The sequence below is a fragment of the Micromonospora sp. WMMD882 genome (genome assembly GCF_027497255.1).
In the GTDB taxonomy this organism is placed as follows: Bacteria; Actinomycetota; Actinomycetes; order Mycobacteriales; family Micromonosporaceae; genus Micromonospora.
The window spans coordinates 6,318,140-6,366,961 of sequence record NZ_CP114903.1; the positions used below are offsets into that span (position 1 = coordinate 6,318,140).

40 protein-coding genes and 1 tRNA gene (1 of these 41 running past the window's edge) are annotated in these 48,822 nt (G+C 73.9%); 29 read left to right on the top strand and 12 right to left on the bottom strand.

What is annotated here, in order from left to right; all coding sequences use genetic code 11:
• Positions 1-892, bottom strand: partial view of a glutamate--tRNA ligase gene (gene gltX, locus O7606_RS27370; RefSeq protein ID WP_281596871.1) — the 5' portion only. 518 nt of this gene lie to the left of the window's left edge; the window shows 892 of its 1,410 coding nt (coding positions 1-892); the start codon lies at positions 890-892; the stop codon falls past the left edge of the window.
• A 278-nt stretch (positions 893-1,170) separates the two neighbouring features.
• Here gltX and O7606_RS27375 point away from each other — a divergent pair, with 278 nt between their 5' ends.
• Entirely contained in the window at positions 1,171-1,623 is a 453-nt protein-coding gene (locus O7606_RS27375; protein ID WP_281596872.1) for an SRPBCC family protein, read from the top strand.
• 117 nt (positions 1,624-1,740) lie between these two features.
• Here the strand turns inward: O7606_RS27375 and O7606_RS27380 are convergent, their stop codons facing one another.
• The 3 genes from O7606_RS27380 to aceE all read right to left on the bottom strand — a co-directional run bounded on the left by O7606_RS27380 (position 1,741) and on the right by aceE (position 6,955).
• Positions 1,741-2,667: a hypothetical protein gene (locus O7606_RS27380; RefSeq protein ID WP_281596873.1), complete on the bottom strand. Its 927-nt coding sequence runs from the start codon at positions 2,665-2,667 to the stop codon at positions 1,741-1,743.
• Positions 2,664-3,953 carry a choice-of-anchor B family protein gene (locus O7606_RS27385; RefSeq protein ID WP_281596874.1) on the bottom strand — a complete coding sequence of 430 codons (1,290 nt, stop codon included), beginning with the start codon at positions 3,951-3,953 and terminating at the stop codon, positions 2,664-2,666. Before O7606_RS27385 ends, O7606_RS27380 begins: the two co-directional genes overlap by 4 nt.
• A gap of 251 nt (positions 3,954-4,204) precedes the next feature.
• Positions 4,205-6,955, bottom strand: coding sequence for a pyruvate dehydrogenase (acetyl-transferring), homodimeric type (gene aceE / locus O7606_RS27390; RefSeq protein ID WP_348651125.1), 2,751 nt, complete (start codon positions 6,953-6,955; stop codon positions 4,205-4,207).
• A gap of 325 nt (positions 6,956-7,280) precedes the next feature.
• Between aceE and O7606_RS27395 the strand changes: the two genes are divergently transcribed.
• The 3 genes from O7606_RS27395 to O7606_RS27405 are packed head-to-tail and all read left to right on the top strand — an operon-like array spanning position 7,281 to position 9,992.
• Positions 7,281-7,727: a hypothetical protein gene (locus O7606_RS27395; protein WP_281596876.1), complete on the top strand. Its 447-nt coding sequence runs from the start codon at positions 7,281-7,283 to the stop codon at positions 7,725-7,727.
• Positions 7,728-7,757: 30 nt separating this feature from the next.
• The gene (locus tag O7606_RS27400) at positions 7,758-8,162 is read left to right on the top strand and encodes a YjbQ family protein (RefSeq protein ID WP_281596877.1); all 405 of its coding nucleotides are present in this window, start codon (positions 7,758-7,760) and stop codon (positions 8,160-8,162) included.
• 48 nt (positions 8,163-8,210) lie between these two features.
• Positions 8,211-9,992 carry a DUF4139 domain-containing protein gene (locus O7606_RS27405; protein ID WP_348651126.1) on the top strand — a complete coding sequence of 594 codons (1,782 nt, stop codon included), beginning with the start codon at positions 8,211-8,213 and terminating at the stop codon, positions 9,990-9,992.
• A gap of 14 nt (positions 9,993-10,006) precedes the next feature.
• On the opposite strand, the gene O7606_RS27410 is transcribed toward O7606_RS27405, so the two are convergent.
• Positions 10,007-11,686, bottom strand: a complete 1,680-nt coding sequence (locus tag O7606_RS27410; RefSeq protein ID WP_281596878.1) for an alkaline phosphatase D family protein — start codon at positions 11,684-11,686, stop codon at positions 10,007-10,009.
• A gap of 197 nt (positions 11,687-11,883) precedes the next feature.
• On the opposite strand from O7606_RS27410, the gene O7606_RS27415 reads away from it, so the two are divergent.
• The 6 genes from O7606_RS27415 (at position 11,884) to O7606_RS27440 (ending at position 17,414) form a co-directional block, all read left to right on the top strand.
• Entirely contained in the window at positions 11,884-12,363 is a 480-nt protein-coding gene (locus O7606_RS27415; RefSeq protein ID WP_281596879.1) for a MarR family winged helix-turn-helix transcriptional regulator, read from the top strand.
• An 81-nt stretch (positions 12,364-12,444) separates the two neighbouring features.
• Positions 12,445-14,823 (top strand): transketolase C-terminal domain-containing protein, encoded by a 2,379-nt coding sequence (locus O7606_RS27420; RefSeq protein WP_281596880.1) that lies wholly within the window; start codon positions 12,445-12,447, stop codon positions 14,821-14,823.
• 112 nt (positions 14,824-14,935) lie between these two features.
• Positions 14,936-15,373, top strand: a complete 438-nt coding sequence (locus tag O7606_RS27425; RefSeq protein ID WP_281596881.1) for a DUF3052 domain-containing protein — start codon at positions 14,936-14,938, stop codon at positions 15,371-15,373.
• A gap of 65 nt (positions 15,374-15,438) precedes the next feature.
• Positions 15,439-15,906 (top strand): peroxiredoxin, encoded by a 468-nt coding sequence (locus tag O7606_RS27430; RefSeq protein ID WP_281596882.1) that lies wholly within the window; start codon positions 15,439-15,441, stop codon positions 15,904-15,906.
• A 79-nt stretch (positions 15,907-15,985) separates the two neighbouring features.
• Positions 15,986-16,057: transfer RNA gene (locus O7606_RS27435), tRNA-Val, on the top strand.
• A gap of 904 nt (positions 16,058-16,961) precedes the next feature.
• Positions 16,962-17,414 carry a GNAT family N-acetyltransferase gene (locus tag O7606_RS27440; protein WP_281596883.1) on the top strand — a complete coding sequence of 151 codons (453 nt, stop codon included), beginning with the start codon at positions 16,962-16,964 and terminating at the stop codon, positions 17,412-17,414.
• Positions 17,415-17,878: 464 nt separating this feature from the next.
• On the opposite strand, the gene rox is transcribed toward O7606_RS27440, so the two are convergent.
• Positions 17,879-19,333: a rifampin monooxygenase gene (gene rox / locus O7606_RS27445; protein WP_281596884.1), complete on the bottom strand. Its 1,455-nt coding sequence runs from the start codon at positions 19,331-19,333 to the stop codon at positions 17,879-17,881.
• Positions 19,334-19,502: 169 nt separating this feature from the next.
• Positions 19,503-19,841, bottom strand: a complete 339-nt coding sequence (locus tag O7606_RS27450; protein WP_281596885.1) for a hypothetical protein — start codon at positions 19,839-19,841, stop codon at positions 19,503-19,505.
• Between the two features lie 346 nt (positions 19,842-20,187).
• On the opposite strand from O7606_RS27450, the gene O7606_RS27455 reads away from it, so the two are divergent.
• The gene (locus O7606_RS27455) at positions 20,188-20,985 is read left to right on the top strand and encodes an alpha/beta fold hydrolase (RefSeq protein WP_281596886.1); all 798 of its coding nucleotides are present in this window, start codon (positions 20,188-20,190) and stop codon (positions 20,983-20,985) included.
• Positions 20,986-21,158: 173 nt separating this feature from the next.
• Here the strand turns inward: O7606_RS27455 and O7606_RS27460 are convergent, their stop codons facing one another.
• The gene (locus tag O7606_RS27460; protein ID WP_281596887.1) at positions 21,159-23,189 is read right to left on the bottom strand and encodes an AfsR/SARP family transcriptional regulator; all 2,031 of its coding nucleotides are present in this window, start codon (positions 23,187-23,189) and stop codon (positions 21,159-21,161) included.
• On the opposite strand from O7606_RS27460, the gene O7606_RS27465 reads away from it, so the two are divergent.
• Together O7606_RS27465 and O7606_RS27470 are read left to right on the top strand one after the other, a co-directional pair.
• Complete coding sequence (locus tag O7606_RS27465; protein WP_281596888.1) at positions 23,188-24,066, top strand: alpha/beta hydrolase; 879 nt, start codon at positions 23,188-23,190, stop codon at positions 24,064-24,066. The genes O7606_RS27460 and O7606_RS27465 overlap by 2 nt on opposite strands.
• A gap of 152 nt (positions 24,067-24,218) precedes the next feature.
• On the top strand, positions 24,219-25,358 hold the full coding sequence (locus O7606_RS27470; protein ID WP_281596889.1) for a polysaccharide pyruvyl transferase family protein: 1,140 nt from the start codon (positions 24,219-24,221) through the stop codon (positions 25,356-25,358).
• Positions 25,359-25,481: 123 nt separating this feature from the next.
• Here O7606_RS27470 and O7606_RS27475 read toward each other — a convergent pair whose 3' ends face one another.
• The gene (locus tag O7606_RS27475; protein ID WP_281596890.1) at positions 25,482-25,685 is read right to left on the bottom strand and encodes a hypothetical protein; all 204 of its coding nucleotides are present in this window, start codon (positions 25,683-25,685) and stop codon (positions 25,482-25,484) included.
• 338 nt (positions 25,686-26,023) lie between these two features.
• Here O7606_RS27475 and O7606_RS27480 point away from each other — a divergent pair, with 338 nt between their 5' ends.
• From O7606_RS27480 to O7606_RS27490, 3 genes are all read left to right on the top strand, one after another.
• Positions 26,024-26,509: a DinB family protein gene (locus O7606_RS27480; RefSeq protein WP_281599910.1), complete on the top strand. Its 486-nt coding sequence runs from the start codon at positions 26,024-26,026 to the stop codon at positions 26,507-26,509.
• Between the two features lie 265 nt (positions 26,510-26,774).
• On the top strand, positions 26,775-29,942 hold the full coding sequence (locus O7606_RS27485) for a DEAD/DEAH box helicase (RefSeq protein ID WP_281596891.1): 3,168 nt from the start codon (positions 26,775-26,777) through the stop codon (positions 29,940-29,942).
• Complete coding sequence (locus tag O7606_RS27490) at positions 29,939-31,024, top strand: SWIM zinc finger family protein (RefSeq protein ID WP_281596892.1); 1,086 nt, start codon at positions 29,939-29,941, stop codon at positions 31,022-31,024. The genes O7606_RS27485 and O7606_RS27490 overlap by 4 nt, the downstream gene beginning before the upstream one ends.
• Positions 31,025-31,118: 94 nt before the next feature.
• On the opposite strand, the gene O7606_RS27495 is transcribed toward O7606_RS27490, so the two are convergent.
• The gene (locus O7606_RS27495) at positions 31,119-31,376 is read right to left on the bottom strand and encodes a DUF3040 domain-containing protein (protein WP_281596893.1); all 258 of its coding nucleotides are present in this window, start codon (positions 31,374-31,376) and stop codon (positions 31,119-31,121) included.
• Between the two features lie 408 nt (positions 31,377-31,784).
• Here O7606_RS27495 and O7606_RS27500 point away from each other — a divergent pair, with 408 nt between their 5' ends.
• The 5 genes from O7606_RS27500 to O7606_RS27520 all read left to right on the top strand — a co-directional run bounded on the left by O7606_RS27500 (position 31,785) and on the right by O7606_RS27520 (position 38,292).
• Entirely contained in the window at positions 31,785-34,007 is a 2,223-nt protein-coding gene (locus O7606_RS27500; protein WP_281596894.1) for a DUF1800 family protein, read from the top strand.
• Positions 34,008-34,015: 8 nt separating this feature from the next.
• On the top strand, positions 34,016-35,395 hold the full coding sequence (locus O7606_RS27505) for a DUF1501 domain-containing protein (protein ID WP_281596895.1): 1,380 nt from the start codon (positions 34,016-34,018) through the stop codon (positions 35,393-35,395).
• Positions 35,392-36,810 carry a ferredoxin reductase family protein gene (locus O7606_RS27510; protein ID WP_281596896.1) on the top strand — a complete coding sequence of 473 codons (1,419 nt, stop codon included), beginning with the start codon at positions 35,392-35,394 and terminating at the stop codon, positions 36,808-36,810. The genes O7606_RS27505 and O7606_RS27510 overlap by 4 nt, the downstream gene beginning before the upstream one ends.
• Positions 36,811-36,824: 14 nt before the next feature.
• Positions 36,825-37,433: an FMN-binding protein gene (locus O7606_RS27515; RefSeq protein ID WP_281596897.1), complete on the top strand. Its 609-nt coding sequence runs from the start codon at positions 36,825-36,827 to the stop codon at positions 37,431-37,433.
• A 136-nt stretch (positions 37,434-37,569) separates the two neighbouring features.
• Complete coding sequence (locus tag O7606_RS27520; protein ID WP_281599911.1) at positions 37,570-38,292, top strand: FAD:protein FMN transferase; 723 nt, start codon at positions 37,570-37,572, stop codon at positions 38,290-38,292.
• A 29-nt stretch (positions 38,293-38,321) separates the two neighbouring features.
• On the opposite strand, the gene O7606_RS27525 is transcribed toward O7606_RS27520, so the two are convergent.
• Positions 38,322-38,993, bottom strand: coding sequence for a bifunctional DNA primase/polymerase (locus tag O7606_RS27525; RefSeq protein ID WP_281596898.1), 672 nt, complete (start codon positions 38,991-38,993; stop codon positions 38,322-38,324).
• Between the two features lie 303 nt (positions 38,994-39,296).
• On the opposite strand from O7606_RS27525, the gene O7606_RS27530 reads away from it, so the two are divergent.
• The 7 genes from O7606_RS27530 (at position 39,297) to O7606_RS27560 (ending at position 46,869) form a co-directional block, all read left to right on the top strand.
• Positions 39,297-40,526: a helix-turn-helix domain-containing protein gene (locus O7606_RS27530; RefSeq protein ID WP_281596899.1), complete on the top strand. Its 1,230-nt coding sequence runs from the start codon at positions 39,297-39,299 to the stop codon at positions 40,524-40,526.
• Entirely contained in the window at positions 40,523-41,095 is a 573-nt protein-coding gene (locus O7606_RS27535; RefSeq protein ID WP_281596901.1) for a flavoprotein, read from the top strand. Before O7606_RS27530 ends, O7606_RS27535 begins: the two co-directional genes overlap by 4 nt.
• A 693-nt stretch (positions 41,096-41,788) precedes the next feature.
• Positions 41,789-42,772, top strand: coding sequence for a Nif3-like dinuclear metal center hexameric protein (locus tag O7606_RS27540; RefSeq protein ID WP_281596902.1), 984 nt, complete (start codon positions 41,789-41,791; stop codon positions 42,770-42,772).
• On the top strand, positions 42,762-43,499 hold the full coding sequence (locus O7606_RS27545) for a C4-type zinc ribbon domain-containing protein (RefSeq protein ID WP_281596903.1): 738 nt from the start codon (positions 42,762-42,764) through the stop codon (positions 43,497-43,499). The genes O7606_RS27540 and O7606_RS27545 overlap by 11 nt, the downstream gene beginning before the upstream one ends.
• Complete coding sequence (locus tag O7606_RS27550) at positions 43,496-44,818, top strand: bifunctional RNase H/acid phosphatase (RefSeq protein WP_281596904.1); 1,323 nt, start codon at positions 43,496-43,498, stop codon at positions 44,816-44,818. The genes O7606_RS27545 and O7606_RS27550 overlap by 4 nt, the downstream gene beginning before the upstream one ends.
• Positions 44,819-44,965: 147 nt before the next feature.
• Complete coding sequence (locus tag O7606_RS27555; protein ID WP_281596905.1) at positions 44,966-45,208, top strand: DUF3311 domain-containing protein; 243 nt, start codon at positions 44,966-44,968, stop codon at positions 45,206-45,208.
• Positions 45,208-46,869, top strand: coding sequence for a sodium:solute symporter (locus O7606_RS27560; RefSeq protein ID WP_281596906.1), 1,662 nt, complete (start codon positions 45,208-45,210; stop codon positions 46,867-46,869). The genes O7606_RS27555 and O7606_RS27560 overlap by 1 nt, the downstream gene beginning before the upstream one ends.
• Here O7606_RS27560 and O7606_RS27565 read toward each other — a convergent pair.
• On the bottom strand, positions 46,851-47,612 hold the full coding sequence (locus O7606_RS27565) for a sulfite exporter TauE/SafE family protein (protein ID WP_281596907.1): 762 nt from the start codon (positions 47,610-47,612) through the stop codon (positions 46,851-46,853). The two genes, O7606_RS27560 and O7606_RS27565, sit on opposite strands and share 19 nt — an antisense overlap.
• Before the next feature lie 138 nt (positions 47,613-47,750).
• Between O7606_RS27565 and O7606_RS27570 the strand changes: the two genes are divergently transcribed.
• Positions 47,751-48,822 (top strand): glycosyltransferase family 39 protein (locus O7606_RS27570; protein ID WP_281596908.1); only part of this gene is annotated, 1,072 nt, incomplete at its 3' end.

Genomic DNA, 48,822 nt, shown 5'->3' on the forward strand with positions numbered 1-48,822 from the left:
TCTTCTCGTCGAAGAAGGCGGGGGAGGGGTTCACCTCCGACAGTCGGAACTCCTCCTCGATCACCGACCAGGGCACGATCTCCCGGTCGCCGGAGGGGGCCCAACCGAGCAGCATCAGATAGTTGCGCATGGCGTCGGCGAGGTAGCCCTCGTCCCGGTACGCCTCCAGGGCGACCTTGTCGCGGCGCTTGGAGAGCTTCTGTCGCTTCTCGTTGACCACCACCGGCACGTGCGCCCAGACCGGCGGCTCGACGCCTAGGGCGTCCCAGAGCAACTGCTGCTTGGGGGTGTTCGGCAGGTGCTCCTCGGCGCGGATCACGTGGGTGATGCCCATCGTCATGTCGTCGACGACGTTGGCGAGCAGGAACACCGGGGAGCCGTCACCCCGGGCGATCACGAAATCCTCGATCAGTCGGTTCTCGAAGGTCGGCTTGCCCCGGATCAGGTCGACCACCACGGTCACGCCCTCGTCGGGCGTACGGAAGCGCAGCGCCCGCCCCTCGCCCGACGGCAGGCCGCGGTCCCGGCAGAAGCCGTCGTAGCCGGCGTACTGCGAGCCGGCGCGGGCCTGCGCCGCCTCCCGGGTGCAGTCGCAGTAGTACGCCCGGCCCGACTCGTGCAGCCGGCGGGCGGCGGCGCGGTGCTCCTCGGCGTTCTGCGACTGGAAGTACGGCCCCTCGTACGAGCCGCGCTCGATGCCGATCCAGTCCAGCGCGGACAGGATGCCCTCGGTCCACTCCGGCCGGTTGCGGGCGGCGTCGGTGTCCTCGACGCGCAGCACGAACACTCCGCCCTGCTGCTTGGCGTAGATCCAGTTCTGGAGCGCCGAGCGGGCGCCACCGACGTGGAACATACCGGTCGGAGAGGGGGCGAATCGCACGCGTACCGTCACGCCCCCAGCGTACGGCCGCCCGTCGCCGGGGCGCGGAGGGGGCCCGGCCCGGCCGGGCCGCCGACGTGGACCGGGAGGTAACGCGGTCGGGAGGCCGGGAGGCGTCCGGCGTGGGCCGGGAGGTTCCCCGGGCGCGTGGAGCTGGAGCCCTATAGGCGGGGGCCGGACATCTGGCAAGGGTTGTCGGCGTGTCTTTTCGGGAATCCGTCCCTTTAAGTCCGATTTAGCGCATAGAGTGCCGAATATCGTGGGATGTCCGCAGTGGGGGAAAGATAGACATGATCCTCGTGGAACGCAGTGCGCACGTGGCGGCGCCGGTGGAAGCGGTCTGGGACGTGGTGCAGCGGGCCGAGCAGTTGCCGGCCTGGCTGGCCGGCGTCCGCGCGGCCGAGGTGCTCTCCGGAGAGGGCTACGGCCGCCGGCAACGGGTCCAGGCCGGGCGGGGCGCGGCGCACGAGGCGGAGGTGATCGCCTACCAGGAGCCCCACCTGATCGGCTGGCGGGAACGGGCCAAGGGCGCCGGCGCGCGGGCGGAGGCCCGCACCGAGATCTACGTCCAGCTCACCCCGAACGAGGAGGACGAGGCCGGCGGCACCGTGGTGCGCCTGATCGTCGTCCGCTGGCCGGCCGGCCCGGTGAAGGCGGCCCTGCTCCGGCTCGGTCTGCGTCGGGTCGGCGCCGACCTGGAGGACTCGCTCGCCCGGCTGACCGACCTGGCCGCCGTCGGTTGAGCCGGGCTTCGGTCAGGCGTCACCCGCGACGGCGGTGGCCCGGAGTTCCCGCCAGGAACTCCGGGCCACCGTCGCTCGTCACCGACCCGGCCCGCCGGGCGGTCGCCGTCGGGGCGCTCAGACGGTCACCGTGAACGCGGCCACCCGTACCTGGTCGAGGTGGCGGAACTCGAAGAACAGCCGGTAGGTGCCGGCGGACGGCACGGTCACCCCGAACGCCACCACCGAGCTGGGCTGACTCGCCGCCGCCGGGTGCACGTGCAGGTACGCCAGGTCGCCCTGACGCAGCGCCACCAGGTGCCCGAACGCGCCCAGGTGCGGCTGCAGGTCGTTCACCGGCGCGCCGTCGCGCCCCAGCCACACCAGCACCTGGTTGGCCGCGCCGGCCCGCAGACCGCCGTCCAGGGTCACCGTGTAGCCGTCCACCAGCACGGTCTCCTCCGGCGGCGGCAGCGGCGTCGCCGCGTACCGGCCGGGGACCGGCACGTCCACGCCCAGGGTGACCTGGCCGGGCGCGCCCTCCGGCCAGAAGTCGGCGACGGCCCGCAGCGGGCCGGGCACGGCCGGGGTGACGGCCACCCGCCAGACGCCGGCCGGCGACATCTCCGGGTGGACGTGCTGGTAGCCGGAGAGGTCCCGGCCGACCAGCACCAGGTGCATCCGCCGCTCGTGGTTCTCCCGGAACGCGGTCAGCGTCACGCCGTCCGCGTCGACGATCCGGAACGTCAGCTCACCCGGCCGGCCGGCGGTCAGCCGCGCCTGGTCCACGGCGAGCGTCCACCCGTCCCGGGACACCTCCAGCCCGCCGGGTCCGTGGCCCACGTGGGCGCTCGGGCCCGGCGCGGCGCGGACCGGCCCGCCGGCCGGTCCGCCGGCCCGTCCGGCGAGGAAGCCCACCGCCAGGGTCAGGCCGAGCGCCAGCGCCGCCGCCACGTACCGCCAGGCGGGCGGGGTGGCCGGCGGCGGCCCGGACGGGTCGGCGGGGCGGGGGCGCCCCGGACGGGACGCCCCCTCGGCGAGCGTGGTCGACCCGGTCGTCGTCACGACAACCGGGGTTGCAGGACGAACAACCCCTGCTCGATCCCGCTGACCACCACGATCCCGCTCGGGAAGTACGGGTACGTGCTCCACGCCCCGTTCATCGAGGCGCTGTCGCTGGACGGGTACACGTCGAAGTACCCGGCCTCGGTGGCCCGCCCGGCCGCCACGTCGCGCAGGTCGAGGATCCGCAGGCCGGCCCGGTAGTTGGCCTGGTAGCTGTAGTTGCCCTTGACGTACTGGTTGTGGTCGGTGGCGCGTACCCCGGACGGCGCGGCGTAGGTGCCGATCAGCCGGGGCGCGTCCAGGTCGGCCAGGTCCCAGAGGTACGTCTGGGTGGTCACGCCGCGCCGCGACTCGTCCAGCTCGTCGTCGAGCAGGAAGTACCGCTGGTTCTCGGTGAACCACCCCTGGTGGGTGTAGGCCCGCCCGGAGTAGCCGATCCGGGAGAGCTGCCGGGGCGCGGACTTGCTTGTCACGTCGACCACCGTGACGGTGTCCTCGTTGGAGCTGACGCAGATCTCCCGACCCGTGTACGTGGTGTCCGGCCCCCGGTACGTGACGCACTGGGTGTCGTGGGTGTACCCGTCGGTGCTGACGCAGCCCGCGTACGTCGGGGACTTCGGGGCGCGGATGTCGACCATGTGCAGGCCGCCGCTGCACGTGTTCGAGCCGACCGCGTACGCGTACCCGGTGGACTCGTTGATCGCGATGTTGTGCGAGTTGCCGAACTGGGCGTAGTGCGTGTCGGCCGTCCAGGTCTGCGGCGTGGTCACCCCGCGCAGCCGGGTCAGGTCGAACACCTGCATGCCGTGGCCGGAGACGTCGGCCACCACGTACGCGTGGTCCCGGTAGACCTTGATGTCCCGCCAGACCGCGGTGCGGTTCTGGTGGGCGGGCAGGTTGCCCAGGTAGACCGGCGCGGTCGGGTTGGACACGTCGACGAACGAGGTGCCGTTGCGCCGCCCGACGAGCGCGTACTCCTTTCCGGTCTGCGGGTCCCGCCAGCCCCAGATGTCGTTGGCCTGGCTGCCGCCGATGCTGGTCAGCGGCAGGAAGGACAGCAGGTCCACGTTGCGGCACGGGTATCCGGCCGCCTGGCCGTTGACGCAGGTGGCCGCCGCGGCGGCGGTCAGCCGTTGGGTGGGCTCGCGTTGCGCCATGAACTGTTGCGCCGAGGCCCGCCCGGCGGGCGTGGCGGGGTCGTGCGCCACCGACGGCGTGCCCGGCCCCAGCGTCGACACCACCAGGGCGCCGACGGCCAGGGCGAGACCTGTCCGGACGACTCGCATGTGCGCCTCCCTACCCGTCGCGCCGACCCGGTGGGGTCGGGCCGACGGGTGGACGGGCGCGACGGGAGTTGGCCCACCGGGTCGGCCCGGGCGCCCGCGACTCGCGCGCGACCGGTGCCCCTGTGGGGAAATTGTGGCTGCCCCATGTTGCGTTCGAGTGACAACGATCTATGTCAGTCGGGTCATACCAGCTACCCGCGACAAGGGCCCGGCGCGGTGTGTCCACCACGCCGGGCCCTGGGGCGCGTCGGTCAGGAGTCGCCGCCGGTCTCGCCGACCGGGGCCGCGTTGACGTCCTGGATCGCGTACTTGCGGGCCGCCTCGGCCGGCACCTCGGGGGCCACCACGCCGCGCAGCGCGAGCTGCCGCAGCGTCGCGACGGCCACCGACTCGGCGTCGACGTGGAAGTGCCGACGCAGGGCGTGCCGGGTGTCGGACAGACCGAACCCGTCGGTGCCCAGCGAGGTGTAGTCGCCCGGGATCCAGCGCGAGATCAGGTCCGGCACCGCGCGCATCCAGTCGCTGACCGCGACCTTCGGCCCGTCGGCGTCGGCCAGCTTCTGCTGGACGTACGGCGTCCGCTGCTCCCCGCCCGGGTGCAGCAGGTTGTGCTCCTCGCACTCGACCGCGTCGCGGCGCAGCTCCGTCCAGGAGGTCACCGACCAGACGTCGGCGGCCACCCCCCAGTCCTGGGCGAGGAGCTGCTGGGCCTTGAGCGCCCACTGCATGCCGGTGCCGGAGGCCAGGATCTGCGCCCGGGGCGCCTCGCCGGAGGAGTTGACCGACGGCGCGGGGGAGTAGCGGTAGATCCCCTTCAGCAGACCCTCGACGTCCACGTCGGCCGGCTCGGCCGGTTGCAGGATCGGCTCGTTGTAGATCGTGAGGTAGTAGAAGACGTTCTCCTGCGCGTCCCCGTACATCCGGTGCAGGCCGTTCTCGACGATGTGCGCGATCTCGAACGCGAACGCCGGGTCGTACGCGACCACCGCCGGGTTGGTGGCGGCCAGCAGGTGCGAGTGGCCGTCCTCGTGCTGGAGCCCCTCGCCGTTGAGCGTCGTCCGGCCGGCGGTCGCGCCGAGCACGAAGCCCCGGGTCATCTGGTCGGCCGCCGCCCAGAACCCGTCGCCGGTGCGCTGGAACCCGAACATCGAGTAGAAGATGTACAGCGGGATCATCGGCTCGCCGTGCGTGGCGTACGCGCTGCCGGCGGCGGTGAACGAGGCCACCGAGCCGGCCTCGTTGATCCCCTCGTGCAGGATCTGCCCGGTCGTCGCCTCCTTGTACGACAGGAACAGCTCCCGGTCCACCGAGGTGTACTTCTGTCCGTGCGGGGAGTAGATCTTCTGTGTCGGGAAGAGGGAGTCCATGCCGAAGGTGCGGGCCTCGTCCGGGATGATCGGCACCCAGCGCTTGCCGAACTCCTTGTCCTTCATGATGTCCTTGAGCAGCCGGACGAAGGCCATCGTGGTGGCGACCTTCTGCTTGCCCGAGCCGCGCTTGACGTCGGAGAACCGCTCGCTGCCCGGGATGGCCAGCTTCGGCTGGGCGGTGCGCCGGGACGGCAGGTAGCCGCCGAGCTGCTGCCGCCGCTCCTTCAGGTACGCGATCTCGTCGGAGGATTCGCCAGGCGTGTAGTACGGCGGCAGGTACGGGTTCTCTTCGAGAGCCTTGTCCGGGATGTCCAGGTAGAGGCGGTCGCGGAAGGACTTCAGGTCCTCCAGGGTCAGCTTCTTCATCTGGTGCGTGGCGTTACGCCCCTCGAAGTGCGACCCGAGCGTCCAGCCCTTGATCGTCTTGGCCAGGATCACCGTCGGCTGCCCGGTGTGCTCCATCGCCGCCTTGTACGCCGCGTACAGCTTGCGGTAGTCGTGCCCGCCGCGCTTGAGGTTCCAGATCTCGTCGTCGGAGAGGTGCTCGACCATCTTGCGGGTCCGCGCGTCCCGGCCGAAGAAGTGCTCCCGCACGTACGCCCCGGACTCCGCCTTGTAGGTCTGGTAGTCGCCGTCGGGCGTGGAGTTCATCAGGTTGACCAGCGCGCCGTCGGTGTCGGCGGCGAGCAGCGGGTCCCACTCCCGGCCCCAGACCACCTTGATCACGTTCCACCCGGCGCCCCGGAAGAACGCCTCCAGCTCCTGCATGACCTTGCCGTTGCCGCGCACCGGGCCGTCGAGCCGCTGGAGGTTGCAGTTGATCACGAAGGTGAGGTTGTCCAGCTCCTCGCGGGCGGCCACGCCGATCGCGCCGAGCGACTCGACCTCGTCCATCTCGCCGTCGCCGAGGAACGCCCACACGTGCTGCTGGCTGGTGTCCTTGATGCCCCGGTGGTGCAGGTACCGGTTGAACCGGGCCTGGTAGATCGCGTTCAGCGGGCCGAGGCCCATGGAGACCGTCGGGAACTCCCAGAAGTCCGGCATCAGCCGCGGGTGCGGGTACGACGGCAGCCCGCCGGCCGGGTGCGACAGCTCCTGCCGGAACCCGTCGAGCTGGTCCTCGCTGAGCCGCCCCTCCAGGTACGCGCGCGCGTACATGCCGGGGGAGGCGTGCCCCTGGTAGAAGATGTGGTCACCGCCGCCGGGGTGGTCCTTGCCCCGGAAGAAGTGGTTGAAGCCCACCTCGTAGAGGGACGCCGAGCTGGCGAAGGTGGAGATGTGCCCACCGACGCCGATCTCCGGCCGCTGCGCCCGGTGCACCAACATCGCCGCGTTCCACCGGATGTACGCCCGGATCCGCCGCTCGACGTGCTCGTCCCCCGGGAACCACGGCTCGTGCTCCGGCGGGATCGTGTTGATGTAGTCGGTGGTGGTCAGCGACGGCACCCCGACCTGGCGCTCGCGGGCCCGCTCCAGCAGGCGCAGCATCACGTACCGGGCGCGTTTGGTTCCGCGCTCGTCGATGACACCGTCGAGCGACTCGACCCATTCGCCGGTCTCTTCGGGGTCGATGTCCGGAAGCTGGCTCGGCAGACCGGCGGTGATCACCGGGCGCTTGCGTTCCGTGGCCACAGGCGTTCCCTCGGTTGTGTGTGGGATAGGTCTCTAGCGCCATCCTGCCCCGTGGTGGCACCCCGCGTCACGTCTGCGTCCCCCAGACGCGACGCTCAACACACGTACCCGCTGGTAACTTTCCGCCCCCGGTTCCAGCGCGACGCCCGCCCCCCGACCCGTATCCCTCGACCTCCTTTGCTCTGCTCCCACGGACGCGCCACTCACTCTGTGTGGCCGACGCGCCAGTGGGTGCAGAGCAAAGCCTCCGTGGAGGTGTTCATGCTCAGGGCGCGTGGGCCACCTTCGCCAGGGACGGTTGTCGACCTCTCCTACCGTGTCCGCCATGACGATCCGGAAGGTGACGGGCACCCTGCTGGTGCTGGGCGGTGGCCTCGGGCTGCTACTGGCGGTGTTCGGCGTGTTCGCGGGAGTGCTCGCCCTGGCGCCGTTCGGGTTGATCGGCCTGCTCCTGCTCGCGGTCGGGATGACGCTCGTCGCCACCGCCGGCGCGTCCGGCCGGCCCGGCGCCCACCCGCGTGGCCGGTACGCCCACAGCGGCCACCCCGGCCCCCACCACGCCGGCGCGTACCACCACGGCGGCGGGCGCCACTCCACCGACGGGCACGGGGACTGGTCCTGGCAGGAGGACTCCGGTCACCGGGGCTCATCCGGGCACGACACCGGGCACGCCACCGACAGCGGCTGGTCCGGTGGCTGGTCCGGCGGCGACAGCGGTGGTTTCTCCGGCGGCGACAGCGGTGGCGGCTCCTCCGGCGGCGGCGGTGACTGACCGGCGCCCGGCTACGGCAGAATGCGGCGTATGCGCAGTGAGGTGATCACCGTCCAGACCGGGTCGCGGCCGACCGTCCGGGACATCACCACCGAGGCCGAACGGTTCGTCTCCGGGCAGGGCGACGGGCTGCTGCACGTCTTCGTGCCGCACGCCACGGCCGGAGTGGCCGTCATCGAGACCGGGGCGGGCTCCGACGACGACCTGCTCACCGCGATCGACGCGGTGCTGCCCACCGACGACCGCTGGCGGCACCGGCACGGCTCGCCCGGCCACGGGCGGGACCACGTCCTGCCGGCGTTCGTCCCGCCGTACGCGACGGTGCCGGTGCTCGACGGGCGACTGGCCCTCGGCACCTGGCAGTCGATCTGCCTGGTCGACACCAACGGCGACAACCCGACCCGCAAGGTCCGGTTCTCCTTCCTCCCCGGCTGACCGTCGGCCCGCCCAGAGAGGGTGCGCCGTGACGCTATCCTCGCGCCGGTGAACGCAGACAACCCGTCGGTCCACCCCTCCGACGCCCCGGCGGTCGCCGGCAGCGCGCCGGTCGGGCCGGCCCACGCCCCGGTGACCGCCCCGGCGGTCACTCCGGCAACCGCGACCGACCTCGACGCGCCGATCGTCGCGGTGACCGTCTACGCCGACCGGGCCCGGGTCACCCGCCGGGCCACCGTCTCCCTGGCCGCCGGTGAGCACCGGCTGCGGGTCGGGCCGCTCCCGCTCAACCTGCGTCGCGACTCGCTGCGGGTCGGCGGGCGGGGGCCGGGCACCGTCCTCGGCGTCGACCTGCTCACCCGGCGTCAACCCCGCAGCACCGACCAGCAGGCCCGGGAGCTGGAGCAGCGCCGCCGCGCCCTCGCCGACGACCTGGCCGCGTTGGACGGGGCGGACGCGGTCGAGGCCCAGCGGGCCGAGTTCCTCGCCCTGCTGAGCCAGCGGGCCGGTGGCACGTACGCCCGCGCGCTCGCCACCGGGGACGCGGCCCCGGCCGACGTGGCGGCCTTCGCCGACTCGGTCGCCGGGCAGCTCACCGCCGGCCACGACCGGCAGCGGGAGCTGACCCGACGCCGTACCGACGTCACCGAGTCGCTCGCCGCCGTCGACCGGCAGATCCGCGAGCTGGGCGGCAAGCGGGCCCCGGACCGCCTGGTCGCCGACGTGACCGTCCTGGTCACCCCCGACGCCGCAGCCGCCCCCGACGCCGCCGCCCCCGACGCCGCCGCAGCCGCCCACGCCGGCGCGTCCGACGGCGGCCCGGACGCCGGCGAGCTGGAGCTGGAGCTCACCTACGTGGTGGACGGGGCGCGCTGGCAGCCGTCGTACGACCTGCGGCTGGTCGACGAGGTCGTCACGCTCACCTGGTTCGGGCTGGTCAGCCAGCAGACCGGCGAGGACTGGCCGGAGTGCCGGCTGGAGCTGTCCACCGCCCGACCGGCGGTGACGGCGACGGTGCCCGAGCTGTCGCCGTGGTACCTCGACCGGGTCCGCCCGCTGCCCCCGCCGATGCCGGTCGGGGCGCCCGCCCCGGGCGGTGGCGGCCTGCCCCGGGCGTCCGCCCCGGCCGCCGCGTTCGGCGGGCCGGAACGCGCCCGGGTCGGGAAGGCCGCCCCGCCGGTGCGGGAGAGCGTCGCCGAGGTGGAGCAGGGGATCGCCGCCGCCACGTACCGGCCGACCCGACCGGTCGCGGTGCCCGCCGACGGCACCGCGCACCGGGCCACCGTCGCGGTGCTGGAGCTGCCGGCGAGCCTGGACCACGTGACCGCGCCGGTCCGTGAGCCGGTGGCCCACCTGCGCGCCACCGTCCGCAACACCTCGTCGCACACCCTCCTGCCCGGGCCGGCGGCGATCTTCCACGGTCCGGACTTCGTCGGCGGCACCCGGCTGACGGCGTGGGCGCCCGGCGAGGAGACCGAGCTGGCCCTCGGGCTGGACGACCGGCTGCGGGTGGAGCGGAAACTGACCCGGCGCAGCGACACCCGGGCCACGCTCGGCTCGACCCGCCGCCGTGAGGTGGAGTACGCGGTGACCGTCGCCAACCACACCCCCCGACCCGCGACCGTGACCGTGCTGGACCAGTTGCCGGTCTCCCGGGACGAGGGCGTGGTGGTGCGGGAGACGCGGCTCGACCCCACCCCGGACGAGCGTACCGAGCTGGGCGAGCTGACCTGGCGGCTGCGGCTCGCCCCCGGCGCCACCGGCCAGGTCACCCTCGGCTTCCGGGTCGACGTCGCCAAGGGCGTCGACCTGGCCGGTTGGCGCGACTGAACCGCCCGCCCGGGTCAGGGGCGGCGGGTCTCGGCGTCGACGGTGAGTCGGCCGGCGTCGGTACGTGGGGCGGCGTCGGTCGGCGGCGCGGCGGAGCGGGCCCCCGGCGCGGTCGGCAACGGCTGGTCGTACGTCAGGTGCAGGCCGGGCACCCGGTCCTCGACGACGAACCGGGCCCGGGTGTGCGCGGGCGCGTCCGGTCGGGTCACGTACGGCAGCACGTCGAAGTCGGCGCTGAGCTGGCCCGGGGTGATCGTGGTGCGGACGTACCCGCGCAGGTTGTTCTGGAAGCGCAGGTGCGGGTTGAACGCCAACCACGGGTGCGCGCCGCTGGGCGAGTCCGCGCCGTCCCCGGTGGAGGTGACCGACGAGCAGACCAGCTCGGAGCCGACCGTGCGTGAGGTGGGGTCGGCGTAGTCGGCCTTCAGGTCGCTGGCCCAGTGCGCGTGCACGTCGCCGGTGAGCACCACCGGGTTGCGCACCCCGGCGTCCAGCCAGCCCCGGGTGATCCGGTCCCGGGAGGCGACGTACCCGTCCCAGGCGTCCATGCTGGTGACCGTGAGCGGTCCGGAGTCGTTGTCCCGCTGGGCGAAGAAGACCTGCTGGCCGATCAGGTCCCAGCGGGCCTCGGAGCGGCGGAAGCCGTCCAGCAGCCAGGCCTCCTGCTCCGCGCCGGTGATCGACCGGGCCGGGTCGTACGCCGCCGCGCAGCTCCGGTAGCCGTCGCCGCAGGCCTGGTCGTCGCGGTACTGCCGGGTGTCGAGCAGGTGGAACGTGGCCAGCCGACCCCAGCGCACCCGCCGGTAGAGCTGCATGTCGATGCCACGTGGGATCGACGTCCGGCGCAGCGGCATGTTCTCGTAGTACGCCTGGAACGCGGCCGCCCGCCGGGCCAGGAAGTCCGGCTGCGGGATCTCCGGCTTCTCGTACGCCTCGTCGGCCCAGTTGTTGTCGACCTCGTGGTCGTCCCAGACCACCAGCCACGGGGCGACCGCGTGCGCCGCCTGGAGGTCCGCGTCGGTCTTGTACTGGGCGTGCCGCTGCCGGTAGTTGGCCAGCGTGACCGTCTCCGGGCCCTCGTGGTCGCGCGGGTTCCCGCCGGGGATCGTGTAGGTGCCCTTGGCGTACTCGTACTGGTAGTCGCCCAGGTGCAGGATCAGCTCCGGCTCGGTCTCGGCCAGCCGCCGGTACGCGGTGAAGTAGCCGTGCTCGTACTGCGAGCAGGAGGCGAAGGCCATCGCCAGCGCGCCCGGCATGGCCCACGGCGCCGGCGCGGTCCGGGTCCGTCCCACCGGGGACGTCCACCGCTGCGCCCGGAACCGGTAGAAGTACTCCCGACCGGGCAGCAGGCCGTCCAGCTCGACGTGCACGCTGTGCGCGGACTCCGGTCGGGCCAGCACGCCGCCCCGCCGGACGACGTGCCGGAACCGTTCGTCGGCGGCGAGCTCCCACCGCACCGGCACCGGACGGGCGGGCATGCCGCCCAGCCCGTCCTCGGCCAGCGGTCGGGGCGCCAGCCGGGTCCAGAGCACGAAGCCCTGGTGGTCGGGGTCACCGGAGGCGACGCCGAGGGTGAACGGGTCCGTGCGCAACGGCTGGGCCGCGCCGGCCCGGGCCGCCGGGGTCGTGGTGACGGCGCCGGCGGCGCCGACCGCCGCGCCGGTCAACAGGACGGTACGTCGGGTCAACTGCACGATCTCTCCCTCTGTCGTACGACGAGGGGCAGCCTGCCGAGCCGCGATGGCGGCCAGGTGACGATCCGGGACACGTCGGCCGAACAGTCGCATCGGTGGGCGTGGATTGGGCTCCCTGGTCGGGCGGGCCCTCGACGACCGGGGCGGCGGTGGCCTGACCTGCGACCGGTCGTCAGGTCACCCGTAGGATGCCAGACATGACGCAGGTCACCTTGACCTCTGGCCCCGGCAGACGCGACCGTGCGGGACTGGCCGGGGACACCGTACGGCGGATCATGCAGCTCGCCGCCGCGATCCGCCACTACCAGGACGTCGACATCGCCGAGCTGGGGCTGACCCCGGCGGTCGCCCGGGCGCTGCACCAGCTCGACCCGGACCGTCCGATGCCGGCCCGGCACCTCGCCGACCAGCTCCGCTGTGACCGGTCAAACGTGACCGCGCTGGTCGACAAGCTGGAACACGCCGGTCTGGTCGAACGCCGGGTCGACCCCGCCGACCGGCGACTCAAGACGCTGGTCGTGACCGACACCGGACGCGAGATGCGCGCCCGGGTCCACCAGGTGCTGTCGGACTCCCGGCTGCTCGCGTCCCTCGGGGTCGACGAGCTGGCCGCGCTGCGTCAGCTCGTCTGGAAGGTCTCCGACGGCGGCTGCCCCGAGGACTGCCGCCCGGCCTGACCGGCCTGTTCCGACGGCGGCCAGGCCGTCTTCCGCGCGCCCGGGACGTGTCTGAGTGGGCGGGGTTGGTCCGCGTCGGTAATGCTGTCGGACGTGACCACCCCGCAAGATCTCGACGACCGGTTCCGGGAGAGCCTGGCCGCGCTGGCCGGCCCGACGCAGCGCCGTGACCCTGACCAGCCGGTCCGCGACGGCGCCGCGCTGACCGGGACGCAGGCGCTGGCCCTCTTCGACGCGCAGGTCATCAGCCGGCAGCTCGACCTGGCCGCGCGCTGGCTGCGTAGCTTCGGCGAGGGGTACTACACCATCGGCTCCGCCGGGCACGAGGGCAACGCCGCGGTGGCCGCCGCGCTGCGACCCACCGACCCGGCCCTGCTGCACTACCGCTCCGGGGCGTTCTACTGCGCCCGGGCCGCCCAGACCACCCAGGCCGCTCAGTCCGCCCAGGCCGCCGCGCCGTCCGCCGGGGAGAACGGGGACGCCGAGAGCGCGTACGTCGGCGCGGCCCGGGACGTGCTGCGGGGCATCGTCGCCTCGGCCGAGGAGCCGATCGCCGGCGGACGGCACAAGGTCTTCGGCCGGGCCGACCTGGCCGTCATCCCCACCACCTCCACCGTCGCCTCCCACCTGCCCCGGGCGGTCGGCATGGGGCTGGCCCTGGAGCGGCTGCGCCGGTCCGCGGACGGGCCCGCCCGGCGTACCGGGGGACGGGTCGGCAGCGGGGGCGGCGCGGCCCGGCTGCCCTGGCCGGCCGACGCCGTGGTGGTCTGCTCCTTCGGCGACGCCTCGATCAACCACGCCAGCGCCACCGCCGCGTTCAACACCGCCGGCTGGTGCGACCACGCCGGACTGCGGGTGCCGGTCCTCTTCGTCTGCGAGGACAACGGGCTGGGCATCAGCGTCCGCTCCCCGCAGGGGTGGGTGGCGACGATGCTGCGGTCCCGGCCCGGGGTGCGGTACTTCGACGCCGACGGGTGCGACCCGGTCGAGGCGTACGAGCGGGCGGTCGAGGCGGCTGCCTGGGTACGCCGGCACCGGCGGCCCGCCGTGCTGCACCTGAGCACCGTACGGCTGATGGGGCACGCCGGGGCGGACGTGGAGACCGCGTACCGCGGGGCCGAGGAGATCGCCGCCGACGTGGCCCGGGATCCGGTGCTCGCCACCGCGCGCGTGCTGGTGGAGAACGGCGTGACCGAGCCGGCCGACCTGCTCGCCCGGTACGACGAGGCCGGCTGGGAGATCCGCAAGGTGGCCGAGGAGGTGATCGCCGAGCCGAAGCTGGCCTCGGCCGCCGACGTGGTGGCCCCGCTCGCGCCCCGACGGCCCGTGCGGGTGGCGCGGGCGGTGGCCGACGCCGCCGCGCGGGCCGCCGGGCCGGGCGCGGCGGCCCGCGCGGCGGCGTTCGACGGGAAACCGCCGGAGGCGGCCGGTCCGCTCACCCTCGCGCAGAGCGTCAACGCGGCGCTCGCCGACGGCATGCTCGACCATCCCGGGATGCTGGTGTTCGGCGAGGACGTCGCCGCCAAGGGCGGGGTGTACGGGGTCACCAAGGGGCTGCGGGACCGGTTCGGCGCGTCCCGGGTGTTCGACACGCTGCTCGACGAGACGTCGGTGCTCGGGTTGGGGCTGGGCGCGGGGACGGCGGGGATGCTGCCGGTGCCGGAGATCCAGTACCTGGCGTACCTGCACAACGCCGAGGACCAGATCCGTGGTGAGGCCGCCACCATGCAGTTCTTCTCCCGGGGGGCGTTCCGTAACCCGATGGTGGTCCGGGTGGCCGGGCTGGCGTACCAGGAGGGGTTCGGCGGGCACTTCCACAACGACAACTCGGTGGCCGTGCTGCGCGACGTGCCGGGTCTGGTGGTGGCGGTGCCGGCGCGGGCCGACGACGCCGCGCCGATGCTGCGCTCCTGCCTGGCCAGCGCGGCGGTGGACGGCAGCGTGTGCGTCTTCCTGGAGCCGATCGCGCTCTACCACACCCGTGACCTGTACGTGGACGGCGACGGCGAGTGGCTCGACACGTACCAGGGCCCGGGTGGCTGGGTGGGCTCGCACGTGCCGGTCGGTCGGGCCCGGGTGTACGGCGTCGGCTCCGCCGAGGACGTCACCATCATCACGTTCGGTAATGGCGTGCGGATGTCCCTGCGTGCGGCGGCGCAGTTGGCCGCCGAGGGGGTGGGTACCCGGGTGGTGGACCTGCGTTGGCTCGCGCCGCTGCCGGTGCCGGACATCATCCGGGAGGCGTCCGCAACCGGTCGCGTGCTGGTCGTGGACGAGACGAGACGGTCCGGCGGGGTCGGCGAGGGAGTGATCGCGGCCCTGGTGGATGCCGGATATGTCGGCTCTGCCCGTAGAGTAGCCGCAGTCGACGCTTTCGTGCCGTTAGGTCCGGCGGCGCGCCAGGTGTTGGTCACCGAAGATGCCATTACCCAGGGTGCCCGCACGCTGCTGGCGCGGTAAATTCCGTTGCACCCGGTGAGCCACTTGCGCCGGAGGGCTGGAATGTGTGGACTTTGCCTAACGGTGTCGGTCGAGACGCCGGGAGCAGATTGAGACGAGGAGGCACGCGACAGTGAGCGCGACCGCTGGTCAGGCCGCCGACGGGGTACGCAGCCTGGCGGACCGGTTCGGGATCGAGCCGGGGATGGTCGTCATGGAGATGGGGTACGACGAGGACGTCGACCACGATCTCCGGGACGCCCTGACCGACCGCTGTGGAGAACTGGTCGACGAGGACACCGACGAGGTGGTCGACGCGGTGCTGGTCTGGTACCGGGACGGGGACGGCGACCTCTTCGAGCTCCTCGTCGACGCCCTCGGCCCGCTGGCCGACAACGGCGTCGTCTGGCTGCTGACGCCCAAGGCCGGGCGGGAGGGTCACGTCGAGCCGAGCGAGGTCGCCGAGTCCGCGCCGACCGCCGGGCTCCAGCAGACGTCCACGGTCAACGCCGGCCGGGACTGGAGCGGCGCCCGACTCGTCCTGCGGCGAGGGGCCAAGGGCAAGAAGTAAGTGACGGCCGGCGCCCGACCCGGGTGTGGCAGGCTGGTCCCACCGTGACTAACCAAGGAGCTTGCATGCCGATCGAGGTTGGCGCCGACGCGCCGGACTTCGTGCTCAAGGACCAGAACAACCAGGAGGTCCGGCTCTCGGACTTCCGCGGCGAGCGCACCGTCCTGCTGGTGTTCTACCCGCTCGCCTTCACCGGCGTCTGCCAGGGCGAGCTGTGCGAGGTGCGGGACAACCTCAACGAGTACGTCAACGACGATGTCCAGGTCCTCACCGTGAGCGTCGACTCGGTCTACGCGCACAAGATCTGGGCCGACCGGGAGGGGTACCAGTTCCCGCTGCTGTCCGACTTCTGGCCGCACGGCGCGGTCGCCCAGACGTACGGGGTGTTCAACGAGGTCGCCGGGATCGCCAACCGGGGCACCTTCGTGATCGACAAGGCCGGCGTGGTCCGCTTCGCCGAGATGAACATGCCCGGCGAGGCCCGCGACCAGCAGGGCTGGCGCAAGGCGCTGGCGGAGGCCGTCGCCGCCTGATCCCCACCCCGGCATACCGTTCGACCCGCCGGTGGCCGGCAGGTAAGCTGCCAGCCACCGGCGTGGCCGTACGGCGTCCGGGCGCGTAGCTCAGTGGGAGAGCACTCGCCTTACAAGCGAGGGGTCGCAGGTTCGAAACCTGCCGCGCCCACCCATCACCACCAGCGCGGAAACGCTTCCGAGGGTGGTTCACTCCGGTGTTCGTCCCGGTCAGAGCGAGATTCTTAAGGGTCTCGGCGAGTCGGGCGGTCTCGGGCGCGGAGCGGCGGGCGCGGCGGAGCAGGGTGCGCAGGGCGTGGTGGGCCGGTGGCGGATCTCGTTGGGCGCGATGTGGTGGGCGAGCAGCGGCGCGCGTTCGGTTTCGGGCAGCTCGCCGAGGCGTAGGCAGTGGCGGGCGACGTCGACGAGATGGGCGGCACGGTGTTCCGTCGGTAGCCGGTGGAAGAAGAACGTGTCGATGATCGTGTGGTGTCGGGTGAGCCCGTCAACGTGGTCACCGAGGTCGAGGCTGGTGACGACGCCGGTCAGGTCGACGGTGACCGGCCCGAAGGTGAGGCCGCAGCGGGGCGGGGCGTCGTCGAGGCTCGCGGCGACCTGGTCGGCCTGGTCGAGCAGATCGTGGACGGTTTGTCGGTCATCGCAGGCGGCGCCGGGCGCGGCGTGCAGCAGCAGGGCGCCGTGCCCCGGGAAGGCGCGTCGGGTCGGGCGGCGCGGTGGGGGCGGCGCGGTGGGCGACGGCGGCGGCGACTTCCATGCTGTGCCGTCTCGACGTGGCGGGCCGGGCGGAGGCCCGCTCCTCAGAAGGGTGGGTCGACGGCAGACAGTGATGGCTAGAGGCGGGGCGGTGGCGTGGCAATGCTGCCTGACGCCCAGGCGCGGGAGCGGGTACTGTCCGGATCATGCAGTGCTTCGCCGCTGGGCGTACCCGCTTCTGAGGGGCGGCTCGATCTGAGCCGCGAGTTGCCCGACCTGTTGATCAGGTCGGGCTGTTCGACGCACCCTTCAGACGAAAGGCACTGAACATCATGAATCTACGTCCGTTTCGGTCATCCGACATGGAGCCACTGCTCGAGCTGACCATCGCCACCTTCGGCCCGTTCTACGAAGACTCGTTCCGGTCGATCGTGGGCGACGCCATCATGGTCAACCAGCATGGCACCTGGCGTGAGGACTACCGCGAAATGTGGCTCGGGCTGCACGACCCGCAGAGCAACAAGCACGTTGTCATCGCCGAGGATGGCGACACGCTCCTCGGATTTGCCGCATGGCAGACGAACCCCGACAAGCACAGCGGTGAGATCGACCTCATCGCCGTGGCGGCGGATCAGCGCCGGCACCACGTCGGTACGGCGCTGTGCGCACACGCCTTCGAAGCGATGAAGCGGGCTGGGGTCGAGGTCGTATCGATCGGCACCGGGGGCGACCAGTTCCATGACGCGGCCAGGGCGTTTTACGACAGTCTCGGCATGACCGCCATGCCCTTGGTTCATTACTACATGGCCCTCTGACGGCTTACCGGTTGGTCGTCGATTGCGGCCAACCGGTATCCCGGTCCTCTCTGTCGTGGCGGCCGGCTTCCTCTGCTGGGCCGCACTGCGTCGACAGCAGCGGTGACCATGCCGCGGCCACCACTTCCCGGGTACGGACACCACGTACCGCCGGGCTCCGTCGGGTCGGGCGCCTGACCTGCCCCGTACGTGCCGCGTGCCTGCGCGAGCGCCCGCACGGCGGAGATCACCCTGTCCGCGGACCCGATCGCGTCCTCCGTGTGGGCCACGAGGCCGAGCTCCGCCCGGTGCCGGAGGACCTTGAGCTCGGCCTCGCCGCCGGAGGCGTGCCGTCCCGGGGACACCGGTGGACGCGTTCACGATCCTGGCTTCCGGACTCATCGCGACGGCCCGCCACTGCCGGGCGGTGGCGATGACGCCCGCGAGAGCGCCGAGCGTCGACACGACCGTCAGGACGACCTGCGTCATCCCATCTCCACCGGCTTGCCGAACCACTTGACCAGCGCGACGTCGAGGGCCTGCTGGTCGGTGCCGACCCAGGCGACGTGCCCGTCCGGCCGCAGCAGCGCCGCCGGCAGGTCCAGCTCACCGACGTCGGCGACCCGGTCCACCCGGTCGGCCCAGCCGTCCACCGAGAGCCGTCCCGTCCCGTCGAGCAGCAGTCCGTTCCCCGTGCGCAGCAGCTCGAACAGGCGTCCGTGCTTCAGCGGGACGTCGCGCAGCCGCCGGCCGAGCAGGGCATGACCCGCGCCCAGGTCGTACCGGACGCTGATCGCGGTGATCTTCTCGACCAGGAACCGGTTGACCTCGTCGATCTCCATCAACTGCGTCACCAGCCGCCGGACCGCCTGCGGGCCGGGCTCGTCGGTCGTCAACTGCATCTGCGCCCGGGTGTTGTCCAGCACGTCGGCGGCCACCGGGCGTCGTTCGGCCTGGTAGCTGTCCAGCAGGTCGTCCGGCGCCCGGCCGGCGACGGCCGCCGCCAGCTTCCAACCCAGGTTGAACGCGTCCTGGATGCCGAGGTTGAGCCCTTGCCCACCCATCGGCGGGTGGACGTGCGCGGCGTCCCCGGCCAGGAACACCCGGCCGACCCGGTAGCGTTCGGCCAGCCGGGTCGCGTCGCCGAAGCGTGACAGCCAGCGGGGGGAGTGCGCCCCGAAGTCGGTGCCGGCGTACCTGCGGAGCTGCCGCTGGAACTCCTCGAACGTCGGCGGCGTCGAACGGTCCTCGGCCACGCCGGCCGCCGGCACGACCACCCGGAACACCCCCGGCGTGCCGGACGGCCCGACCCCGAACCGTTTCTCGGTCCGGCGCACCTCGGTCACGAGCGCGGTGACATCGTCCGGTGACGCGGTCACCTCCATCTCGCCAAGCAGCGTGTCGATCGTCGACGGCTCGCCGGGGAAGCCGACCCCGAGCAGCTTCCGGACCGTGCTGCGCCCACCGTCGCAGCCGACCACGAACCGCGCCCGCAACGGCGGCGCGGCGTGATCGTCGAGGTGGACGGTGACGCCGTCGTCGTCCTGTGCCAGCCCGACCACGGTACGGCCGCGCCGGATCTCCGCGCCGACGTCGGCGGCGTGCTCGGCGAGCAGCCGGTCGGTGAGCGTCTGCGGAATGCCGAGCACGTACGCGTGCGCGGTGTCCAACCCGGCCGGGGCGGGCTTCTCGATGCCGGCGAAGAATCCCCGTACGCCACCGGGATCGATCGGATACCGCCTGCCGTTTTCGAGAAAACGTTCCAGCAGTCCGCGTTGGTCGAGCAGCTCGATACTGCGTACGTGCAACCCGAGCGACCGCACGTACGGCGGCGGCTCGGCGTCCTTCTCCAGCACGAGCACGCCGACGCCCCGCAGCCGCAGCTCGGCGGCCAACATCATGCCGGTCGGCCCGCCGCCGACGACGATCACGTCGAACATTCTTGCCCCCATGGTGTGCCGATTCCCGTGTTCGGCCGCCGATTCTGCGCCATGACCGGGGTCTTGCCACAAGGCCCGGGGTGCGGTATACGTTGACAATGGCAGGGAGATCTCCCTGCCATTGTCGTTTTCCGGGCCCTTTCGGTAGGCGTCCGAGTCGGCGGTCGGCTCAGCCCAACCAGAGCGCGACGACGAGCAGCGGCACCGTGACGAAGAGGAAGACGCCGAAGCGGGTCAGGCCGGGCTGACCGTCGTCGCGGTCCCGGTACGGCGCGTCGGGCGCCCGCCCGGTGTAGCGGTAGACGTCCATCATCCGGGCCCGGGTGACCGGACCGCTCGGTGGCAGGGCGGCGGCGATGCCGGCGAGACCCACCAGCCAGCCGAACCGCTGGGTGAACGAGCCGTCCGCCAGGGCCGTCCAGCCGGCCGCCCCGAGCGCGGCCACCACCACCGACGCGCCGATCCGGGTCACGACGGTGGTCAGCGCCTCCCTGAAGCCGACGTTCATGTCCTCCTCCGATCGTCGGGTGTCGAAGCGTAGTACCGGCCCGCCACCCCGGCCGCTCTGCGCTGGGCCGATGGCCGGCCCTCCCCTCCGTACCGCCCGCTTGGTGTTGCGGGCCCTCACCCCGGCGGACCTCGACGACGTCTGGGTTTCCACGCCGGCAGCGGCGGGCGTCCTCCCGACGTGAGGAAAACCCACCACTGTTCGTGAGTAGTCGACTCGTTCGGTGGAACTCCCCATCCCGAGCGGTCAGGCAGACCACTCGCCCGGACCGACCCGGCGTTCCCGGCTGTCGCCGGCGTCAGCGCCGACCCGACGGCGGGAGGGCCGTGAGCACGGGGAGAGGACCGTGAGCTACGCCGAGGTCAACGGGCTGCGCCTGTACCACGCCAGCCACGGCTCCGGGCCGCCGCTGGTGCTGCTGCACGGTGGTATCGGCTCAGGTGAGATGTTCGCGCCGGTGCTGCCGGCGCTCACCCCGTACCGCCGGGTCGTGACGGTGGATCTCCAGGCGCACGGGCGGACGGCGGACGTGGACCGCCCGTTGCGCCACGAGTGGTTGGCCGACGACGTCGCCGCGCTCCTCGACCACCTCGACCTGCCCGGCGCGGATCTGCTGGGCTTCTCGCTCGGCGGGGCGGTGGCGCTGCGTACCGCGATCCAGCATCCCGCGCGGGTGCGCCGGCTGGTCTGCGTCTCCGTGCCGTGCCGCCGGGACGGCTGGTACCCGGAGGTGCGCGACGGCATGGCCCGGATGGGGCCGGCGACCGCCGAGCAGGCGCGGGCCTCCCCGACGTACGCGCACTACGCCCGGGTCGCGCCGCGCCCGCAGGACTGGCCGGTGCTCTGGACGAAGCTGGGCGCGCTGCTGCGCACCGACTACGACTGGTCCGCCGAGGTGGCCGCGCTGACCGTGCCGACCCTGCTCGCGTACGCCGACGCCGACGCGGTGCGGACCGCGCACCTGGTGGAGTTCTTCGGGCTGCTCGGCGGCGGGCGGCGCGACGCCGGCTGGGACGGTGCCGGTCGACCCGCCGCCCGACTGGCCGTGCTGCCCGGCCACACCCACTACGACGTGCTCGGCTCACCGGCCCTGGCGGCGGCCGTGGTCGGTTTCCTCACCCACCCGGCGCGCCCCCCGACCTGACGGCCACGGCCGGCGCGCGCCGGGCCGGCGACGCCGCGCGCGGCCTGTGGTGTCGCGCGCCGGGCCGGCGACATCAGGAAGACGGGGGTGTCGGACCGGCCGTAGACCGCCTCTTCCAGGAAACCGGGGCAGCGGGGCCTGGCGATCGACCTGAACCGGGGGCGGGGGCGGTGTCAGGAGGCGTCGAAGCTGCGCAGCCAGCGGGACACCGGCCCCAGGGTCAGCACGCCGCTGCCCGCGCCGGCGAGTTGTCCGGCGGCGGGGGTCAGCGCGGTCCGGGCCCGGGTGACGACCTTCCGGTCGCCGGCCAGCACGCCCGCCTGCCCGAGCAGGCACCATCCGGCTTCCAACAGGTGGTCGGGCGGCGGGTCGGGGACGTCCCGGAGCAGGCGTCGCGCCCCGGCCCGGTCACCCCGGGCGAGGAGCAGCAGCGGACGAACCCAGGTCTCGTACGGCCCGAAGTCGCCGTCCACCTCTGGTGGCGTCGGCCGCCCGGGCCGCAGGCGGGCGCTCAGCAGCGCCAGCGGGAGCAGCCCGTGGGTCAACCCGGGCATGCCGGCCTCCGGCAGCTCACCGGCCGCGGCCCGGTAGCCGTCGGCCACCACGCCGGGAGCGGCCCCGGACACCGCCGCGCGCATCGCCCGGTACCAGCCGGTGAAGACGGCCACCAGCGGTGACTCGTGCTGGTCGGCCAGGCGTTCCGCGGCGGCGGCATGGGCGTCGGCGGCGGTGAGGTCGCCGTACGCGGAGCGGGACTGCACCAGGATCAGCCGGCCCAGGATCTCGTACGTGGTGAGGCCGTGCCGGGCCGCCACCTCGGCGATCTCCGCGCCGAGGGCGTCCCGTCCGGCGGCCGACCCGCAGCGGACGAAGGTGTGCAGGAAGACGCCGTTGAGGGCGAACAGGAGCAGGCCCGGGTCCGCCAACCGGCGGGCGATACGTTCGGCCTCGTCGGCGGCCTGCCGTCCGCGCGGCCGTCCCGTCCCCCGGGTCTCGATCGCGATGGTGGCCAGCAGTCGGGCCCGGATCGCGTCGGGGGTCTCCGGGTCGAGCCTGACCAGGGCGCGCTCGGCCGCGTCGGTCACCTGGCGGGCCTGCCCGGGATCGTCGGACCGGCTCCAGATCGCGGGTACGTCGTAGCCGCCGATGATCCGGGCGGTCAGCTCGGCGTCGCCGGTGCGTTCCGCGGCCAGGATCGTGGCCAGTCGCTGCTGCCGGGCCGCGACCAGGCCCGGGCCGCCGGTGACCGCGAGCGTGCGGAGCAGGTCGACCGTCGAGCGCAGCCCGGCGCGGGAGCCGGGGGCGACGGCGCGCTCGTACCACGCGGTGGTCACGTCCCGGAGCGGCCCGTTGCCGTGCGCCGGCACGGTGCGCAACCCCGGGGCGTGCCGCAACACGTCGACCTCGAGGGCGCGCAGGTCCGCGCCCGGGTCCACGCCGAGTCGACCGGTCAGCGCCGCCCGGGCCTCGCGCAGCACGCGCAGCGCCTCGCCCTGGCGTCCGTCGCGGTACAGCGCGAGGGCCAGCAGCCACCAGGCGCGCTCCCGCCACGGCCGTTCGGTCACCTGGGCCCGGAGGTCACCGACGACCTCGCCGCCGCGGCCCAGGTCGAGGTACGCCGCGGCGCGCAGCTCGACCGCCGCCAGGCGCGCCTCGTCCAGGCGGGCCCGTTCGGCCTCGGCCCAGCGGGCCTCGGGGAACTCCGCGTACGGGGGGCCGCTCCACCAGCCCAGGGCCCGGGTCAGCGTGTCGGCGACCTGCCGGGGCGGCGCGTCGCGGGCGGCGGTGACCGCGTCGGTGAACCGCCTGGCGTCCACCGTCGCGCGGTCGGTCACCAGCGCGTAGCCGGCGCCGTTGCCGGACGAGACCAGCAGCCGGGACGGGCTGCGGGCGGGCCGCTCGGGCTCCAGGCCACGGCGCAGCGCCGCCACGAACGTCCGGACCGCGCCGCGCGCGTTCGCGGGGGGCCGCTCCCACAGGTCGTCGATCAGTTGGTCGACGGTGACGACGCTGCCGTCCGCCGCGAGGAGCCGGCCCAGCACCTCCCGGTGGCGGGGGCCCTTGAGACCCAGCGGACGCCCGGCGTGGTCGTGGGCCCGAACCGCGCCCAGCACCGCGAAGACGACCATCGGGACATTATGTCCCGGCCCGGTCGGGCGGCTGCTGACCGGTTGCTGATCGGCGGCGGCCACGCTGGCCCCCATGACCACCATCATCGACAACTTCCGGTACGAGCGGGTACGGGTGGCCGACGGCGTGGACCTCAACGTCGCGGTCGGCGGGACCGGCAGCCCCGTCGTGCTGCTGCACGGCTTCCCGCAGACGCACCTCATGTGGCGGCACGTGGCCGCCGACCTCGCCACCGACCACACGGTGATCTGCCCCGACCTGCGCGGCTACGGCGACAGCGCCAAGCCACCCGCGGCCGACCCGACGGTGTACGCGAAGCGGACCATGGCCGCCGACGTCGTCACGCTCGCCGCGCAGCTCGGACACGACCGGTTCGCGCTCGCCGGCCACGACCGGGGCGCGCTGGTCGCGTTCCGGGCCGGCCTGGACCATCCGGCCGCGGTCACCCACCTGGCCTGTCTCGACATCGTGCCCACCCTGGACACCTGGCAGGTGCTCAACGGCGTGACGGCGGCCGTCGCGTTCCACATCTTCCTGATGGCGCAGCCGCCGGGGCTGCCCGAGATCATGATCAGCAACAGCGCGGACGCGTTCTTCGGGCACTTCCTCGACGCCTGGGGCGCCGACCCGGTCGCCGTCCCCGCCGACGTCCGGGCGGAGTACCTACGGGCCTGCGCCACGGCCGTGCCGTCGATCGTGGCGGACTTCCGGGCGACCGCCGGCATCGACATCGAGCACGACCGGGCGGACCTGGCCGCCGGCAACAGGCTGCGGATGCCGGTCACCGTCGTCCAGCAGGACTGGGGCGCCCAACTCGGCTACGACGCGTCGGCGGTCTGGCGGGCCTGGGCGCCGGACCTGCGCCACCACCTCGTCACCACGGGCCACTACATGGCCGAGTCCGCGCCCGCCGACATCGCCCGGATCCTGCGCGAGCTGCTCGCCCGCTGACCCGTCCACCGTGAGGCCGCCCTGCTCAGCCCGGTCGCCGCCGTCGGGTCGACGGCCGCGGTGACCGGGCCGGCCCGCCCGCCCGGCGCCGGGCGGGAGGCATGTCGCGGAGGTGAGCGGGTAGGCCCGGGTACCAGGGAGGGGAGGGTGGTATGGACGGGCTGACCATCGGTGTGCTCGGGTCGTACGGCGGACGCAACCTCGGTGACGAGGCCATCCTCACCGGGCTCCTGGCCGACCTGCGAAGTCAGCAGCCCGACGCGCACGTCGTCGTGTTCTCCCGCAACCCGGACCACACCCGTGCCCACCATCCGGGCGTGGAGGCGGTGCCCTGGGAGGGGGTCAGCCGGGTCGACTCGGCCGCTGTCTTCGACCGGTTGGACCTACTCATCCTCGGTGGCGGCGGCATCCTCTACGACCGGGAGGCCCGCCGTTACCTGCGTGTCGTCCGGGTCGCCCAGGAGCGCGGCCTGCCGCTGCTCACGTACGCGGTGGGCGTCGGGCCGCTCACCGAGGCGGTCGACTGCGAGATGGTACGCGAGACGCTGACCAACGCGACCGAGGTGACGGTACGCGACGAGGAGTCCCGGGTGGTCCTGGAAGAGGCGGGACTGCTCGCCCCGATCACGGTCACCGCGGATCCGGCGTTCCTGCTGGAACCGGAGGACTTTCCGACCCAACTCCTCCGCGAGGAGGGCGTGCCGGCCGGTCAACGCCTGGTCGGGATGAGCGTGCGGGAGCCCGGACGGGCCGCCGAACGGCTGGACGTCGACGCGTACCACCGGCTCCTCGCCCAGGTGGGCGACTTCCTGGTGCACCGGATCGACGCCGACGTGGTCTTCGTCCCGATGGAACGTGACGACATCCGGCACTCGCACGGGGTGATGTCGCACATGACCGCCGCCGATCGCGGTCGGATCCTGCACGGCGACTACTCGCCCCGGCAGGTGCTGGGGCTGATGCGCCACTTCGACCTGGCGGTGGGCATGCGGCTGCACTTCCTGATCTTCGCGGCGATGGCGAACCGCCCCTTCCTGCCGCTGCCGTACGCCGGGAAGGTCTTCGACCTGGCCCAGCGGCTCGGGGTGCCGGCCCTCAAGGGGGTGGCGCGCGAGGTGGAGGGGCCGCTGCTGGCCGAGGTGGACCGCCTGTGGGACGAGCGCGACAGCCGCGCCGAGGCGGTCGGACGGCGGGTGGTCGAGCTCTGCGAGCAGGCCCGGGGCACCTCCCGGGTCACCCGTGCGGTCCTGGAGAGCCTGCACTCCCGCAGCCTGGCCCGGGTCGCCGCCTGACCTGCCCGCGTCGAGCCGACGCCTGCCCGCGTCGAGCCTACGACGGCCGCGGTGCCCGGCCGTGGGACGCGGGCGGGTCAGGTCGTGGGACGCGGGCGGGTCAGGTCGTGGGGCGCGGGTCGGTCAGGTGGCCGGGCCACGCCAGCAGTACCGCCACCCCGGTTCGCCCTCAGCAGACTCAAGCTCGTAGATCTCGGCCTCGGCCAGTCCACCCGCTCCGACATGGTGGTGGGTGAGCGGCGGGCGACCGTTCGGGTCCAGCTCGACGGTGATCGTCTCACCGTCGAAAGTGCCGTCCACCAGGGGAATCTCTGCCGAGGATGCCATGACCCCATCCTGCACCGGCCACGGCCCACCCGCACGGCGATGGGCCCACGCCGACCGGTGACCAGCACCGCAGGCGGGCCGCACGGGCCGGTGTCCCGGCGGGAAGGCGGCGGAAACCGGCAGGCGCGGCCGGGCCGTCCGCACGTACGGTCCACCACATGGCTGACCTCACCGTCGACCCCACGCTCGACCCGACCACCGACCCGACGCTCGACCCGACCACCGACCCGACGCTCGACCCGACCATCGACCCGACGCTCGACCCGACCATCGACCCGACGCTCGACCCGACCATCGACCCGACGCTCGACCCGACCATCGACCCGACGCTCGCTCCGGTGATCGCCCGCACCGGCGACGAGCGGGCCGTGCTGGAGGCCTTTCTCGACCTGCACCGTCAGGTGGTGCTCACGAAACTGCGCGGCCTGGCCGACGCCGACGCGGCCCGTCGCCTGGTGCCGTCCGACACCACCGTCGCCGGGGTGGTCAAACACCTGACCATGGTCGAGGCGAACTGGTTCCCCCGGCTGCTCGCGCCCGAGCCCGGCGAGGAGCACCTCACCTCTCCGCAGAGCGGGCAGGAGAGCTGGACGATCCGGGCGGACGACACGGTCGACCGGCTCGCCGCCGGCTACGAGGCCGCCTGCGCCCGCTCCCGGGCGGTCGCGGCCCGGTTCCCGCTGGACCACGTCGTGTCCCAACCGCAGCTCGACGAGGTGAACCTCCGCTGGATCTACGTTCACATGATCGAGGAGACCGCCCGGCACGCCGGTCACGCCGACATCCTGCGCGAGCTGACCGACGGCCAGACCGGCGCAGTCTGACCCAGCCCAGCCCAGCCCAGCCCAGCCCAGCCCCGCCCAGCCCAGCCCAGCCCCGCCCCGCCCCGCCCCGCCCTCCCGGCCCGGTCGCTGGCCCCGTTTCGTCGATAAGGCGGTGTCCAGGCGTCGTGACACACCGTTTTCGGCGAAGCGGAGTGGATCATGGATGCGTCCCTGGACACCGAGCGCCGGCAGGTCGGCCACGGCGGCGGCGACAGCCCGGGCCACCTCACTATCCTGTGCCCGGGGCGTTGACGAGGGGGAGCGTGTGCTGGTCGTCCACGGGGTGTGGCTGGTTGACGTCGGGCTCGCCGTCTGGGCGGAGTCCAGCGCCGCGCCGGCCCGGCCACCGCGTCGGCCCGGCCGGCCACCCCGGGAACGGCCCCACCCGTTCGCCGCCGACCACGCCACGCTGACCGCCACCCTCGGCCCGGCCGCCGAACCGGCCACCGCCGGCGCCGTGACGCTCGTCCTGCCCACCCGGGGCGGCGCGCCGCTGGACTCGCCGGAACTCGTGCGGACCGCCGCCGTGGAACCGCTCCGGGGTCCGGTCACCCTGGCCCGCTGGCGGACGCCCACCCTGACGTACGCCCCGGAGGCGGCCCTCGCCCTGCTCCGCCGGGGCGTCGACGCCGTCGGTGTGCCCGGGGCCGGTCTGCGGCACCTCGCGGCGATCGCCGAGTTCGCGGGCGAGCTGGTCGCCCGGGGCCGGGTCCTGCCCGTCGTGCTCGACGACGAGCGGGCGACCCGTCGCGCTGACCGGCCATCCACCAATCACGGCGTCGCCGCCTGGCACCCCCTGCTCACCGGCGTGGACGCCGGCTGGGCACGGGCGCTCACCCTGGCGCTGCCCCCGTCGGCGCGGGCCACCGGAGGCGGCGACCCGGCGGCGCCGGCGGACCGCGGGTACGGTCCGGGCGAGGTGGTCGCCGACGCCCTCGACGCGCTCACCGACGCCGCCGCCCGGGTGGCCCTGGCCGACCTGCGTCTGCCGGGCACCGGTCGCCGTGATCCGGTCGCCGCCTGGCTCGCGGCGTTGACCGGCTCGCGGGGCGATTTCACCGCCGCTCCGGCCGCGCTGGCCACCCTCCGGGCCGACCTGGACGCCTGGCAGCGCGACGCCGCCGGCAGCCCGGTCCGGGCGACCTTCCGCCTGGTCGAGCCACCCGCCGACGCCCTCGACCGCTCCGGTGACGCCCTCAACCGTCCCACCGACGGCCTGGACCCGTCCGGCGACGGTCCGTCCGGCGACGGTCCGCCGGCTGACGGTCCGGATGAGGGGGACGGGGGCGTCTGGCGGGTGGAGTTCGGGCTCCAGGCCGCCGACGAGCCGGGGCTGCTGGTGGCCGCCGGGGCGGTCTGGCGGGACCCGACGAGCACGGCCGTGTTCGGTGACCGGTTGGACGCCCCGCAGGAGACGCTCCTCGCCGAGCTGGGCCGGGCCAGCCGGCTCTGGCCGGAGGTGGACGACGCGCTGCGGGCCGCGACGCCGGAGGCGCTGGAGCTGGACACCGACGGCGCTCACCGGTTCCTCCGCGAGGGCGCTCCGGTGCTGCACGCCGCCGGCTTCGGCGTGCTGCTGCCGGGCTGGTGGCAGCGGCCGGCCGCCCGGCTCGGGGCGCGACTGACCGCCCGCAGCCGGACCGCCCCGGGGACGGTGGCCACCCCGGGCGGGGTCGGCCTGGACGCGCTCGTCGACTACCGGTGGGAGGTGGCGCTCGGCGACCAGCCGTTGACCGCCGACGAGCTGACCGCCCTGGCGCGGCGGAAGACCCCGCTGGTCCGGCTGCGCGGGCAGTGGGTGGAGCTGGATCCGAAGCGGCTCGCCGCCGGTCTGCGACTGCTCCGGTCCGGCGGGGAGTTGACCGTCGCGGACCTGCTGCGCCTCGGTCTCGCCGACGACGACGGGCTGCCGGTGCTGGAGGTGACCGCCGACGGCGCGCTCGGTGACCTGCTCTCCGGGCAGGCCGAGCGGCGGCTCACCCCGTTGGACCCGCCGCCGGGCTTCCGTGGGGCCCTGCGGCCGTACCAGCGGCGCGGGTTGGCCTGGCTGGTGTTCCTCCAGTCGCTCGGGCTGGGCGGGATCCTCGCCGACGACATGGGGCTGGGCAAGACCGTGCAACTGCTCGCCCTGCTCGCCGCCGATCCGCCGGAGGCCGGGCCGACGCTGCTGGTCTGCCCGATGTCGCTGGTCGGCAACTGGCAGCGGGAGGCCGCCCGGTTCACCCCCGGGTTGCGGGCGCACGTGCACCACGGCGCGGACCGGGCGCGCGGCGAGCGGTTCGCCGAGGCCGTCCACGCCGCCGACCTGGTGATCACCACCTATTCGGTGGCGGCCCGGGACGCGGTCGCGCTGGCCGGTGTGGACTGGCACCGGGTGGTGGTCGACGAGGCCCAGGCGATCAAGAACGCGGCCACCCGACAGGCCGAGGCGGTACGCGTGCTGCCCGCCCGGCACCGGATCGCCGTCACCGGCACGCCTGTGGAGAACCGGCTCGCCGACCTGTGGTCGATCATGCAGTTCGCCAATCCGGGGCTGCTCGGCCCGGCGGCGGCCTTCCGCAAGGCGTACGCGGAGCCGATCGAGCGGCACGGCGACGAGGGGGCCGCCGCCCGACTGCGCCGGATGACCGGCCCGTTCGTGCTGCGCCGGCTCAAGACCGACTCCTCGATCATCTCCGACCTGCCGGAGAAGCTGGAGATGGAGGTGCTCTGCAATCTCACCGCCGAGCAGGCCGCGCTCTACCAGGCGGTGGTGGACGACATGCTGACGAGGATCGAGTCCAGTGCCGGAATCGAGCGGCGTGGCCTGGTGCTGGCCACGATGACCAGGCTGAAGCAGGTCTGCAACCATCCGGCCCAGCTCCTGCGGGACGGCTCGGCGCTGCCCGACCGCTCCGGCAAGCTGGCCCGGCTGGAGGAGATCCTGGACGAGGTGCTGGCGGCGGGGGAGAAGGCCCTGCTGTTCACCCAGTACGCCGAGTTCGGCGCGATGCTGCGCGGCCACCTCTCCGCCCGCCTGGGCCGGGAGGTGCTGTTCCTGCACGGCGGGGTGGGCAAGGCGGGACGGGACGAGATGGTTACCGGCTTCCAGGCGCCGGGCGGCCCGTCGGTGTTCGTCCTCTCCCTCAAGGCCGGCGGCACCGGGCTGACCCTGACCGCCGCCAACCACGTGGTGCACGTGGACCGGTGGTGGAACCCGGCGGTCGAGGACCAGGCCACCGACCGGGCGTTCCGGATCGGGCAGCGTCGGCGGGTGCAGGTCCGCAAGTTCGTCTGCGCGGGCACGGTCGAGGAGAAGGTGGCCGCGATGATCAGCGAGAAACGGGGGCTGGCCGCGAAGGTCGTCGGCAGCGGCGAACAGTGGATCACCGAGCTCTCCACCGGTCAGCTCCGTGAGCTGTTCGCCCTCGACCCCGGCTCGGTGGTCGGGTGAGCGCCACCGACGGCGGCCGGTTCGCCGACTACGGGCGGCCCCGCCGGGTCGAGGGCGGTCTGCGGGCCCGCAGCGCCCGGGGCGCGATCGGCCGTTCCTGGTGGTCCCGCCGGTTCCTGGAGGTGCTGGAGTCCTTCGCGCTGGGCACCCGGCTGACCCGGGGCCGCGCGTACGCGCGTGCGGGGCAGGTGCTCGACCTGGCCGTCGCGCCGGGCGTGGTGAGCGCCACCGTGCAGGGCTCCCGTCCGCAGCCGTACCGGGTGCGGGTCGGGTTGACCGCCTTTCCCGATCCGCTCTGGCGGCGGCTGGAGGAGGACCTGGCAGCGCAGGCGTTCTTCAGCGCCCGGCTGCTCGCCGGTGACCTGCCCGCCGAGCTGGAGGACCTGTTCGCCGCCGGCGGCGCGCCGCTGTTCCCGTCCGGCGTGGGCGATCTGACGCAGCGCTGTTCGTGCCCGGACTTCGCGGTGCCGTGTAAACATCTGGCGGCGACCTTCTACCTGCTCGCCGAGGCGTTCGACGCCGACCCGTTCCGGCTGCTGCACTGGCGGGGCCGCAGCCGCGCCGACCTGCTCGACCGGCTCCGCCTGCTCCGCGCCGGCAACGGCCCGGCGTCGGGCGCCGGGTCCGGACCGGACGCCGCCGGACCGTGGGCGGACACCGACGGACCGCCGACGGAGGCCGCGCGGTCGTCGACGCGCGTCGCCGGACCGCCGGTGGACGCAGGAAAGCCGTCGGACGCAGGAAAGCCGTCGGACGCCGGAAAGCCGTCGGACGCCGGAAAGCCGTCGGACGCCGGAACGCTGTCGGACGTCGCCGGGCCACCGGCGGTGGGCGCGGCCCGGGTGCTGGCCGACCTGCCGTCCGCGCCACTGGCCGACCTGCTGGACCGGTTCTGGCTGCCACCGGTGCCGTTGCCGGACCGGCCACCGACCCTGCCCACCGGTCCGGAGCTGCTGCTACGGCAACTCGGGCCGCCCGGCAGCGATCTCGGCGGGCCGGGCCTGACCGAACGGCTGCGCCGGGCCTACCAGCGTTTCGCCGCCGCCGACCAGCCCACTGACGACCAGCTCGCCGCCGACTGACCCGTCGACCAGTCCGCCGCCGACCAGTCTGCCGACGCCGTCGACCGGGCCGCCGCCGACCACCGACCCGTCCTCCGGCGGGCGGTCGGCGGCGTCAGAGCCATCGGCGTCGGTAACGCCACATGAGCCCTGAGTTGACCAGGAGCACCACGGCGCAGACCGCGCCGGCCAACCGTCCGGCGAGCACGGTCGCGGCCGGCAGCGAGGCCCACAGCACAACCGTCAGCAGCATCAGGTAACGGCCGCGACGGGCCTGTGCCCGCTGGTCGAGCCGGGCGAAGAACTCCGGATCGCTCTCCCGGAGACGCCTGGTGATCTGTTCGAACCTGCGCTGATCCTCTTTGCTGAGCATGGCGGTGCCTTCCCCTCACGCGTTCAGCGGTTCGGCGGCATACCCGCTGGGGTGGCGGCTCACGCCCCTGGTGCTGCTTCTTTGCCGGCTTAGTGAAACCTTAAGTTTCACTGTGCCCGGGAAGCTGCCGTTCCGGGTCGGGGAATGACCGGACGTCACCTTTCCGACGTCGACGGACGTGTCTGCCCTGCTCCGGGCGTCCACCCGCGATCCGACGGGCGCGGCTGGCCGTCGGGGCGGCCTGAGCGGTGTCTTAAGTGCCCCGACGCCCGCCGTTCGACCTGCTTGAAGGCGGTCTACCGCTTGGTTACCTTGCCGTAGCACCCAACCAGGAAACAGCGCCCGCACCTGTACGGACTCCACACCGGCGGGTCGTGACGGCGCTTGACGCAGAAGACGGATTGGTACATGGCCGACCAGAACGTGCCTCCACGCCGGCCCCGGGACGACGGCCGCTGGGACGGGCGACAGCACCCCACTCCGGACGGGTACCGCGATCCGCGACCGGCGCAGCCGTACGACACCGCGGGGTACCCGTCGGCCGATCCGTACCACCGGCCGTACGACGGCCAGTCGGGTGACCCCCGGACGTCGTACCACCCGTGGCCCGGTCAGCCGCAGCCCGACCCGGCCCCCTGGTCCGACGGACCGGCGCAGGCCCCGTGGTCCGGCGCTCCCGCGCAGGCCGGCTGGTCCGGTGGGCCGGCGCAGGCGGGGCAGGGGCCCTGGTCGGGGTCGACCGAGCCGGGGCGGCGCGGGCCGCAGTGGGTCGGCCCGGCCGGGCTCGGCCCGCAGGGGCGCCCGGACGGCGACCGGGGACTGCCCAACCTGGACGATGACGACGACACCGGTCGGCGCAGCAGCCGCCGCAAGGCTCTCGCCGCGCTCGGCGGCACCGCCGCGGTCGTCGCCGGTGGCGCGGCGCTCGCGATGACCCCGCAGGTCCGGGGCCTGTTCGGTGGCGACGCGGCGATCGCCGGGGACGCCACCGGCACGAAGGTCACCGACGGCACCACGGCCCGCCCGAGCGGCCAGCAGCCGAGCACGGTACGGACGTACACCACCCAGAACGAGAGCTACATGGGCTCCCGGGCCGGCGCGGAGCTGAAGAAGAACAGCCCGAAGACCGGCAGCACCTTCTCCGGCCCGGCCGCCGCCGCGGCGGCGACCACGGTGACCGTCAAGACGGTGCTCGCCAAGGACCCGATCCGGCACCTCGCCACCCGCACCACGTTCGGGGCGACGCCGAAGGTGCTCGCCGACATCAAACGGATGGGCATCGACGCCTGGCTGCGCTGGCAGCTCGATCCGGAGAAGATCGCCCCCACCAGGGCGGAGCTGAAGCTCAGCGAGCTGCCCACCCTGCGGATGACCCCGAAGCAGCTCCGCGAGCAGCGCGACATGCTCAACGACAAGGGCGCGCAGCCGGAGAAGGAGATGGTGGACGCCACCATCGCCCGGCAGATCTGGTCGGACCGGCAGCTCTTCGAGGTGATGGTCGACTTCTGGAACGACTTCCTGCACGTCGCCGCGGACTTCGACGGCGGTGAGGTGTACCGGCACTCGTTCGACGTCGAGGTGGTCCGCAAGCACGCCATGACCAGCTACCCGGACATGCTGGTCGCCGCGAACCGGCACCCGGCGCTGCTGATCTACCTGAACCAGAACGACTCCCGCGCGGACGCGATCAACGAGAACCTGGCCCGGGAGAACCTGGAGCTGTACTCGGTGGGCGTGGACGGCGGCTACACCGAGAAGGACGTCCGACAGGCGGCCATGCTGCAGACCGGCCGGGGCGTCGCCGACGGCGAGTACGTCTTCCGCCCCGACCGGCACTACGTCGGCAAGGTGAAGATCCTCGGGTTCAGCCACGCCAACGCCTCGAAGGACGAGAAGCAGGCCGACGCGGTCATCGACGCGTACATCAGGTACATCGCGCTGCACCCGTCCACCGCGAAGCACATCGCGTACAGCCTGGCCACCCGGTTCGTCTCGGACACCCCGCCGAAGACCCTGGTGGACCGGCTCGCCAAGACGTACACGGCGAACAAGGGCCTGGTCAAGCCGGTCCTGATGACGCTGTTCAGCTCCTCGGAGTTCTGGGCGTCGGTGGGGCAGAAGGTGCGCCGGCCGATGGAGTACCTGCTCGCCTCGTACCGGGTGCTGGGCGTCTCGCCGGAGGCGTCGCCGGACTACAAGGCCGACGACAACAAGCGCACCCCGTACGCGCGGGGGCTGCGGCAGATCCACGACAAGCTGCGGGAGCTCGGGCACTACCCGATGGGTCAGCCCACCCCGGACGGCTACCCGGACGTCTACGTCGCGTGGACGTCGGCCGGGACGATGGTCAACGGCTGGAACGAGGTCGGCGACATCGTCAACGGCTACCGCAAGGCGTTCTCGTACGTGAAGCCGGAGCGGCTGGTCGCGAAGCCGCCGGCCACCGCCGGGGCGTACGTGGACGCGCTCGCCCAGCGGCTGGTGCACCAGAAGCTGACCGCGAAGGAGAAGACGCTGATCCTCGGCGTCGCCGGGGTGTCGGCGAGCACGAAGGTCGACGCCACGTTCAACGGGGCCGTCACCGCCGTCGCGCGGGCGATCCTCGCGTCCCCCCAGCACCACCTCCGGTGAGGCACCCGATGGAGAAGACTGTGTACTCGTACCCTCTGCACCCCGAATGCCCCGACGTACGGCGACTGGCGGACGACCCGGCGGAGGCGCTGCTGCGGGCGGAGGCTGACGTGGTGGCCGCCGAGAACGCCGCCGAACGGGACCGCTACCTGCGCCTGGAGGCGGAGGAGGAGGCCCAGCAGGACGGCCGTGGGGTGACCCGGCGGACGTTCGTCGCCGGGGCCGCCGCCACCGCCACCGCCCTGGCCACCGCGCAGTTCGTCACCACCTCGGCGTCGTTCGCGGCGACGAAGACCGGCACCCTGATCCACGTCTTCCTCTACGGCGGTCTGGACGGGCTGAGCCTGGTCGCCCCGGCCGACGACGCGGTCCTGCGCAAGGCCCGCCCGGACCTGACGTTGGGCGAGGACTCCCTGGCCCTGGCCCGCAACTTCAAGCTGACCAGCGCGTTCTCTCCGCTGGAGAAGTGGTTGAAGGCCGGGCAGCTCGGGTTCGTCCCGGCGGTCTCCGACGAGCGGCTGTCCCGCAGCCACTTCCAGGCCGCCGACGCCTGCAACCTGGGCGGCCTGCCCGGCGAGACCGGCGGCCGGGGCTGGCTGGACAGCCTCGTCGACCACCTCGGCAAGGGCACCGCGTTCCGTAGCGTCGGCGTCGGCAGCACGCTGCCCCGTTCGCTGGTCGGCACGAACGGCGCGCTCTCCCTGAACAGCGTCGGCTCGCTGCGCCTCAACGGCGACGAGAAGTTCCGGGCCGCCACCGAGAAGGCCATCAAGGGGCTGTTCACCGGGATCAACCACCCGGTGCAGGAGGCCGTCCAGGACGGGCTCGGCGCGCTGGCCACCGCCCAGCAGTTGGCCGCCAAGCCGTACCAGGCGGCGGAGGGCGTCGAGTACCAGGGCGTCGGCAACGCGTTCAAGCAGCTCGCCCAGCTCATCAAGGGCGGGGCGAACGTGCGGGTCGCCACCATCGGCATGGGCGGCTACGACACCCACGAGAACCAGGGCACCCGGGAGAACGGTCAGCTCTGGCGGCGGCTCAACGAGCTGGCCAGGGCGATGGCCGCGTTCTTCACCGACCTCGGCGAGCAGTCCGCCGACGTGACGGTCATGGTGTCCAGCGAGTTCGGCCGTCGGGTCGCCTCCAACGGCGGCGGCACCGACCACGGCCACGGCGGCGTGGTCACCGTCCTGTCCGGACGGAAGCTGACCAGCTCGCTGCTGGGCGCCTGGCAGGGGCTGGACGACCTGGACAGCGGCGACGTGCCCGAGTACAACAACATGTTCGACGTGTACGGCTCGGTGGCGCAGGGCCGGTTCGGCCTGACCAACGCGGAGGTGGACAAGATCTTCCCCCGGATGACGTACTCCCCGATGAAGCTGTACGCGTGACGTACCCGCGCACCCACGCCGCCGGCCGTCGCGACGGGACCTCGTCCCGTTCCGGCGGCCGGTCGGCTGCGTCGGCCCGCCCGCAGTCGCCGCCCCGGCGCGGGCCCGCCGGTCGCCGTGCGGTGCTGGGGCTGCTCTGGGTCGGGCTGCTGCTGGCCGTGACGCCCTGGTGGCTCCAGACGCCTGACGACTCGCTGCGCACCACCACCGCGACGCTGACCGCCGCCGGCCGGATCACCGGCCTGGTCGCCGGCTACCTGCTGCTGGTCCAGGTGCTGCTGATGAGCCGGCTGCCGGCGCTGGAACGCCGGCTCGGCGCGGAGCAGCTCGGCCGCTGGCACCGGGACGTCGGGGTGACCCTGCTGGTGGCGGTGCTCGCCCACGCCGCCCTGACCCTGGTCGGCTACGCCCGGCTGCAACGGCAGTCCGTGCTGGCCGAGGTCGGGGTGCTGCTGCGGGACTACGAGGACATGGTGGGCGCGTTCGCCGCCGCCGGGATCCTGGCGCTGCTCGGCTTCACCGGCGTCCGGGCGGTCCGCGCCGCCCTGCCCTACGAGCTGTGGCACCACCTGCACCTGAGCAGCTACCTGGTGCTGCTGCTCGGTTTCGGGCACCAGTTCGCCCACGGTCAGCAACTGTTCCGGCCCGGTCCGGTCCGCACCGGCTGGATCGTGGCGTACCTGCTGGTGGCCGCCGCGCTGCTGTGGGGGCGGGTGGTCGTGCCGCTGCGGCTCAACCTGCGGCACGGGCTGCGGGTCGCCGACGTGGTGGCGGAGAGCCCGGACACCGTCTCGATCTACCTGACCGGCCGCCACCTGAACCGACTCGACGTGCGCGGCGGGCAGTTCCTGCGTTGGCGGTTCCTCACCCGGGGCTGCTGGTGGCAGTCGCACCCGTTCTCGCTCTCCGCCGCCGGCAACGACCGCTGGCTGCGGCTGACCGTCAAGGTGGTCGGCCGGCACACCGCCGACCTGCGGGAGCTGACGCCGGGCACCCGGGTCTGGGTGGCGGGGCCGTTCGGCTCGTTCACCGCCGAGAGCCGGACCCGCGACCGGGCGCTGCTGATCGCCGGCGGCAGCGGCATCGGCCCGATCCGCGCCCTGCTGGAGGAGCTGCCGCCGGGCGCGGCCCTGGTCTACCGGGCCAGCACCCCGGCCGACGTGCTGCTGCACCGGGAGCTGGACTGGCTCGCCGAGGCCCGGCAGACCGACGTCTGGTACGTCGTGGGCTCCCGCCGCGACCCGGGCCCCCGTCAGGTGATGAGCCCGGAGGGGCTGCGTCGGCTGGTGCCCGACCTGACCGAACGGGACGTCTGGTTATGCGGGCCGAAAGGCATGGTCGAGGCCACCGTGCGGGCGCTGCGCCGGGCCGGCGTGCCGCGCCGACAGATCCACCTCGCCACGTTCGAGCTGTGAGAGAGGTCCACGCCATGCGTCGCGCGCTCCTCGCCGTCACCGGTCTGGCCGCCGGCACGACCCTGCTGGTCGTGCTCAAGGGCGCGCCGGAGACCACCCCGGTCGCCGGGCTGGCCGCCCCGGAGCGACCGCCGGTGGTCCCCGCCCCGTCCGGGCCCGCGCCGGGCCCGACGCCGACCGGCGGCACCGGCTCGTCCCGGCCGTCGCCCACCGCCACCCCGGCCGCCGACGAGCGGTCCACGCCCGCGCCGACCCGCTCCGCCCGTACCCCGACCGCGCGGGCCACCACCGCGGTCCCGGCGCCGAAGCGGACCACCGCGACCCCGAAGGCCGCGACCCGGCGGACGGTGACCGGCCCGGTGGTCGGTAACGAGTACGGCAACGTCCAGGTGCAGGTCGTCGTGAGCGGCACCCGGATCGTGGACGTGAAGGCGCTGGAGCTGCCGGAGGAGACCGCCGAGTCGGACCGGCGCAGCGCCTCGGTGAACAGCCGGTACAGCGGCCCGGACGGTCAGGCCGTCCAGCGGCAGAGCGCCAGCCTGGACACGGTCTCCGGGGCCACCGCGACCAGCGACGCGTACCGGCAGTCGTTGCAGGCGGCCATCGACGCCGCCCGTGGCTGACGTGTCCGCCGGCAGCGCGCCCCCCGTGGGCGGCGTGGCTCTCGACTGCGGCGTTGCTCTCGAAGGCGGCGTGGCGTCCGGCGGTCCCGGCGTGGCCGCCGGGCGCCGGCCCGGGTTGCGGCGGGTCGAGCAGGTGATGGGTACGCCGATCAGCCTGGACCTGGCCGACGACCTGCCCCGGGCCGTCCTCGACGAGCTCGCCGACGGGGTGTTCGCCTGGCTGCGCGAGGTCGACGCCCGGTTCAGCACGTACCGGGCGGACAGCGAGGTGCGCCGGTTCGGCCGGGGCGAGGCGCCGCTGGCCGGGGCGTCGGCGGACCTGCGCCTGGTGCTGGAACGCTGCGCCGACCTGTGGGCCGACACCGACGGCTTCTTCGACGCGTACGTCACCGGGGCGTGGGACCCGTCCGGGTTCGTCAAGGGCTGGGCGACGCAGGTCGCCTCGGACCGGCTGCTCGCCGCCGGGGCGGCCAACCACTGCCTGAACGCCGGTGGCGACGTGCGGGTCCGGGGCCGTTCGGCGGCGGGCCGGCCGTGGCGGATCGGCGTCCAGGACCCGTTCGACCGGGCCGCGACCTGCCTGGTGGTGACCGGCACCGACCTGGCGGTCGCCACGTCCGGCGACTACGAGCGCGGGCCGCACGTGCTCGATCCCCGGCGCGGGGCGCCGGCCCGGGGGCTGCGTTCGGTGACCGTGGTCGGCCCGGACCTGGGGGTGGCGGACGCGTACGCGACGGCGGCCATGGCGATGGGTCGGGCCGGCGTGGGCTGGCTGGACCGGCTGGCCGGCCACGAGTACGCGGTGGTCACCGACGACGGCAGTTGCCGGTGCTCCCCGCGTCTGCCGTCCGCCGACTGAGGGCCCGGGTGTCCAGGACGTACGGCGGCTCAGTGGCCGCGTCGGGGCAGGGGGAGCCGGCCGGGCAGCGCCCCTACGGCCGGGGCGGGCGTGGTGAGCCCGCTCGCCCGCAGCAGCTCGACGAGCACCGTCTGCGCCAGGTACGCGTCGGGCAGCCGCCAGCGGGCCTGCTCCGGGGCGAGCGCCCAGCGCACCGGCCCCTCGGGCAGCCGGGTGGGCGGGGCGGGGATCCACGAGCCCAGCCCGTGCCGGATGACGTGGAAGCAGCGTTCCAGCTCCGGCCGCAGCGGCTCACCGGGGCTGACCAGGAACATCCACTGGCCGGTCGGGGTGACCGCGACCGGGCCCCGGGCCACCGGGACCGCGTCGACCGCGGCGCGGGCCGCCCGTCCCAGGTAGGCCGGCACCTCCAGCACGTCGAAGGCGCGGCCGGTGGGCAGCAGCAGCGCGTACGGGCGGCTGCGCCACCAGGTCGCCACCCGGGCCGGGTCGGTGCTGGCGGCGAGCTCCCACTCCGGCAGCGCGGGGTGGCAGCCGACGGTGGGGCAACCGGCCCGCCCGCAGACGAACCTGCTGCGGGCCAGGCAGGCGCCGGGGGTGACCGCCCAGCCGCGCAGCGCGTACCGGACCGCGATCCGGCGTAGCCGGACCCGTTCCAGTGGTGACAGATGGACGACGCGCGGTCCGACGGTCCGCCACATACTCCCTGACTCCTCTCGACACACCCGCCGTGTTCCACCGGCTGTGACGTGCGCTCCGGTCGGCTGGTCGAGACACGTCCGGGTCGTGGACGAAACCTCAGGTCCGCCGACGCCGTCACCGTGGGCCATCGATCGTCGTTGCTCCAGCCGACAACGATTCCATGCAAGTTGCACGAAAGCTACGTCCCGCTCTCGGCTGACCGACGTACTGGCTGTGCGATTAGGACGAACCGGGCGCTGACGGGCAACGCGGACCTGTGGTCCGCTGCCCCGGGAGACGCCCGGTCGGGGAGGAGTTACCAGATGGACGAGTTACCGATCGGACGGCGGGTCGCCTACTGGCGGGGGCGTCGCAAGATGTCACAGCAGGTGTTCGCCGACCGGCTGGGCAAGTCCAAGAGCTGGGTCGACAAGATCGAACGCGGGGTGCGTCGCCTCGACAAGTTCTCCGTCCTCTACGAGATCGCCGACATCCTCCAGTTGGACGTGCAGCTCCTGCTCGGCAAGGACCCGGAGCGCCGCAACGACGCGTTGAACTGCATCGACCAGGTCGAGGTCGACCAGATCCGGGCCGCCCTGGAGCGGTACGACGCGGTCAGCGCGTACTTCGACCAGGTGCCGTACCCGCCGCTGCTCAGCGACATGCGCAAGGCGGTCAACCACGCCTGGCTCACCTACCAGTACGGCCGGTACGGGATGCTCACCCGGGGCCTGCCCAAGCTGCTGCGCGACGCCCAGGCGGCCGACGCCGCGTACGACGGCGACGACCAGCGCCGGGAGGCCGCCCACCTGCTCGGGCAGGTCTACCAGATCGCCTCGTCGGTGCTGCGCAAACTCGGCGAGTGCGAGCTGGCCTGGCTGGCCGGCGACCGGGCGATGGCGGTCAGCCAGCGCGCCGACGACCAACTCCTCGCCGGCATCGCCACCACCCGGGTCGCCAGCGCGCTGCTCGCCATGGGTCGGGCCCGCTCCGCGCTGGAGCTGAACCTCCGCTTCGCCAACCGGCTCGCCCCCGACGGCGTCGACGACGTGCCCCCGCAGCGCCTGTCGGTCTACGGGATGCTGCTGTTGCAGGGCGCGATGGCCGCCGCCCGCACCGGCGACGCCGCCACCGTGGAGGAGCTGTTCCGGGGCGCGCAGGAGGCCGCCCACCGCCTCGGCGGCGACCACAACCACTACTGGACGTGTTTCGGCCCGACCAACGTCCTGCTGCACCGGGCCGCCGCCGCCGTCGAGCTGGGCGACGGCGGGCGGGCCGTGGAGACCCACCTCGCCATCGACCCGGTCGCGTTCGACGCGCTGCTGCCCGAGCGGCGCGCCCACCACATGCTCGACCTGGCCCGGGGCTTCGCCCAGATCGGCGACGTGACCAGCGCCGGCGAGATGCTGCTCAAGGGCGACCGCCTCGCCGCCCCGGAGATCCGCTGCCGACCGATCGCCCACGAGGTGATGTCGGACATCCTGCGGCGCACCCGGGGCGCGCCGTCCTCGTCGGTGGCGGAGCTGGCCGAGCAGATGGGAGTCGGCATATGACCGCGGTCGCGCCCCCGCCGGGCGACCGCCCGGTGCTGTACGTGATCGTCTGCGGCTCGCCGCTGGCCGGGCGGGTGGACCGCCTGGTCGACCTCGCCCACCGGGACGGCTGGCAGGTCTGCGTCGTCGCCACGCCCGACGGGGCGAAGTTCGTGGACCGGGCCGCGCTGGCCCGGCTGACCGGTCATCCGGTACGGACCACCTACAAGCACCCGGGCGACCCGGACGTGCTGCCCCCGGCGGACGCCATGGTGGTCTGCCCGGCCACCGTCAACTCGGTCAACAAGTGGACGGCCGGGATCACCGACACGCTCGCCCTCGGGCTGCTGGTCGAGGCGCAGGGCCGGGGCACGCCGATCGTGGCGGTGCCGTTCACCAACACCGCGATGGCGGCGCACCCGGCGTTCCGCGCCGGGCTGGACCGGCTGCGTGAGTGGGGCGTCACGGTGCTCTTCGGCGACGACGTGTACCCGCTGCACGCGCCCGGCACCGGTGACCGCCACCTGGACGCCTTCCCCTGGCAGCTCGCCCTGCGCGCGCTGCCCGCCCGTCCGCTGCCCACCCGCTGACCCCCGCCGCGGGGGCGTCCGGACGCTCCCGCCCGCCGTCCGGACGCCCCCGCCCGCCGTCCGGCGGGACCGATGGGGCAGCCACCGATCCCGCCCACCCATCTGCTCAGACGCTTTGCTCTGCTCCCATCGACGCGCCACCCACCGGTTGTGGCCTGGCGCGTCGACAGGCGCAGAGCAAAGCGTCGGGTCTGGTGTGCCGGGACGTGTGGCCTACGGGCCCGGTCGACCCGGCCGAGCTACGGGTGGCGTGTCTGGTGTGCCGGGGTTGTGGAGGGAGCTGGCCGCGACGGCGGCCTGCGTTTCCGCAGGGGCGCCTCACGTTCGGCGGGTGAGCCCGGCTCCACGGCGATCGCGGCGCGCCACCGTGAGGACGGCGTTCCGGCGACCGGTGTTTCGTTTCGGTGATAACGGTGGAACGTTCGTGGAGGAAAGGCCGTTTTCCGGGAGACGAAGACGATCTTGGCCCGCAGCCCGCAGCCCGCAGCCCGCAGCCCGCAGCCCGCAGCCGGCAGCCGGCAGCCGGCAGCCGGCAGCCGGCAGCCGGGAGTCGGGAGTCGGGGCCGGGGGCTGGCGGGGCGCAGGCGGGGTGCCCGTCGACCGTGGGCGGGACGTCCGCCGGGCGTCGTCCGGACGCTCCGGCGGGCCGGGTGTCACCGGCGGATCGGGCCGACGCCGGTAAGCTGGCCCGCCGTGAGCACAACCGGAAACCCGCCGCTGACGGTGGCCGACGTGGTGACCGCCCTGGAGCGGCGCTACCCGCCGTCCTGGGCCGAACAGTGGGACCGGGTGGGGCTGGTGCTCGGCGAGCCGACCGCCGAGGTCCGCCGGGTGGCCTGCGTGGTGGACGTGGTCCCGGAGACCGTCGCCGAGGCGCTCGCCGTCGGGGCCGACCTGATCGTCGCGCACCATCCGCTGCTGCTGCGGGGGGTCTCCTCGGTCGCGCCCACCACGTTCAAGGGGCGGATCGTGCACCAGCTCATCAAACGCGACGTCGCTCTGTACGTGGCGCACACCAACGCCGACGTGGCCCACCCGGGCGTCTCCGACGCGCTCGCCGCCCGGCTGGGCCTGACCGACCTGCGCCCGTTGCAGCCGGCCGCCCCGGGCAGCCCCGCGCACGGTGGCGGGCGGGGCATCGGCCGGATCGGCGAGCTGCCCGAGCCGACGACCCTGGCCGGGCTGACCCGGCACGTCGCCGCCGTGCTCCCGCCGACCGTCTGGGGGGTACGCGCGGCCGGCGACCCGGCCCGCGTCGTGCGCACCGTCGCGGTCACCGGCGGCTCCGGTGACGGTTTCCTCGCCGCCGCGACCGCCGCCGGAGTGGACGCCTACCTCACCGCCGACCTGCGTCACCATTCGGCCGGCGAGCACCTCGCCGAGGGCGGGCCGGCGCTGCTGGACGCCGCGCACTGGGCCACCGAACGCCCCTGGCTGGACGACCTGGCCGAGCACCTGCGGGCCACCCTGGGCGTCGAGACGCACGTCTCCGACCTGGACACCGACCCGTGGACCGGGCACGCCGCCAGCCCCACCCCGCCACGGCCCGGCGACGGGTCCGCCCGGCGCCCCGCCCCGCACTCCGCCCCCGCCCCGCACTCCGCCCCGGACGACGACAAGCCGTGGACGACGACCAAGCCGTGGACGACGACTAAGGAGCCCCGACGTGAAGGCTGAACCGGCAGTGCAGCGCCGCCTGCTCGACCTCCAGGCCATCGACACCGCCCTGGCCCAGCTCGCCCACCGTCGTCGTACCCTGCCGGAACACGCCGAGCTGGACGCGCTGGCCCGGGAGTTGTCCGCGTTGGAGGACCAGCGGGTCCGGGCCCAGGTGGCGGTGGACGACCTGGACCGGGACATCGCCCGCCTGGAGAAGGACGTCGACCAGGTCCGCGCCCGTAAGACCCGTAACGAGGACCGGCTGGCCGCCGGCAGCGGCCCGGCCCGCGAGCTGGAGGCGCTCCAGCACGAGCTGGCCTCGTTGCAGCGGCGGCAGAGCGACCTGGAGGACGCCGAGCTGGAGCTGATGGAGCAGCGGGAGGGCGCGCAGTCCGTACTCGACGGGATCGAGCAGCGGCTGACCGAGGCGCGCGACCGGCGCGCGGAGACCGAGCAGCGGCGCGACGGCACCCTCGCCGAGATCGCCAAGGAGGAGGAGTTCAAGCGCTCCGCCCGGCAGCCGCTCGCCGCCGACCTCCCCACCGACCTGGTCGTCCTCTACGACAAGATCCGTGAGTCCACCGGGCTGGGCGCGGCGCTGCTGCGCGGCGGACGCTGCGGCGGCTGCCGGCTCGACCTGTCCGGGGCCGACCGGGCCCGGATCGCCAAGGCCGCGCCGGACGAGGTGGTGCGCTGCGAGGACTGCCGCCGGATCATGGTCCGCACGAACGAATCCGGCCTGTGAGCCTGGCCAGCGTCGTCGTCGAGGCCGACGGGGGCTCCCGGGGCAACCCGGGCCCGGCCGGCTACGGCGCGGTGGTCCGGGAAGCCGACACCGGTGAGGTGCTGCTCGAACGCGCCGAGGCGATCGGCACCGCCACCAACAACGTCGCCGAGTACCGGGGGCTGATCGCCGGGCTCGCCGCCGCCGCCGAGCTGGGCGCGTCCCGGGTCGAGGCGAAGATGGACTCCAAGCTGGTCGTCGAGCAGATGTGCGGCCGGTGGCAGATCAAGAACCCGGGGCTGCGTCCGCTGGCCGCCGAGGCCGCCGCGCTGGTCCGCCGGTTCGACGCGGTGACCTTCACCTGGATTCCCCGGGAACGCAACCGGCACGCCGACGCGCTGGCCAACGCGGCGATGGACGCCGCCGCCGGCCGTACCCCGAAACGGTCGGTCGTCGAGCCGCCGCGGATCGTGGAGCCGCCGCGCGAGCTGGCCGCCCCCGACTCGCCGGCCCGCGCCGCCGCCCGGGAGGCCGCCGCCCGCGCCACCGCCGGCCGGACCGCCACCAGCGCCGACCCGGCCGCCGCGCCCACCGGCCCGGCCCCGGTCGCCGCGCCGACCGCGCCCGGTCCGACCGACGCCGCGCCGACCGCGCCGGGTCCGGCGGCGACCGGCGCCGACCCGACGACCGGGTCGGCCTCCTGGGAGCCGCGCGCCGCCGCCGAGGCGACCCGGCTGATCCTGGTCCGGCACGGCCAGACCGAGTGGACCGCGCAGCGCCGCTACTCCGGCCGGGGCGACGTGCCGCTGTCGCCGCGCGGCCGGGAGCAGGCGCGGGCCACCGCCGCGCGGGTGGCCGCCCTCGCCCCGGCCGTCGCGGCCGTGGTCAGCTCACCGCTGTCCCGGTGTACGGCCACCGCCCGGCCGATCGCCGCCGCGCTCGGCGGCGTCCCGCTGCGTACCTCCGACGACCTGGTCGAATGTGACTTCGGGGCCTGGGAGGGGCGCACCTTCGCCGAGGTACGCCAGGAGTGGCCGGGCGAGCTGGACGCCTGGCTGGCCTCCCCGGCGGTGGCCCCGCCGGACGGGGAGTCGTTCGTCGACGTGGCCGCCCGGGTCGGCCGGGCCCGGGACGCGCTGCTGGCCGGGCACCCCGGGCAGACCGTGGTGGTGGTCTCGCACGTCTCCCCGATCAAGCTGCTGCTGCGGGACGCGCTGGCCGCCGGGGACGCCTTCCTGCACCGCCTCTACCTGGACCCGGCCGGCATCTGCGTGCTGGACGTCTGGCCGGACGGCGGGGTGGCCGTCCGCTCCGTCAACGACACCGCCCACCTGACGTAGCCGTGCCCCCGCCCGCGCCGGGTGACGCCGCTCGGCGCAGGCGGGACGCCGCTGAGCGCAGAGATCCACAATGGTGGGTGACGCCGGTCACCGCGTCGATAACCTCCGGGCTGTTGCTGTCCGTCACGACCTTCCGGAGGTGGGCGCATGGCCGGGACCGGACCGGAGCCGCCGACCACGACGCGTTCCCGGGGCAGGGACCACAGCCCCTGGAACTGGCTGCTCCTCGTGCCGATCGTGGTGCCGTTGATCCCGGCGCTGTTCAACAGTGACGCGCCCCGGATCCTCGGCTTCCCGCGCTTCTACTGGCTTCAGCTGGCGTACATCCTGCTGGGCGTCGGCACCACGACGCTCGTCTACCAAATGACCAAGCGGCGGGGTGGTCGCTGATGTGGCGGGACAACCTCACCGAGATCGTCATCTTCACCGTGCTGTTCCTGCTGGTCAGCGCGATGGGTTTCGTCGCCGCCCGGTGGCGGGCCCCGAAGGACATGGCCCACCTGGACGAGTGGGGGCTGGGCGGGCGCAGCTTCGGCGGCTGGATCACCTGGTTCCTGATCGGCGGGGACCTCTACACCGCGTACACGTTCGTGGCGGTGCCGGCCCTGGTGTTCGGGGCCGGCGCGGCCGGGTTCTTCGCCGTGCCGTACACGATCGTGGTCTATCCGCTGGTGTTCCTGGTGCTGGTCCGGCTCTGGTCGGTGTCGCACCGGCACGGCTTCGTCACCCCGGCCGACTTCGTCCGTAAGCGCTTCGACTCGCCGGTGCTCGCCCTGATCATCGCGATCACCGGGATCGTCGCCACTATGCCGTACATCGCGTTGCAGCTCGTCGGCATCGAGGCGGTGCTCAAGACGATGGGGGTCACCGGGGAGAGCACCCTGGCCCGGCACCTGCCGATCATCGTTGCGTTCGCCATCCTCGCCGCCTACACGTACCAGTCGGGGCTGCGCGCGCCCGCGCTGATCGCGTTCGTCAAGGACACCCTGATCTACGTCGTCATCCTGGTCGTGGTGCTCTGGCTGCCGCAGAAGCTGGGCGGCTGGGGTGAGATCTTCGACGCCGCCGACGCCAAGTTCGCCGCCTCGGCCAACCCCAACGACGGGATCCTGCTGACCGCCAACAACCAGCTCCAGTACGTCACCCTGGCGTTCGGCTCGGCGCTGGCGCTGTTCCTCTACCCGCACAGCCTCACCGGCGTGCTGGCCAGCCGGAACCGGGACGTGATCAAGCGGAACATGTCGGCGCTGCCTGCGTACAGCCTGCTGCTCGGGCTGATCGCGCTGCTCGGGTTCATGGCCATCGCGGCCGACGTGACGCCGCTGCCCGGCGCGAGGGAGGGCACGGTCGACAGCAACACCGTCGTGCCCGTGCTGTTCGACCAGCAGTTCCCGGCCTGGTTCACCGGCGTGGCGTACGCGGCCATCGGCATCGGCGCGCTCGTCCCGGCGGCGATCATGTCGATCGCGGCGGCGAACCTGTTCACCCGCAACATCTACAAGGAGTACCTGCGCCGGGACGCCAGCCCCGCCCAGGAGGCCACCGTATCGAAGGTCACCTCGCTGGTGGTGAAGGTCGGCGCGGTCGCCTGCATCGTCTTCCTCGACCCGCAGTTCTCCATCGACCTGCAACTCATCGGCGGCGTGATCATCCTCCAGACGTTGCCGGCGGTGGCGCTGGGCCTCTACACCCGCTGGTTCCACCGGGGCGCGCTGATCGCCGGCTGGGCCGCCGGCATGGGGTTGGGCATGTGGATGCTCTACCAGATCCCCAACCCGGCGAACGGGCGGAAGCACTTCGGCGGCTCGGCGTTCCCGCTCTCCGAGTTCGGCGTCGACACCAAGAAGACCATCTACGTCGGGATCGTGGCGGTGCTGGTCAACCTGGTCGTCGCCGCGCTCGTCACCCTCGCGCTGCGGGCCGCGAAGGTCGACGAGGGCGTCGACGGCACCGAGCCGGACGACTACTTCGCCGACGAGGGCGACCCCCGGGTCGACCCCCTCCCCGAGCTGACGCCCGACCCGGTCGACCCTCAGCGCAGCGCGCGGTAGAGCAGGTAGCCGCCGATCACCGTGCCGAAGACCACGATCAGGGTCCTCAGCGCCACCGCCGGCAGCCGGCGCACCAGCCGCGCGCCCGCGTACCCGCCGACCAGGGTGGCCGGGGCGACCACCGCCACGGCCACCCAGTCGACCGGCCCGAACACCGCGAAGACCACCAGCGTGGTCACCCCGACCACCGCCGAGAGCAGGTTCTTCAACGCCGTCACCCGCACCAGCGGGTCGTCACGTACCAGCGCCAGTCCGGCGACCAGCATCACCCCGAGCGCCGCGCCGAAGTACCCCCCGTACACCGAGCCGACCAGCACCATCGCCTGGAGGGTGACCACCCGGCGGCGCAGCCCCACGTCGCGCGGATGCCCGACCAGCCGGCGCAGCGGCCCCTGGAACGCCAGCACCGCCGTCGCGCCCAGCACCAGGAACGGCACCACCAGCTCGAACGCCCGCGCCGGGGTGTTCAACAGCAGCAGCGTCCCGCCCACCGTGCCCAGCGCGGCGGTCGGGACCAGCGCCACCACCGTCCGCCGGGGCGGCAGGTCCCGCCAGCTCCCCGCCACGCTGGCCAGGTAGCCGGGGGCGACGGCCACCGAGTTGGAGACGTTCGCCGGCACCGGCGGCAGCCCGGCCGCGAGCAACGCCGGGAACGTGATCAGGGACCCGCCGCCGGCCGCCGCGTTGACCATGCCCGCGGCCAGACCGGCCGCGAGCAGCAGCAGAACAGCGGAAACGTCCATGATCTGCCGAGCCTACCCAGGCTGCCGCCCGGCGCCCCGGCGCCCGCCGCCCACCCGACGACCCCGCACGGCGGGCCGCAGCCGCGAACGATCCGCCCGGTGCGCGCTTCGGCGGCGTGGAAACGGGAAGAGCCCGGCATGCCCGCCCCAGCCCGCCGGGCCGCCCACGCCCGGGCCGCCCACGCCCGGGCCGCCCACGCCCGGGCCGCCCACGCCCGGGGCGTCTCCGCGAGCCCGGCCGGCGTCGGTATCCTGGCCGCCGCCGGGCTCGCCGCCGTGCTCCGGCTGCCGTTCGTCGGCGCCGGCCTCGGCATGGACGAGGGCGGGTACGCGCACGTCGCCCGGGAATGGTCCCGGGGCGTGCCGCTGTACCGCGAGGCGTGGCTGGACCGCCCCCAGGGGCTGCTCCTGACGTACCGGCTGCTGCTCGACCTGGACCCCGACGGCGGCGCGATCCGCCTCGGCGCGGTGGTCGCCGGCACGCTGATCACCCTGGCGGTCGGCGCGGCCGGCTGGCAGCTCGCCGGCCGCCGGGCCGGCGTGGTCGCGGCGGCCCTCTACGCGACCGTCGGGGTGGCCCCCCGACTGGAGGGGTTCACCCTCAACGGCGAGCTGCTGGCCGGCGTCCCGGCGACCGTCGCGGTGGTCGCCGCGCTGCGCTGGCGGCGGCACGGCGGGCCGGGCTGGCTGGTCGCCGCCGGCATCGCCGCCGGGGCCGCGCTCACCATGAAACCCTCGGGCGTCGACGGCCTCACCGCCACCCTGGCCGTCGCGGCCGTGACCACCGGCCGCCGCCTCTCCGGGTACGGCCCGGCGCTGGCCGGCGCGGCCGGGCCGCTCGCCCTGTGCGCCCTGCACGGGGTGACGGTCGGCTGGTCGGAGTACTGGCACGCGCTGGCCGGCTACCAGCTCGCCGCCCTGGGCGGCCCGCAGTCCGGTGACCGGGCCGCCGCCCTGCTGCGCAGCCTCGGCGCCGCCGCCCCGGAACTGGCCGCCCTCGCCCTGCCGGTAACGGTCGCCCTGTCCCTGCCGCGCGCCGGGCTGTCCCCGTCGCGTGCCGCCCCGCCGTCACCGCGCGCCGTCCCGGCCGCCCTGAGCCGGGTACGCCGGCCGGGGCCGACCGGGGTGATCATGGCCGGCTGGCTGGGCGGGGGAGTGGTCGGGGTGAACCTGGGCGGCGCGTACTGGCCGCACTACTGGGTGCAGCTCC

Coding starts and splice junctions, on each gene's coding strand:
- O7606_RS27375 (WP_281596872.1), top strand. CDS start 1,171: ATGATCCTCGTGGAACGCAGTGCGCACGTGGCGGCGCCGGTGGAAGCG.
- O7606_RS27385 (WP_281596874.1), bottom strand. CDS start 3,953: ATGCGAGTCGTCCGGACAGGTCTCGCCCTGGCCGTCGGCGCCCTGGTG.
- O7606_RS27395 (WP_281596876.1), top strand. CDS start 7,281: ATGACGATCCGGAAGGTGACGGGCACCCTGCTGGTGCTGGGCGGTGGC.
- O7606_RS27400 (WP_281596877.1), top strand. CDS start 7,758: ATGCGCAGTGAGGTGATCACCGTCCAGACCGGGTCGCGGCCGACCGTC.
- O7606_RS27415 (WP_281596879.1), top strand. CDS start 11,884: ATGACGCAGGTCACCTTGACCTCTGGCCCCGGCAGACGCGACCGTGCG.
- O7606_RS27420 (WP_281596880.1), top strand. CDS start 12,445: ATGCTGTCGGACGTGACCACCCCGCAAGATCTCGACGACCGGTTCCGG.
- O7606_RS27430 (WP_281596882.1), top strand. CDS start 15,439: ATGCCGATCGAGGTTGGCGCCGACGCGCCGGACTTCGTGCTCAAGGAC.
- O7606_RS27440 (WP_281596883.1), top strand. CDS start 16,962: ATGGAGCCACTGCTCGAGCTGACCATCGCCACCTTCGGCCCGTTCTAC.
- rox (WP_281596884.1), bottom strand. CDS start 19,333: ATGTTCGACGTGATCGTCGTCGGCGGCGGGCCGACCGGCATGATGTTG.
- O7606_RS27450 (WP_281596885.1), bottom strand. CDS start 19,841: ATGAACGTCGGCTTCAGGGAGGCGCTGACCACCGTCGTGACCCGGATC.
- O7606_RS27465 (WP_281596888.1), top strand. CDS start 23,188: ATGACCACCATCATCGACAACTTCCGGTACGAGCGGGTACGGGTGGCC.
- O7606_RS27460 (WP_281596887.1), bottom strand. CDS start 23,189: ATGGGGGCCAGCGTGGCCGCCGCCGATCAGCAACCGGTCAGCAGCCGC.
- O7606_RS27470 (WP_281596889.1), top strand. CDS start 24,219: ATGGACGGGCTGACCATCGGTGTGCTCGGGTCGTACGGCGGACGCAAC.
- O7606_RS27475 (WP_281596890.1), bottom strand. CDS start 25,685: ATGGCATCCTCGGCAGAGATTCCCCTGGTGGACGGCACTTTCGACGGT.
- O7606_RS27495 (WP_281596893.1), bottom strand. CDS start 31,376: ATGCTCAGCAAAGAGGATCAGCGCAGGTTCGAACAGATCACCAGGCGT.
- O7606_RS27500 (WP_281596894.1), top strand. CDS start 31,785: ATGGCCGACCAGAACGTGCCTCCACGCCGGCCCCGGGACGACGGCCGC.
- O7606_RS27505 (WP_281596895.1), top strand. CDS start 34,016: ATGGAGAAGACTGTGTACTCGTACCCTCTGCACCCCGAATGCCCCGAC.
- O7606_RS27515 (WP_281596897.1), top strand. CDS start 36,825: ATGCGTCGCGCGCTCCTCGCCGTCACCGGTCTGGCCGCCGGCACGACC.
- O7606_RS27520 (WP_281599911.1), top strand. CDS start 37,570: ATGGGTACGCCGATCAGCCTGGACCTGGCCGACGACCTGCCCCGGGCC.
- O7606_RS27525 (WP_281596898.1), bottom strand. CDS start 38,993: ATGTGGCGGACCGTCGGACCGCGCGTCGTCCATCTGTCACCACTGGAA.
- O7606_RS27530 (WP_281596899.1), top strand. CDS start 39,297: ATGGACGAGTTACCGATCGGACGGCGGGTCGCCTACTGGCGGGGGCGT.
- O7606_RS27535 (WP_281596901.1), top strand. CDS start 40,523: ATGACCGCGGTCGCGCCCCCGCCGGGCGACCGCCCGGTGCTGTACGTG.
- O7606_RS27555 (WP_281596905.1), top strand. CDS start 44,966: ATGGCCGGGACCGGACCGGAGCCGCCGACCACGACGCGTTCCCGGGGC.
- O7606_RS27560 (WP_281596906.1), top strand. CDS start 45,208: ATGTGGCGGGACAACCTCACCGAGATCGTCATCTTCACCGTGCTGTTC.
- O7606_RS27565 (WP_281596907.1), bottom strand. CDS start 47,612: ATGGACGTTTCCGCTGTTCTGCTGCTGCTCGCGGCCGGTCTGGCCGCG.